This is a genomic window from Mesorhizobium sp. P2_F5, assembly GCF_056403715.1.
Genome location: NZ_JBFUEY010000006.1, coordinates 1 through 55,376 on the forward strand (window position 1 = coordinate 1; position 55,376 = coordinate 55,376).

General features: G+C 63.1%; 55 protein-coding genes and 1 tRNA gene (1 of these 56 running past the window's edge). 35 read left to right on the top strand and 21 right to left on the bottom strand.

Annotation, left to right across the window (positions count from 1 at the left end; all coding sequences use genetic code 11):
- On the top strand, window positions 1-359 hold a 359-nt coding region (locus AC1DYO_RS10625), incomplete at its 5' end, for a hypothetical protein (RefSeq protein WP_477262926.1).
- A 13-nt stretch (window positions 360-372) separates the two neighbouring features.
- Here AC1DYO_RS10625 and rpoH read toward each other — a convergent pair.
- Together rpoH and AC1DYO_RS10635 are read right to left on the bottom strand one after the other, a co-directional pair.
- The gene (gene rpoH / locus AC1DYO_RS10630; protein WP_181058020.1) at window positions 373-1,284 is read right to left on the bottom strand and encodes an RNA polymerase sigma factor RpoH; all 912 of its coding nucleotides are present in this window, start codon (window positions 1,282-1,284) and stop codon (window positions 373-375) included.
- Window positions 1,285-1,471: 187 nt separating this feature from the next.
- Window positions 1,472-2,512 (bottom strand): RluA family pseudouridine synthase, encoded by a 1,041-nt coding sequence (locus AC1DYO_RS10635; RefSeq protein WP_477262928.1) that lies wholly within the window; start codon window positions 2,510-2,512, stop codon window positions 1,472-1,474.
- Window positions 2,513-2,538: 26 nt separating this feature from the next.
- Here AC1DYO_RS10635 and AC1DYO_RS10640 point away from each other — a divergent pair, with 26 nt between their 5' ends.
- The 6 genes from AC1DYO_RS10640 to AC1DYO_RS10665 all read left to right on the top strand — a co-directional run bounded on the left by AC1DYO_RS10640 (window position 2,539) and on the right by AC1DYO_RS10665 (window position 6,268).
- Window positions 2,539-2,919, top strand: coding sequence for a fimbrial protein (locus tag AC1DYO_RS10640; protein WP_477262930.1), 381 nt, complete (start codon window positions 2,539-2,541; stop codon window positions 2,917-2,919).
- A 14-nt stretch (window positions 2,920-2,933) separates the two neighbouring features.
- Window positions 2,934-3,347 (top strand): VOC family protein, encoded by a 414-nt coding sequence (locus AC1DYO_RS10645; RefSeq protein ID WP_477262932.1) that lies wholly within the window; start codon window positions 2,934-2,936, stop codon window positions 3,345-3,347.
- A gap of 84 nt (window positions 3,348-3,431) precedes the next feature.
- Window positions 3,432-3,506: transfer RNA gene (locus AC1DYO_RS10650), tRNA-Glu, on the top strand.
- 684 nt (window positions 3,507-4,190) lie between these two features.
- Window positions 4,191-4,772 (top strand): VOC family protein, encoded by a 582-nt coding sequence (locus AC1DYO_RS10655; RefSeq protein WP_477262934.1) that lies wholly within the window; start codon window positions 4,191-4,193, stop codon window positions 4,770-4,772.
- 25 nt (window positions 4,773-4,797) lie between these two features.
- On the top strand, window positions 4,798-5,667 hold the full coding sequence (locus AC1DYO_RS10660; protein ID WP_477262936.1) for a glutathione S-transferase family protein: 870 nt from the start codon (window positions 4,798-4,800) through the stop codon (window positions 5,665-5,667).
- Window positions 5,668-5,899: 232 nt separating this feature from the next.
- Window positions 5,900-6,268, top strand: a complete 369-nt coding sequence (locus AC1DYO_RS10665) for a hypothetical protein (protein ID WP_477262938.1) — start codon at window positions 5,900-5,902, stop codon at window positions 6,266-6,268.
- Between the two features lie 110 nt (window positions 6,269-6,378).
- Here AC1DYO_RS10665 and AC1DYO_RS10670 read toward each other — a convergent pair whose 3' ends face one another.
- A complete protein-coding gene (locus AC1DYO_RS10670; protein ID WP_142869957.1) occupies window positions 6,379-6,594 on the bottom strand; it encodes a hypothetical protein in 216 nt (71 codons plus the stop codon).
- Window positions 6,595-6,886: 292 nt separating this feature from the next.
- Here AC1DYO_RS10670 and AC1DYO_RS10675 point away from each other — a divergent pair, with 292 nt between their 5' ends.
- Window positions 6,887-7,795 carry a DUF2865 domain-containing protein gene (locus AC1DYO_RS10675; RefSeq protein ID WP_477262940.1) on the top strand — a complete coding sequence of 303 codons (909 nt, stop codon included), beginning with the start codon at window positions 6,887-6,889 and terminating at the stop codon, window positions 7,793-7,795.
- 17 nt (window positions 7,796-7,812) lie between these two features.
- Here AC1DYO_RS10675 and AC1DYO_RS10680 read toward each other — a convergent pair whose 3' ends face one another.
- Window positions 7,813-8,169, bottom strand: coding sequence for a hypothetical protein (locus tag AC1DYO_RS10680; protein WP_477262942.1), 357 nt, complete (start codon window positions 8,167-8,169; stop codon window positions 7,813-7,815).
- 190 nt (window positions 8,170-8,359) lie between these two features.
- Between AC1DYO_RS10680 and AC1DYO_RS10685 the strand changes: the two genes are divergently transcribed.
- The 7 genes from AC1DYO_RS10685 to phoB all read left to right on the top strand — a co-directional run bounded on the left by AC1DYO_RS10685 (window position 8,360) and on the right by phoB (window position 19,600).
- Complete coding sequence (locus AC1DYO_RS10685) at window positions 8,360-12,916, top strand: PAS domain-containing protein (RefSeq protein WP_477262944.1); 4,557 nt, start codon at window positions 8,360-8,362, stop codon at window positions 12,914-12,916.
- 494 nt (window positions 12,917-13,410) lie between these two features.
- Window positions 13,411-14,439, top strand: coding sequence for a substrate-binding domain-containing protein (locus AC1DYO_RS10690; protein WP_477262946.1), 1,029 nt, complete (start codon window positions 13,411-13,413; stop codon window positions 14,437-14,439).
- A gap of 96 nt (window positions 14,440-14,535) precedes the next feature.
- Complete coding sequence (gene pstC, locus AC1DYO_RS10695; RefSeq protein ID WP_477262948.1) at window positions 14,536-15,993, top strand: phosphate ABC transporter permease subunit PstC; 1,458 nt, start codon at window positions 14,536-14,538, stop codon at window positions 15,991-15,993.
- Window positions 15,990-17,306 carry a phosphate ABC transporter permease PstA gene (gene pstA / locus AC1DYO_RS10700; RefSeq protein WP_477262950.1) on the top strand — a complete coding sequence of 439 codons (1,317 nt, stop codon included), beginning with the start codon at window positions 15,990-15,992 and terminating at the stop codon, window positions 17,304-17,306. The genes pstC and pstA overlap by 4 nt, the downstream gene beginning before the upstream one ends.
- 17 nt (window positions 17,307-17,323) lie before the next feature.
- On the top strand, window positions 17,324-18,148 hold the full coding sequence (pstB, locus tag AC1DYO_RS10705; RefSeq protein ID WP_112559514.1) for a phosphate ABC transporter ATP-binding protein PstB: 825 nt from the start codon (window positions 17,324-17,326) through the stop codon (window positions 18,146-18,148).
- A gap of 41 nt (window positions 18,149-18,189) precedes the next feature.
- The gene (gene phoU / locus AC1DYO_RS10710; RefSeq protein WP_477262952.1) at window positions 18,190-18,894 is read left to right on the top strand and encodes a phosphate signaling complex protein PhoU; all 705 of its coding nucleotides are present in this window, start codon (window positions 18,190-18,192) and stop codon (window positions 18,892-18,894) included.
- Window positions 18,895-18,910: 16 nt separating this feature from the next.
- On the top strand, window positions 18,911-19,600 hold the full coding sequence (gene phoB / locus AC1DYO_RS10715) for a phosphate regulon transcriptional regulator PhoB (protein WP_010911896.1): 690 nt from the start codon (window positions 18,911-18,913) through the stop codon (window positions 19,598-19,600).
- A gap of 30 nt (window positions 19,601-19,630) precedes the next feature.
- On the opposite strand, the gene AC1DYO_RS10720 is transcribed toward phoB, so the two are convergent.
- The gene (locus AC1DYO_RS10720) at window positions 19,631-20,866 is read right to left on the bottom strand and encodes an ROK family protein (RefSeq protein WP_477262954.1); all 1,236 of its coding nucleotides are present in this window, start codon (window positions 20,864-20,866) and stop codon (window positions 19,631-19,633) included.
- Window positions 20,867-21,135: 269 nt separating this feature from the next.
- On the opposite strand from AC1DYO_RS10720, the gene xylF reads away from it, so the two are divergent.
- From xylF to AC1DYO_RS10740, 4 genes are all read left to right on the top strand, one after another.
- On the top strand, window positions 21,136-22,176 hold the full coding sequence (gene xylF / locus AC1DYO_RS10725) for a D-xylose ABC transporter substrate-binding protein (RefSeq protein WP_181058051.1): 1,041 nt from the start codon (window positions 21,136-21,138) through the stop codon (window positions 22,174-22,176).
- Between the two features lie 145 nt (window positions 22,177-22,321).
- Complete coding sequence (locus AC1DYO_RS10730; RefSeq protein WP_477262956.1) at window positions 22,322-23,674, top strand: sugar ABC transporter permease; 1,353 nt, start codon at window positions 22,322-22,324, stop codon at window positions 23,672-23,674.
- Window positions 23,675-23,685: 11 nt separating this feature from the next.
- The gene (locus AC1DYO_RS10735) at window positions 23,686-24,498 is read left to right on the top strand and encodes an ATP-binding cassette domain-containing protein (RefSeq protein ID WP_477262958.1); all 813 of its coding nucleotides are present in this window, start codon (window positions 23,686-23,688) and stop codon (window positions 24,496-24,498) included.
- A gap of 155 nt (window positions 24,499-24,653) precedes the next feature.
- Entirely contained in the window at window positions 24,654-26,300 is a 1,647-nt protein-coding gene (locus AC1DYO_RS10740; RefSeq protein ID WP_477262960.1) for a CHASE domain-containing protein, read from the top strand.
- Window positions 26,301-26,339: 39 nt separating this feature from the next.
- Here AC1DYO_RS10740 and AC1DYO_RS10745 read toward each other — a convergent pair whose 3' ends face one another.
- From AC1DYO_RS10745 to AC1DYO_RS10770, 6 genes are all read right to left on the bottom strand, one after another.
- Window positions 26,340-26,582, bottom strand: coding sequence for a YMGG-like glycine zipper-containing protein (locus AC1DYO_RS10745; RefSeq protein ID WP_112559509.1), 243 nt, complete (start codon window positions 26,580-26,582; stop codon window positions 26,340-26,342).
- An 83-nt stretch (window positions 26,583-26,665) separates the two neighbouring features.
- Window positions 26,666-26,992, bottom strand: coding sequence for a hypothetical protein (locus AC1DYO_RS10750; RefSeq protein ID WP_477262962.1), 327 nt, complete (start codon window positions 26,990-26,992; stop codon window positions 26,666-26,668).
- 152 nt (window positions 26,993-27,144) lie between these two features.
- On the bottom strand, window positions 27,145-27,321 hold the full coding sequence (locus AC1DYO_RS10755) for a hypothetical protein (RefSeq protein WP_477235822.1): 177 nt from the start codon (window positions 27,319-27,321) through the stop codon (window positions 27,145-27,147).
- Window positions 27,322-27,503: 182 nt separating this feature from the next.
- On the bottom strand, window positions 27,504-28,544 hold the full coding sequence (locus AC1DYO_RS10760) for a sensor histidine kinase (RefSeq protein WP_477262964.1): 1,041 nt from the start codon (window positions 28,542-28,544) through the stop codon (window positions 27,504-27,506).
- Window positions 28,545-28,712: 168 nt separating this feature from the next.
- A complete protein-coding gene (locus AC1DYO_RS10765; RefSeq protein ID WP_023670098.1) occupies window positions 28,713-28,880 on the bottom strand; it encodes a DUF1328 domain-containing protein in 168 nt (55 codons plus the stop codon).
- 194 nt (window positions 28,881-29,074) lie between these two features.
- Window positions 29,075-29,869, bottom strand: a complete 795-nt coding sequence (locus AC1DYO_RS10770; RefSeq protein WP_477262966.1) for a response regulator — start codon at window positions 29,867-29,869, stop codon at window positions 29,075-29,077.
- Between the two features lie 212 nt (window positions 29,870-30,081).
- On the opposite strand from AC1DYO_RS10770, the gene AC1DYO_RS10775 reads away from it, so the two are divergent.
- Together AC1DYO_RS10775 and AC1DYO_RS10780 are read left to right on the top strand one after the other, a co-directional pair.
- Complete coding sequence (locus AC1DYO_RS10775; protein ID WP_181058065.1) at window positions 30,082-30,285, top strand: NepR family anti-sigma factor; 204 nt, start codon at window positions 30,082-30,084, stop codon at window positions 30,283-30,285.
- A 3-nt stretch (window positions 30,286-30,288) separates the two neighbouring features.
- Window positions 30,289-30,840, top strand: a complete 552-nt coding sequence (locus AC1DYO_RS10780; RefSeq protein ID WP_477262968.1) for an RNA polymerase sigma factor — start codon at window positions 30,289-30,291, stop codon at window positions 30,838-30,840.
- Window positions 30,841-30,895: 55 nt separating this feature from the next.
- On the opposite strand, the gene AC1DYO_RS10785 is transcribed toward AC1DYO_RS10780, so the two are convergent.
- Window positions 30,896-31,273: a response regulator gene (locus tag AC1DYO_RS10785; RefSeq protein ID WP_477262970.1), complete on the bottom strand. Its 378-nt coding sequence runs from the start codon at window positions 31,271-31,273 to the stop codon at window positions 30,896-30,898.
- A gap of 274 nt (window positions 31,274-31,547) precedes the next feature.
- Here AC1DYO_RS10785 and AC1DYO_RS10790 point away from each other — a divergent pair, with 274 nt between their 5' ends.
- From AC1DYO_RS10790 to AC1DYO_RS10800, 3 genes are all read left to right on the top strand, one after another.
- Complete coding sequence (locus tag AC1DYO_RS10790) at window positions 31,548-32,309, top strand: Crp/Fnr family transcriptional regulator (protein ID WP_477262972.1); 762 nt, start codon at window positions 31,548-31,550, stop codon at window positions 32,307-32,309.
- 140 nt (window positions 32,310-32,449) lie between these two features.
- Window positions 32,450-32,776, top strand: coding sequence for an ElaB/YgaM/YqjD family protein (locus tag AC1DYO_RS10795; protein ID WP_181058073.1), 327 nt, complete (start codon window positions 32,450-32,452; stop codon window positions 32,774-32,776).
- Between the two features lie 12 nt (window positions 32,777-32,788).
- Window positions 32,789-33,253, top strand: coding sequence for a hypothetical protein (locus AC1DYO_RS10800; protein WP_477262975.1), 465 nt, complete (start codon window positions 32,789-32,791; stop codon window positions 33,251-33,253).
- A gap of 19 nt (window positions 33,254-33,272) precedes the next feature.
- Here AC1DYO_RS10800 and AC1DYO_RS10805 read toward each other — a convergent pair whose 3' ends face one another.
- On the bottom strand, window positions 33,273-34,802 hold the full coding sequence (locus AC1DYO_RS10805) for a sensor histidine kinase (RefSeq protein WP_477262977.1): 1,530 nt from the start codon (window positions 34,800-34,802) through the stop codon (window positions 33,273-33,275).
- A gap of 154 nt (window positions 34,803-34,956) precedes the next feature.
- Here AC1DYO_RS10805 and AC1DYO_RS10810 point away from each other — a divergent pair, with 154 nt between their 5' ends.
- The gene (locus tag AC1DYO_RS10810; RefSeq protein WP_477262979.1) at window positions 34,957-35,151 is read left to right on the top strand and encodes a hypothetical protein; all 195 of its coding nucleotides are present in this window, start codon (window positions 34,957-34,959) and stop codon (window positions 35,149-35,151) included.
- A 26-nt stretch (window positions 35,152-35,177) separates the two neighbouring features.
- Here AC1DYO_RS10810 and AC1DYO_RS10815 read toward each other — a convergent pair whose 3' ends face one another.
- Complete coding sequence (locus tag AC1DYO_RS10815; RefSeq protein ID WP_477262981.1) at window positions 35,178-36,098, bottom strand: diacylglycerol/lipid kinase family protein; 921 nt, start codon at window positions 36,096-36,098, stop codon at window positions 35,178-35,180.
- A 258-nt stretch (window positions 36,099-36,356) separates the two neighbouring features.
- Here AC1DYO_RS10815 and AC1DYO_RS10820 point away from each other — a divergent pair, with 258 nt between their 5' ends.
- On the top strand, window positions 36,357-37,685 hold the full coding sequence (locus tag AC1DYO_RS10820; RefSeq protein WP_477262983.1) for a PRC-barrel domain-containing protein: 1,329 nt from the start codon (window positions 36,357-36,359) through the stop codon (window positions 37,683-37,685).
- A gap of 79 nt (window positions 37,686-37,764) precedes the next feature.
- Here the strand turns inward: AC1DYO_RS10820 and AC1DYO_RS10825 are convergent, their stop codons facing one another.
- Complete coding sequence (locus AC1DYO_RS10825; RefSeq protein WP_477262985.1) at window positions 37,765-39,312, bottom strand: alkaline phosphatase family protein; 1,548 nt, start codon at window positions 39,310-39,312, stop codon at window positions 37,765-37,767.
- Between the two features lie 220 nt (window positions 39,313-39,532).
- On the opposite strand from AC1DYO_RS10825, the gene AC1DYO_RS10830 reads away from it, so the two are divergent.
- From AC1DYO_RS10830 to AC1DYO_RS10845, 4 genes are all read left to right on the top strand, one after another.
- Window positions 39,533-40,465 (top strand): VOC family protein, encoded by a 933-nt coding sequence (locus AC1DYO_RS10830; protein WP_477262987.1) that lies wholly within the window; start codon window positions 39,533-39,535, stop codon window positions 40,463-40,465.
- A 5-nt stretch (window positions 40,466-40,470) separates the two neighbouring features.
- Window positions 40,471-41,103 carry an alpha/beta hydrolase gene (locus AC1DYO_RS10835; RefSeq protein WP_477262989.1) on the top strand — a complete coding sequence of 211 codons (633 nt, stop codon included), beginning with the start codon at window positions 40,471-40,473 and terminating at the stop codon, window positions 41,101-41,103.
- Complete coding sequence (locus AC1DYO_RS10840) at window positions 41,096-41,395, top strand: GNAT family N-acetyltransferase (RefSeq protein ID WP_477262991.1); 300 nt, start codon at window positions 41,096-41,098, stop codon at window positions 41,393-41,395. The genes AC1DYO_RS10835 and AC1DYO_RS10840 overlap by 8 nt, the downstream gene beginning before the upstream one ends.
- 281 nt (window positions 41,396-41,676) lie before the next feature.
- A complete protein-coding gene (locus AC1DYO_RS10845; RefSeq protein ID WP_477262993.1) occupies window positions 41,677-42,735 on the top strand; it encodes a dipeptidase in 1,059 nt (352 codons plus the stop codon).
- 3 nt (window positions 42,736-42,738) lie between these two features.
- On the opposite strand, the gene AC1DYO_RS10850 is transcribed toward AC1DYO_RS10845, so the two are convergent.
- The 4 genes from AC1DYO_RS10850 to AC1DYO_RS10865 all read right to left on the bottom strand — a co-directional run bounded on the left by AC1DYO_RS10850 (window position 42,739) and on the right by AC1DYO_RS10865 (window position 47,608).
- Window positions 42,739-42,987 carry a hypothetical protein gene (locus AC1DYO_RS10850; RefSeq protein WP_477262995.1) on the bottom strand — a complete coding sequence of 83 codons (249 nt, stop codon included), beginning with the start codon at window positions 42,985-42,987 and terminating at the stop codon, window positions 42,739-42,741.
- A 2-nt stretch (window positions 42,988-42,989) separates the two neighbouring features.
- Window positions 42,990-44,225: an aminomethyl transferase family protein gene (locus tag AC1DYO_RS10855; RefSeq protein ID WP_477262997.1), complete on the bottom strand. Its 1,236-nt coding sequence runs from the start codon at window positions 44,223-44,225 to the stop codon at window positions 42,990-42,992.
- A 211-nt stretch (window positions 44,226-44,436) separates the two neighbouring features.
- Window positions 44,437-46,002 (bottom strand): phytoene desaturase family protein, encoded by a 1,566-nt coding sequence (locus AC1DYO_RS10860; protein ID WP_477262999.1) that lies wholly within the window; start codon window positions 46,000-46,002, stop codon window positions 44,437-44,439.
- Complete coding sequence (locus AC1DYO_RS10865) at window positions 45,989-47,608, bottom strand: phytoene desaturase family protein (RefSeq protein ID WP_477263001.1); 1,620 nt, start codon at window positions 47,606-47,608, stop codon at window positions 45,989-45,991. The genes AC1DYO_RS10860 and AC1DYO_RS10865 overlap by 14 nt, the downstream gene beginning before the upstream one ends.
- 201 nt (window positions 47,609-47,809) lie before the next feature.
- Here AC1DYO_RS10865 and AC1DYO_RS10870 point away from each other — a divergent pair, with 201 nt between their 5' ends.
- From AC1DYO_RS10870 to AC1DYO_RS10890, 5 genes are all read left to right on the top strand, one after another.
- Window positions 47,810-48,610, top strand: a complete 801-nt coding sequence (locus AC1DYO_RS10870; RefSeq protein WP_477263002.1) for a class I SAM-dependent methyltransferase — start codon at window positions 47,810-47,812, stop codon at window positions 48,608-48,610.
- A 27-nt stretch (window positions 48,611-48,637) separates the two neighbouring features.
- Window positions 48,638-49,303 carry a transcriptional regulator BetI gene (gene betI / locus AC1DYO_RS10875; protein ID WP_477263004.1) on the top strand — a complete coding sequence of 222 codons (666 nt, stop codon included), beginning with the start codon at window positions 48,638-48,640 and terminating at the stop codon, window positions 49,301-49,303.
- A 53-nt stretch (window positions 49,304-49,356) separates the two neighbouring features.
- Window positions 49,357-50,439 (top strand): ABC transporter substrate-binding protein, encoded by a 1,083-nt coding sequence (locus AC1DYO_RS10880; RefSeq protein ID WP_477263006.1) that lies wholly within the window; start codon window positions 49,357-49,359, stop codon window positions 50,437-50,439.
- 116 nt (window positions 50,440-50,555) lie between these two features.
- The gene (locus tag AC1DYO_RS10885; RefSeq protein ID WP_477263008.1) at window positions 50,556-51,632 is read left to right on the top strand and encodes an extracellular solute-binding protein; all 1,077 of its coding nucleotides are present in this window, start codon (window positions 50,556-50,558) and stop codon (window positions 51,630-51,632) included.
- The gene (locus AC1DYO_RS10890; RefSeq protein ID WP_477263010.1) at window positions 51,629-52,915 is read left to right on the top strand and encodes a flavin monoamine oxidase family protein; all 1,287 of its coding nucleotides are present in this window, start codon (window positions 51,629-51,631) and stop codon (window positions 52,913-52,915) included. Before AC1DYO_RS10885 ends, AC1DYO_RS10890 begins: the two co-directional genes overlap by 4 nt.
- Window positions 52,916-52,942: 27 nt before the next feature.
- Here the strand turns inward: AC1DYO_RS10890 and AC1DYO_RS10895 are convergent, their stop codons facing one another.
- Entirely contained in the window at window positions 52,943-54,130 is a 1,188-nt protein-coding gene (locus AC1DYO_RS10895; protein ID WP_477263012.1) for an NAD(P)/FAD-dependent oxidoreductase, read from the bottom strand.
- A gap of 208 nt (window positions 54,131-54,338) precedes the next feature.
- A protein-coding gene (locus AC1DYO_RS10900; RefSeq protein WP_477263311.1) for an ABC transporter ATP-binding protein crosses the window boundary here: on the bottom strand, window positions 54,339-55,376 show its 3' portion. 36 nt of this gene lie beyond the right edge of the window; the window shows 1,038 of its 1,074 coding nt (coding positions 37-1,074); its start codon lies off the right edge, out of view; the stop codon is at window positions 54,339-54,341.

A 55,376-nucleotide genomic window follows, 5' to 3' on the forward strand; every position in this document is an offset into this window, starting at 1 on the left:
GGCATCATCGACACAAGGCGTATGAAGCTTGTCCGCCGCAGCGCCGCGCCAATCAAACCGCTTGGCGCTGCGACGGACGCATAGGGGGAGAAGTGTTACCTATGTATCCGGTTCAAAGTGTTACCCATCTATCGGCTGGACACCGGCAGCCGGATGAGGGGCAGCGCCGACGTTTTCGTGGTGATCACGCCGATGATTGCCGCGCCGGCAAACTCGCCGTCTCGGCGCTGCCCCTCATTGTCCTGCCGGACATTTCTCCCCGTATAGTGACGGGGAGAAAGAGGCTGTCTCTTCGGTTTCGCCAGCTTCTGGCACAAAAAAGGCGGCGCCAGTTTCCTGGCGCCGCCTTTGTTTCGTAACCGAACCTGACTTTTAAGCCGCGGGCTGCGCCTCAATCGTGCGCAGGGCCTGCATCTGGCGCTTGGCGGCGGCCTTGACCGCGTCCTGCACCTTTTCGAAGGCGCGCACCTCGATCTGGCGCACGCGCTCGCGGCTGATGTCGAACTCGGCCGACAGCTCTTCCAGGGTCAGCGGCTCTTCGGCGAGGCGACGGGCCTCGAAGATGCGCCGTTCACGATCGTTGAGCACGGCAAGAGCGCCCGACAGCATGCCGCGCCGGTTTTCCAGCTCGTCCTGCTCGATCAGCATCTCTTCCTGGCTTTCGTGGTCGTCGACCAGCCAGTCCTGCCATTCGCCGGATTCACCTTCGCTGGCGCGGATCGGCGCGTTGAGCGAAGCGTCGCCCGACAGGCGGCGGTTCATCGACACGACTTCGGCTTCGGAGACGTTCAGCCTAGTGGCGATCTCGGCGATCTGATCGGGCTTGAGGTCGCCATCGTCGAGCGCCTGGATCTTGCCCTTCACCTTGCGCAGGTTGAAGAACAGGCGCTTCTGATTGGCGGTCGTGCCCATCTTGACCAGGCTCCACGAGCGCAGGATGTATTCCTGGATCGAGGCCTTGATCCACCACATGGCGTATGTCGCGAGGCGGAAGCCACGCTCGGGTTCGAATTTCTTGACGGCCTGCATCAGGCCGACATTGCCTTCCGAGATCACTTCGCCGATCGGCAGGCCGTAGCCGCGATAGCCCATGGCGATCTTGGCGACGAGCCGAAGATGGCTGGTGACGAGCTTGTGCGCGGCGGAAGTGTCTTCATGCTCGGCGTAACGCTTGGCGAGCATGTACTCTTCCTGCGGCTGAAGCATGGGAAAGCGGCGGATTTCTTCCAGGTAGCGGCTGAGGCCGCCTTCGCCGGAAACGATACTGGGTAATGACTGGGCCATGATAGCGCCCCCTCTCTATTGGAGTGATGCCCCCGAAACGCGGCAGGCATGTGACGCGAGCACCAAAGGCTCGCCCGCGACAGCTGATTTATACAGGAACAAAACCAGAAAAGACAGGCATTTGTTCAACACGAAACAGTGTGTCACGCCAAAGTGAACAATGCCGCTCAGGTTTTAGCTGGCCGGTTCAGAGCTTGCGAAAGCCGCCGACGAGTTCCTCCATGTCCCCCGGTATCGGCGCCTCGAACCTCATCGGTAAATGGGTAGTCGGGTGTCGAAATGCAAGGAGCCAGGCATGCAAAGCCTGGCGGGAAAATGCCTTGACCTGACCTTTCAACGGTTCCGGCAGCCGGTTGGCCTTGGTGCGGAAGGCCTGGCCATAGTCGGGGTCGCCGACGACGGGATGGCCGATATGGGCCATATGGACGCGAATCTGGTGGGTGCGGCCGGTTTCCAACCGGCATTCGACCAGACTGGCGGCGGCGAACGCCTGCTGGTCCTCGCCAAAACGCTCCTTGACGGCAAAATGAGTGACGGCGTGACGGGCGTCGTCGCGGCCTTCCGGCACCACGGCGCGGCGCACGCGGTCGGCGGCGCGGCCAAGCGGCGCGTCGACCGTTCCCGTCGGCCGCGGCGGGATGCCCCAGACCAGCGCCAGATAGGCGCGTTCGAGCTCGCCGGTGCGGCCATGGTCGGCAAAGGCCTCCGACAGCGCCTTGTGGGCGCGGTCGGTCTTGGCCACCACCATGACGCCGCTGGTTTCCTTGTCGAGGCGATGGACGATGCCCGGCCGCCTGACGCCGCCAATGCCCGAAAGACTGTCGCCGCAATGATGGATCAGCGCGTTGACCAGCGTGCCGGTCCAGTTGCCGGCGCCGGGATGGACGACGAGGCCGGCCGGTTTGTTGATGACGATCAACTCGTCGTCCTCGTAGAGCACGTCGAGCGTGATGTTCTCGCCTTGCGGCTCGGCCGGCTCCGGTTCGGGCATTAGAACCGCTACACGCTCGCCCGCGACCATCTTGCGCTTGGTCTCGTCGATCGGCTTGCCATCGATAGAAACGGCACCTTGCCGGATCAGCATCTGCACCCGGCTGCGCGACATATCGGGGCCAAGGGCGGCCGCCAGCCACTGGTCGAGGCGCTGGCCGGCCGCTTCCGCGCCGGCTTCGAGCACGGTTGGCGGCGCCTCTATGAATTGTCTGGTCTCTTCGTTATGAGCGCTCATCGAAAAAAGTTCCGGAAAGTTCTGCCATGGCCCGGCCCGTTGCCGATGAAGAAGAAAAGCCGCTCGATCCCGAGATCGAAAAGGTGCGCGGCAGGCTCATCCGCTTCATGGCCATCAATCTCGGCCTGCTTTTGCTGGCCCTTATGGTGGTGATCGCGGCCATTGTCTACAAATCGCGCAAAGCGCCGCCCATGAACCCGCCGCTGGCCAACGACATTCCAGTACCGCCCGGCGAGGCGCTCACGGCCGACATCGTGCTGCCGGTGGGAGCCAAGGTGATCAGCCAGGCGCTGTCGGGCAATCGCATTTCAATCGACGCCGAGCTCAGCGACGGCAGTCGTGCCATTTTCATCTACGACATCGCCGAGCGCCGTATCATCGGCCGCTTTGCGATTCGTAATAAATGAGTGGGCCGCAACAAATGACCGGGTTTGCCGAAAGCCGTCGCATTGCCACCGTCACGCTGGTCGTCGCCGATTATGACGAGGCGATTGCCTGGTACGTCGGCAAGCTTGGCTTTGCGCTCTGCGACGACATCGATCTCGGCGACGGCAAGCGCTGGGTGACGGTGACGCCGGCCAACGGGCAGGGCGTGAGGCTGCTTCTCGCCGAAGCTGACGGCGAGACGCAACAGAAGAGCATCGGCAACCAGACCGGCGGCCGCGTCTTCCTGTTCCTCGAAACCGACGATTTTGCCCGCGACCACAAGGCAATGCTGGAAAAGGGCGTCGACTTTCGCGAAGCGCCGCGCTTCGAGCCTTACGGCACGGTGGCGGTGTTCGCCGATTTGTATGGCAATCTGTGGGACCTGATCCAGCCGAAACGTCAGGTCTGAGCGGCCAATTCAGCCGTTCGTCCAAACCGCTCAAAGGCCGGTTGCTTTTTCCCAAGCGTCAGCCTATATCGCCGGTTCTTGAACGCGCCCATCGTCTAGCGGTCAGGACACCGCCCTCTCACGGCGGGAACAGGGGTTCGATTCCCCTTGGGCGTACCAAACAACGGCTGGGCCGTTTCTTCCCTCCACAATTTCAGACAAGCTGCCACGCGGATCGCGTTCGACCGCGACGGTCGGCGTCATCGGCGAAACCGGCTAGTCCGTGCACCCGAATACACCCAATTTAAGTCAGGCCGCGACGCTTGAAAGCGTAGCAATCTCTGTTACTTGCGGTGCGGGGGCAGCATCTGCGGCAACGCGGATTTGGGTCGGGTAAAGCAGGTAATGAGCTCGGTGACAATGACATGCCCGCACTGCCACGGCAGCGGGAAGGTTTTCGATTGCTCCAGATGGCATGCGTCAAAAGGACATTGCTGCCCGCAAGGGACGCATCGGTCCGGCTGCCCGGGGCAGACCATGGCATGCGCCGAATGCGCGGGCCTCGGCACATTGGCGCAGGCTGAGTTCAGAGCTGTCGCTTAGCGAATATCCTGCAACCTTAAGCCTTTTTCACCATCGAGCGCCCGCAGGCTCTGCGAGCTTCTGGCGCGTCGCTGCCAATTGCACTAGCATCATTGTGCGAAGCCTTGCCAAGGGCTCGTTACGGCGCGCAGAACGCCGGGGAGCAGATAGGGAAAAGCCGCCAGGCATGCACATCCGCCGCGCGCATGGCGTGCGGCGATGGTATGATTTGGCAGGATCCAAGCTCGCCCTGGAAGGCGATGGGTCGGCGAGGAGAGACCGATGCAGAAACTGCAATCGCAGGGCGTCCATCACGTCACGCTCGTTGGTGCCGGTCGCCAGACCTCGATCGATTTCTGGGAAGGCGTGCTCGGCATGCCGTTCATCTTCGAGCAGCCCAATCTGGACAAGGCGAGCGAAAGCCATCTCTATTTCGATCCCGGCGACGGAAGGCTGATCACCATCTTTACCGATGAGAGCCGCACGCCGGTGAAGCGGCGCACGCCGACCGATATGGGCTGTGTGCATCACATCGCCTTTTCGGTGTCGCGCGTCACCTTCCTGCAGGCAGTCGCCCGGCTCGACGAGCGAGGCATCAAGCACAGCGGCGTCAAGGATCGCGGCTTCATGGACTCGATCTATTTCGAGGATCCGCTCGGCCTGTTGATCGAGCTCGCGTCTTACCGCTTCGAGCCGCCGGCGGGGTTCACCCATGCCGATGTGCTGATGCAGGCGCATAAGCTGCGCGTCGCGCGCGGCGACTACAACATTGCCGAAGTGCACCTTGCCGACGCGATCCAGGCGTTGGTGGAGAGTTCCCGCGCGACCTTGTCGGACGACCGGGCACCGAAGAATCCATACTGACGGCCACAAAAAGGGGAGGACCACAATGGCAAAGACAGTGAAGAGTGCGAAGAAGCCGGCGGCAAAAGCCGCCGCCAAGCCTGCGGCGAAGGCATCCGCAAAGGCCTCACCCAAGGCAGCCGCAAAGCCGGCCGCGAAAGCAGCGGCAAAGCCGGCAGCCAAAAAGTCGGCGCCGAAGGCCAAGGCGACGAAGAAGCCGGCGCTGAAGCTCAGCATGCTGAAGCCGAGCGTCAACAACATGACCGTTCGGGTGTTTGCCCGTGCGGCCGGCTTCGACGCCGCCGAGACCGATGCCTGGGGCCACACGCGATCGCCCGAATACATGGCGCGCAATCCGGCGCATCTGACACCGATGATCGAGGACAAAGGTCTCCCCAGAGGCGTGCTGTGGGAGAGCTGCGCCATCATGCAGTATCTCGCCAACAAGCATGGGCTGGAGAAATTCTATCCCAAGGCGCCGGCCAAGCGGGCGATGGTCGACAGCGCCATGTTCTACCTGATCGGCACGCTCTACCCCTATGTGGCGCGCGCCACCTATCCGGCGCTGGGTTTCCCGCACTATGCCGGCGAGGTTGGCCACAGCGACGCCCATCCGGACAAGAAGTCCGAGGCGCAGAAGGCGGCGATGGCGGCAATTGCCGAGCCGCTGGAGGTGTTCCACTCCTTCTTCAGGGACGGCAAGCCGTTCATCGGCGGCAAGCACCCGTCGATCGCCGACATCCGCCTGGCATCGACACTCGAATTCCTGGCCGTCATCGACTACGCGCTGCCCAAATGGGCCAAGGAGTACATGGCGGCGATCGAAAAGAAGCTCGGCAAGGCCTATGCCGAGCCGGCCGGTGATGTCAGAGGCTACATCGCCTATGTGAAATCACAGGCCAGCGCGCAAAGCTAAGGATTCGTTAACCAAAGCCCTGTCTATTGAGGGCAATCCACCCCGCGACCACGGATGTACTGGCGCCGAAGTGGAAGGAAAGGTCGGCGCAATGCCGGCCTTTTTTGCTTTTGCCGATGCGCCATAAGACGCGTCCCCGCCCTCTGCCATAAAGTCTGACATCAGGCATATTGCCATTGCCGGCTTCGACCCTACCATCATGCTTGGCGGCCGAGGTACGAGGAGTTTTGCGATGAAAGGTGTGGCGAGATTGTTTGCGGTTGCCGGCGTTGTGTTGACCGGAGGCTACCCGTCCAATGCCGCCCCGCTCGATACCATGGGCGAGGTCGGCAATGCGATCCAGGCGTGCTGGACGCCGCCGGCCGATGCTGGAAATGGAAGCGTCACCTTGAGCTTCAGCTTCAAGCGCGACGGCACGCTGATCGGCCCGCCGAAACCGACGGCGATCAAGGTCGATGGCGACGCCAATGCCAAGAAGTCGTTCGTCGACGCCGCGGCCACGGCTCTGCAGAAATGTCTGCCGCTGACCTTCTCGCCCAAGCTCGCACAAGGCGTAGCTGGCAATATCTTCACCATGCAGTTCGCCTCGCCGAAGCAATAAGCGAGCGGTAGAGCGTTTCACCGTTTCACAGAAACGGCGACCCGCTCTCTCGTTGTTTTGACGCAATTCCGGACGAAAAACCGCTCACACTTTTCCTGGAATTGCTCTGATCAGTTGTGCCGGCGCCTTATGTCGACATGCCGTTGCAGGTCTGGTGTCTCGAAGACGTAGTCGGCCCACGCCGATTCGGGAATCTGGCCCGCGAGATAGCATTCCAGCAGCAGGCTCTGCTCGGGATCGAGCGCCCTTGGCGCCCGTTCATGGTCCAGCCCCAGCGAGTGGAACAGGTTCCTGGTCAGGCCAGAGACAGTGAAGTGAATAGACATCTTCGGTCTCCTTTGTCCGACACAACGCGAGACAGCGGAGAAAGGTTTCAACCGCAAGGGCCGATAACGCGGGATTGATCGGGCTGCGGCCCAGCCATCGCCGACGCCCGGCTTCGTCTCAATCTTGAAACAAAAGTGTAATAGCGAGTTTACAGCATTCGGCATAATACACTTGGCGTAAATACATGGCCGTTGCTGGCTTCCTCTTAATTAGACTTGCCTCATGTATTGAGGCTCAATCGGCTGGAGCGGCTATCGGCTCCACAGGGTACAAGGACCAGGGGCGCCGATGATGCGTTTGTGGCTAGTCGTGATCTTCGCCCTGGTGTCGATGACGGCAAGTGCCGTGGGGATTTCGGCTTCCCTTGCCGATCCATGTGCCGCGCTCAGGAGCCAGATGGCATCGTCCGGCCGCAGCGGCGGGATCAGCCCCGAACTTGCGCAGCTGCGCCGCCAGCTCGCGGCGATCCAGGGCCTGGAGAGGCAACGCCGCTGCACGGCGCAAAGCGCGACGGGCGGCTTCTTCAACGCTTGCGCCGACCTCGCCAAAAGCCGCACCCAGGTGCAACGCCAGATCGCCGGCGCCGCGATTTCGGGCCGGGATACGTCCGGGCTGCAGGCCAGGCTCGTCGCGCTCGGCTGCGCGCCCGCCGCCGAGCAACAGAAACAGCGTCCGGCGGGCACCATGATCGGCAACAATTCGATGCTGTTTTGCGTTCGCCTGTCCGACGGTTATTTCTTCCCGGCGCCGAAGTCGCAGTTCGTGCAAGGCGACGATGTCAAGGAGATGGTCGATCAGTGCCGCTACATCTGCGACGATGCCGGCGTCGACCTGTACACGCTCGGCGACCCAAGCCTTGAAACCGAAGAGATGGTCGCGCTCGGTACGCGCAAACCCTACAAGGATCTGCCAGCGGCCTTCAAATACCGCGACGATGCGACTTTCCGGGCATGTGACGTCAAGCGCTACTCCAGGCGTGTCGCCGAGCTGAGAGCGCGCACGGTGACCCCGGCCAATATGAGCAACGCCATCATTCCCCTGCCGTCCGCAAAGCCGGATCTCGGTACCGTTGCGCAAATCCCCCGGACCGACGCCGATGCCCCGGAGGCCAGCGGCGCTGCCCAGCAGCAGTCGGTCGAGTCGTTGGCCGGCGAGCGGCCAGTCAGGATGGTCGGGCCGGCTTTCTTCCCGTTGGAGTAACCTGCGCCTAGTGCCAGCTATTCGCAGACCATCTTGTAGCGTTTGCCGGGTTCGCTGACATTCTTGCAGGTGAGCGGGTTGGCCGGTTCGGAAGCCATGCTGGGCGGGCTGGACCTGACGTGCCTTCTTGGCGCAGCAATCTTTGTCGTCTGCCTGCGTGCCGCTGGCCGGTACGGCTCCTGCGGCGGCGGTGTCGGAAACACGCCTGCTGCCGCCTGCATCCGGCTGGCCTCGGTCTGCGACGGATCGCGATCCCAGACTCGCCTGATATCGAGCGGCCTCGGGATCACCACCGTGCCGTCATAGCTGCGCGCGCAGCCGCTGCTCGCAAGCAGCGCCAGGCACAGGAAACAAGGCACGATCCAACCAGTCATCAGCAACACCCCCTGCCGACTTATAGCCCGGCCGGGGTTCCGCCGACAACCGGCGGAATACCGCAGGGCAATGTGGGCTCTGGCCGCAGTCTGGATGCGTTATGGTTAGCGGATCATTAATGCTTCTCGGGCACATTCCGCCGGCGAGCCGCTGAGGGGGTTCGGCCTTGGCTTTCGGGGTGGGAACGGGATGGCTGACGGGACTGTTGGAACACGCGGCGGACGCGGTTCCCGAAAAGGGGCTGTGAACGGCGAGGATACGTCCGTCGGGGCTTCACCCGAAGCGCTGCGCCAACTGGTCGAGGCCGGTGCTGACTGGGTCTGGGAGACCGACGCCGAACTGCGCTTTTCCTGGCTTTCGGAACATTACCAAGCCGCCACCGGCGTCGATCCCGCCAGCATTCTTGGCCGCTTCCGCTTCGATTTCCTCAAGCAGATGGTGCATGGCAATCGGCACGCCGCCGCGCATCTGGAGGATCTGCAGGCGCATCGGCCGTTTCGTGACTTCGTCTATGAATTGAAAGGTGGCCGCCCCGGCTGCCGCTGGGTTTCGATCACCGGCTCCCCACGTTTCGACGGCGAGGGCGAGTTTACCGGCTACCGCGGCATTGGCCGCAATGTCACGGCGCTGGCCGGTACGCTGGACGACCTTCGGCAGGTGGCGCCGGCCGCAGGCGAGAGCACGCAGCATCTCGCCGACCTCGAGCGGACCATGGATGCCATGCATATGGGCGTCGTGCTGCTCGACGCCAAGCTCGACACGCTTATTGTCAACAAGGCCTATCGCGACCTATCGAGGATTCCCGACGGCGCCGTCACCATCGGCGCGCCGTTCAGCCTGCTGATGGAGCTCAACCGCCGCAACGGCATCTATGGCGATCTCGAAGAACAGCAGTGGCAGCATTACCTCGCCACCCGCATCGAGGAGATCCGCGCCGGCTCGGTTGCGCCGCGCGAGTTCACCCACGCCAACGGCCGCACGATGATGTTCTCGGTGACGGCGCTGTCCGGCGGCAAGCGGCTGTTGACCTATTACGACGTCACCGAGCTGACGCTTCGCGACGCCGCGATCGAAAGCGCCAACGCCAGGACCGCCGAGACCTTCGCCAATCTGCGCACCATGGTCGACCAGATGCCGATCGGCGTCGTCGTCGTCGATCAGGAATTGCGCGCCGAAGTGATCAATCGCGCCTTCTACGATTTCTGGCAGATCGATGCCAGGCAGGCCGGCATCGGCTGCAGCTTCCACGCGCTGATGGAGGCCAGCCGTGGCGTCGATTCGTTTGGGCAGGACGAAGCGGCCTGGCAACAGCACATTGCCGAGCGCGAGGCGGAGATCCGCGCCGGCATTGCCGGATCGCGGCAGTTGCCGCGCAATGACGGCCGCACCCTGATCTGCTCCACGGCGCCGCTCGCCGGCGGCAAAAGGCTGATCTCCTATGTCGATGTAACCGACATGAAGGACCGCGAGGCCGAGCTCGCCGAGGCGCTCGAGAAATCACGGCTGGCCGAGGCGGTGATCAACGCCGTCGAGGACCCGATCTTCGTCAAGGACGACAATCTGCGCTTCGTCTTCGTCAACGAGGCATTCTCGGCGCTGTTCGGACAGACGCCGCAAGCGATGCTGGGCCGGCCCGGCGGCGACTTCATGCCGGGGAAGGACGCCGCGCTGTTCGAAGACAGCGAACGCGCCGTGCTGGCGACCGGCACGCCTTACGAGGTGGAGGAGAATTTCGAGGTCGAGGGCGCCAGGCGCTCGCGCATCGTGCGCAAGAACCGCGTCGGCATGCCAAGCGGCCGCAACTATGTCGCCGGGTTCCTGTTCGACATCTCCGACATGAAGCGCCGCGAGACGGAAGCCGAGGACGCCCGCAAGAACCTCGCCACGGTGCTGGAATCGCTGCCCGCCGCCGTCATCATCTACGACCGCGACGACAAGTTCGTCTTCGCCAACCGCAAGCTGCAGGACACGCTGCCGGCGCTGGTTCCGGCATGGCAGCCCGGCAGCAGCTTCCGCGATGCGCTGGAACTGGGGCATTCGGTCGGCTATTTCCGATCGAGCGGCGATCCGGAGATCGACAGACTCTATGATGGCGACCGCGACGTCTGGCTCAACGCCATCCTCGCCCGCTACCACTTGCCGAACTCCTCCTATGAACGGCGCAATCCGGACGGCCGCTGGTACCAGGTCTACGATATGCGCACCGAGGACGGCACTTTCATCGGCGTGCGCGTCGACATTTCCGACATCAAGAGCCGCGAAAAGGCGCTGCAGGATTCGATGCGCCAGATCGACCTGTTCCGCCACGTCATGGACGAGTTGCCGGTCGCCGCCTTCATCAAGGCGCAGGATCTCAGCATCGAATTCGTCAACAAGGCCTGGTGCGCGATGACCGGCATCGCCAAGGAAGATGTCATCGGCCGCACCGACCGCCAGCTGTTCGGCGCCGACGATGCCGAGAGCTACAGCCATGACGACACCGAGGTCGTTGTCACCGGCAGCGTCAAGGAGATCGAGGAACCCGTCACCCACCGCGACGGCACCGTGCGGCAATTGATGACGCGCAAGAGCCGGCTGGTGGCGCTCGACGGGTCGGTGCATCTGGTCGGCTCCAGCACCGACATCACCGAGGTCAAGGCGCGTGAGCAGGCGCTGGAAGAAAGCATGCGCGAGAACGAGGTGTTCCGCAATCTCATCGACAACGTGCCGGTGTCGATCTACGCCAAGCGCTCGGACCTGCGCCAGTTCTACGTCAACAAGGGCTGGTGCGACCTTACCGGCCTCAGCAAGGAGGAGGCGATCGGCAAGACCGACGTCGAGATCTTCGGCGCGGACGGTGAGGCCTTCGTCGCCGGTGATATGGCCGTGCTGCGCACCGGAGAGACCCAGGAGATCGAAGAGACGGTGACGCTTGCCGACGGCAATGTGCGCCACCAGTTCGCGCGCAAGGGCGCGATGATCGCCTCCGACGGTTCGCTCTATCTAATCGGATCGACCACCGACATCACCGAATTGAAGATGCGTGAGGCCGAGCTGCGTGAGGCGCGCCAGCGCGCCGTCCTCGCCGACCGCGCCAAGTCGGAATTCCTGGCCAATATGAGCCACGAAATCCGCACCCCGATGAACGGCGTGCTCGGCATGGCCGAGCTGCTCGCCAAATCCGACCTCGACCCCAAGCAGAAGACGTTCACCGACATCATCGTCAAATCGGGCAACGCGCTTTTGACCATCATCAACGACATATTGGATTTCTCCAAGATCGATGCCGGCCAGCTCGTGCTCGACCCGGCGCCCTTCAACCTGCCCGAGGCGATCGAGGATGTGGCGACGCTGGTGTCGACACGCGCCAAGGAGAAGGATCTCGAACTGATCGTGCGCGTCGAGCCGGGCCTGGAAAGCCTGTTCATCGGCGATGTCGGCCGCTTCAGGCAGATCGTCACCAATCTGCTCGGCAATGCGGTGAAGTTTACCGACGAAGGCCATGTGCTGGTCGATGTCACGGGGACAAGGGTTGCGGCCGGAACCAGGCTCACCATCTCGGTTACCGACACCGGCATCGGTATTCCGGAGGAGAAGCTGAAGGCCGTCTTCGAAAAGTTCAACCAGGTCGATACCTCGTCGACCAGGCGCCATGAAGGCACCGGCCTCGGCCTTGCCATCACTTCGCGGCTGGTCGAGCTGATGGAAGGTGAGATCGGCGTCGAAAGTGCCGAGGGCAAGGGCTCGACCTTCTGGTTCACCGTTACACTGCCCAGGGCCGGCCAGCAGGGCGGACGCCGGATCATGCCGGTCGACGTCACCGGCGCGCGGGTGCTGATCGTCGACGACAACGCCGTCAACCGCTCGATCCTGACCGAGCAGATGGTGTCGTGGACGTTCGATTCCTGCGCCGCCGAAAGCGGTGCGGAAGGGCTGAAGGTGCTGGTCGCCGCGGCTGCCTATGGCGTGCCTGTCGACTGCCTCGTGCTCGACTACCAGATGCCGGGCATGAGCGGCGCCGAAATGGCGCGCATCGTGCGCAACACCGCAGGGCTGGCCGACACGCCGATCATCATGCTGACCTCGGTCGACCAGTCGCTCGCCAACACCAGCTACCGCGACCTCGGCATCGACGCACAGCTGATCAAGCCGGCGCGCTCCTCGGTGTTGCTGGAGACGTTGGTCGCGACCATCCAGCGCCATCGCCACGGCACGGCAGGTGGCGATGGGGAACACGCGGCAAGCGACAGCTCCGGCCAGGCGACGGTGCAGCCGGTGTCGGCGCCGCCGGCACGGGCCGCATCCGAGCGGGCCCAGCTGCATCCGCCGCCGGTGCGCGCCCGCGCCCGGGCAGGCGGCAACGAACGCGGGCTCGACATCCTCGTTGCCGAGGACAATGAGGTGAACCAGATGGTGTTCACCCAGATCCTTGGTGAAACCGGCTATAGCTTCGAGATCGTCGGCAACGGCCGCAAGGCGCTCGACGCTTTCGGCCGGCTCAATCCGCGCATGATCCTGATGGACGTCTCGATGCCGGAGATGAACGGGCTCGAAGCCACGGCCGCGATTCGCCGGCTGGAGGAAGAGAGCGGCACGCATATCCCGATCGTCGGCGTCACCGCGCATGCCTTGAAGGGCGATCGCGAGCGTTGCCTGGAAGCCGGCATGGACGACTATCTGCCCAAGCCGATCAGCCCCAAGGCACTGCTCGAAAAGGTCGAACGTTGGGTCGGCATATCAGGCGAGGCCCAACGAGACGCCGGCTAGCTGATATCAGCGCCGGGATTCGGCGGCGCCGCGAGGTCCAGGGATATGGTGCGATCGCACCATATCAAAGCTTGCGCCCAGTCGGGAAAATGGCGGCAACGAAACCGCTCATTCAGTTACGGGCGGGAGCAAGCGACCGCCGACAAAGAAACAGCGTCGAAATCTACCCCAACGGACCTGTTTTTGGCGATGGCTCGGCCAAGATACGCTCTGGCCTCGGGCAACGCGCTCCCGTCCGGTTTTTCTTTCTCGGCATCGCGACCCGCGATCCGCCGGGACAAATGCCGGCGCAAAATCCCGCAAGCTTATGATTCCAGCGGCAAACTGCGGCTCTCCAGGAGAGGCCGGCCGGCTGCGGTTTTCAGTGCGTCCATCCGACGTTACCGGGCTGACACGAAACTGTCATGCGACTGTAATAATCGAAGGCTATGGCCTCAGCGGGCGCCGGCTGAAGAGGGCGCCGAGAGACCATATTCCGAACAGGAGCAGGCCACATGAAGAAATTCCTCGTTACGGCATCGGCCGTGGCGGTAGCGTTCGCCGCATCGTCGGGTGTCGCCGCCGCGCGTGACCAGATCCAGGTCGCCGGTTCGTCGACCGTGCTACCTTACGCCAAGATCGTCGCCGAGCAGTTCGGCGAAACCTTCACCAACTTCAAGACCCCGGTTGTCGAGTCCGGCGGCAGCGGCGCCGGCATCAAGGAATTCTGCAAGGGCGTCGGCGAAGACACCATCGACATCGCCAACTCCTCGCGTCCGATCAAGAAGGACGAACTGAAGTCCTGCGCCGACGCCGGCGTGAAGGAAGTCCAGGAAGTCCGCATCGGCTATGACGGCATCGTCTTCGCCACCGACATCAAGGGCCCGGATTGGGCGCTGGTTCCCGCCGACGTCTACAAGGCGCTCGCCGCCAAGCTGGTCGTTGACGGCAAGCTCGTCGACAATCCGAACACCAAGTGGAACCAGGTCAACCCGAAGCTGCCCGACTGGGATATCGCCGCCTACATCCCCGGTGAAAAGCACGGCACCCGCGAAGTGTTCGAGACCAGGCTGCTCGACGCCGGCTGCGACAAGGCCGCTCTCAAGGCCACCGGCATCGCCGACGACAAGGAAATCGGCAAGACCTGCATCGCGATCCGCAAGGACGGCAAGGCTGTCGACATCGACGGCGACTACACCGAGACGCTCGCCCGCATCGACTCCAACAAGACCGGCGTCGGTGTGTTCGGCCTCGCCTTCTACGAGAACAATGCCGACAAGCTGAAGGTCGCCACCGTGGAAGGCATCGTGCCTTCGACCGAGACGATCGCGACCGGCAAGTATCCGGTTTCGCGCCCGCTGTTCTTCTACGTCAAGAAGGCGCATCTCGGCGTCGTTCCCGGCCTCAAGGAATATGTCGAGTTCTTCCTTGACGACCAGATGATCGGCCCGGAAAGCCCGCTCGCCCAGTACGGCCTGGTTTCCGCTCCCGACGCCGAGCGTCAGGGCCAGCGCGACGCCTTCGCCGCTGGAAAGACGATGTAATCAACTGACTGGATCAGGGCGCGGACCAAATCCGCGCGCTGATTTCGCCGTTTGCCGCAACGGCGGCGGCGATCTGAACTTTCCCTGGGGTGGGTGATGTCGTCCTTGCTCGTACTCGCCATAGTCATTGCCATCGGCGTGGTCGCCTTTGTGATCGGCCGCCAGCGCGCCGCGGCGCAGGATGCCGGCAAGGTAAAGCCGCATTCGCGCGCCCATTATCACGGCTGGTGGGCCTTTCTGCTCGCCGTTCTGCCTGCCGTCCTGCTGCTTGCCGTCTGGGACATCGGCTCGTCCTTCTATCTTGACCGGCACATCCACGCCTCCCTGCCCGAGCGCACTGTCGACTCCAAGGTCGCCAGCGAAGCGCTCGACGTCAGCCTGGTGAAGAGCCTCGCCAAGGGCCTGCGCCGGCTCGATGCCGGTACGCTTCCCGCCACCTTCGCTGAATTGCAGCCGCTGCTCATCGCCAAGGGCGTGGCGCTGGCCAGCGATACCCAGGATTACATGATCCCGATCGCCGTCGAGGCGAACACGGTCCAGGACAGGTTCGGCTGGTTTGGCGCGGTACTTACGCTTGCGCTGTCGATCGCCGGCGCCTTCTATGCGCTGAGGCAGATCGCGCCGCGCGCCAGGGCGCGCAACAATGTCGAGAGGCTGATGCTGTGGGGGCTGCTTGCGGCGTCGACCATCGCCATCCTGACCACGGTCGGCATCGTGCTGTCGATGCTGTTCCAGACCATCACCTTCTTCGAAAGCGTGTCGCCGATGAGCTTCTTCTTCGGCACCGTGTGGGATCCGCGTTTCGCCGCCGCCGGCTCGGGCGGCAGCCAGGGCCAGTTCGGTCTGATCCCGCTTCTCGCCGGTACGCTGTACATTGCTGCCGTCGCCCTGGTGGTAGCCGTGCCGGTCGGGCTGATGTCGGCGGTCTACATGTCCGAATATGCCTCGCGCGGCGTGCGCTCGGTGGTCAAGCCGGCGCTGGAACTGCTGGCCGGCATCCCGACCATCGTCTACGGCATCTTCGCCGTGGTCACGCTCGGGCCGTTCCTGCGTGACCTGTCGGCGGCGCTCACCGGCGGCTCGCCCTTTATCCAGGGCCAGAGCATCTTCACCGCCGGCCTGGTGATGGGCGTCATGCTGATCCCGGTCGTGTCGTCGCTGTCCGACGACATCATCACCGCAGTGCCGCGCGCCATGCGTGACGGCTCGCTTGGCCTGGGTGCGACTCGCTCCGAGACGATCAAGCGAGTGATCCTGCCGGCGGCACTTCCCGGTATCGTCGGCGCCATCCTGTTGACGGCGTCGCGTGCCATCGGCGAGACGATGATCGTCGTGCTGGCAGCCGGCGTTGCCGCCAATCTCACCATCAACCCGTTCGAAGCGATGACCACCATCACCGTCAAGATCGTCAACCAGCTGACCGGCGACCTTGAGTTCAATTCGCCGCAGACGCTGGTCGCCTTCGCGCTTGGCCTGACGCTGTTCGCGCTGACGCTGGTGATGAACATCGTCGCCCTCTACATCGTGCGCAAGTACCGGGAGCAGTACGAATGACCGACATCCCCCTGGACACGATGGCGGGTGCTGTCGCCCGTCCGCGCCGCGACATCGGGCTGAAGGCGCGTTACGCCGCCGAACGCCGTTTCCGCATCTACGGCGTGATTGCGATCTCGGTCGGCCTGGCGTTCCTGGCCATCATGCTGATCACCATCGTCTCGAAGGGCTACACCGCCTTTTGGCAGACGACGGTGACGCTGCCGATCACCTTCGACGAGAAGGTCATCGATCCCTCGAACAAGCGCGCCACTGATCCGAATGTGCTGATCAAGGCGAACTATCCCAAGCTCGCCGAAAACGCGCTGGTGGCCAAGCTCGGTATCGATCCCGCCAACAAGCCGATGATGCTGAAGCTCAAGGGCTTCCTGTCGGAAGGCGCCCGCGTCCAACTGCGCGACATCGTCGCCGCCGATCCCGCGGTGATCGGAACGACGCGTGACGTCAACATCCTGGCCGCCGCCAATCTCGACTCCGCCTTCAAGGGCCAGATCGACCTCAGCGTCGATGAAGCGCGGCGCAAGGTGTCCAACCAGCAGATCGACTGGATGAACAAGCTTAGGGCGGACGGCGTGATGGCCGAGCATTTCAACACCGGCCTGTTCACCTATGGCGCTTCCAGCCGCCCGGAAACGTCGGGCATGGGCGTGGCCATCATCGGCTCGTTCTACATGATGGTGATCGTGCTGCTCTTGGCGCTGCCGATCGGCGTCGCCGCCTCCATTTATCTCGAGGAATTCGCCAAAAAGAACCGCTTCACCGACCTGATCGAAGTCAACATCAACAATCTGGCGGCGGTGCCGTCGATCGTTTTCGGCCTGCTCGGCCTTGCCGTGTTCATCAACTTCCTCGGAATGCCGCGCTCCGCTGCCTTCGTCGGCGGCCTGGTGCTGACCCTGATGACGCTGCCGACCATCATCATCGCCACGCGCGCCGCCCTTGCCGCGGTGCCGCCGTCGATCCGCTCGGCAGCGCTTGGGCTTGGCGCCTCGAAGATGCAGATGGTGTTCCAGCACATCCTGCCGCTTGCCGCTCCCGGCATCCTGACCGGAACCATCATCGGCCTGGCGCGTGCGCTGGGTGAGACGGCACCGCTGCTCCTAATCGGCATGGTCGCCTTCGTCGCCGACTATCCGAAGACGCCTTTCGATCCGGCGACCGCGCTGCCGGTGCAGATCTACATGTGGGCAAACGAGGCCGAACGCGCTTTTGTCGAGCGCATGTCCGGCGCCATCATCATCCTGCTCGTCTTCCTCATGGCCATGAACATCACCGCGATCGTGCTTCGACGCCGGTTCGAGCGGCGCTGGTAGAAAAAAGGCAATTTGGTATGAACATCATGACCGAACAGTCCCTTGAAAACGCAGTGGGCGACAAGATGAACGCCAAGTCGAACGAAGTCATCAAGATGCGCGGCGACAAGGTCGGCGTCTTCTACGGCGAGAAGCAGGCGCTGTTTGACGTCAATCTCGACGTCCGCCAGAACCAGGTGACGGCGCTGATCGGCCCGTCCGGTTGCGGCAAGTCGACCTTCCTGCGCTGTCTCAACCGCATGAACGACACCATCGATTCGGCGCGGGTGACCGGCAAGATCACGCTGGACGAGGACGACATCTACGACAAGAACATCGACGTCGTCGAACTCCGCGCCCGCGTCGGCATGGTGTTCCAGAAGCCCAATCCGTTCCCGAAGTCGATCTACGAAAATGTCGCCTACGGCCCGCGCATCCACGGGCTGGCCAAGCGCAAGTCCGACATGGACCAGATCGTCGAATCCAGCCTGAAGAAGGCGGCGATCTGGAACGAGGTCAAGGACCGCCTGCAGGAGCCCGGCACCGGTCTGTCCGGCGGCCAGCAGCAGCGCCTGTGCATCGCGCGCGCCATCGCCGTGTCGCCGGAAGTGATCCTGATGGACGAGCCCTGCTCGGCGCTCGATCCGATCGCCACCGCCCGCGTCGAGGAGCTGATCGACGAGCTGCGCCAGAACTACACCATCGTCATCGTCACCCACTCGATGCAGCAGGCGGCGCGCGTGTCGCAGCGCACGGCGATGTTCCATCTCGGCTATCTGGTCGAGGAGGGCGCCACCGACAAGATGTTCACCAACCCCGACGACAAGCGCACCCAGGACTATATTACCGGCCGCTTCGGCTGAGCCGTCCGGCGGTTGAATTTTCAGGCACGAGGACCAAGATCATGGGTGAACATACCGTCGCCTCCTTCGATGAAGAGCTGGGGCAGATCAGCAAGCTGATCCGCGACATGGGCGATCTGGCCGGCTCGATGGTCAACGCCTCGACCAGGGCGTTGCTCAATTCCGACAATGCGCTGGCGCAGCGTGTCGTTTCCGACGACGCCATCATGGACGCGCGCCAGCGTGAGCTGGATGACCGCGCCATCACGCTGATCGCCAAGCGCCAGCCAATGGCCAACGACCTGCGCGCTGTGGTCGGCTCGATCCGCATGGCCGGCGACCTCGAACGCATCGGCGATCTCGCCAAGAACATCGCCAAGCGCGTCGGCACTGTCGGCCTCAGCGTTACGCCGCGCGACCTGTCGCATTCCATCGACGCCATGGCGCAGCTGGTGCTGATCCAGGTGCAAGGCGTTGTCGAGGAATATGCCGCCGCGGATGCCGCAGCCCTGGCGAAACTCAGGAATGAGGACGAGCGCATCGACGTCAAGTACACGTCGGTGTTTCGCGAACTCTTGACCTACATGATGGAGGACCCGCGCAACATCACCGCCTGCACGCATCTCCTGTTCTGCGCCAAGAATCTGGAGCGCATCGGCGATCATGTCACCAACATCGCTGAAAATGCGTACTATGTGCTGACCGGCCAGCAATTGCCCGCCAATCGTCCGAAGCAGGACGAGACGGCGATGGCCACTTCGGCCTGACAAGGGTGAACTGCTGATGATTGCGCCACGCATCATGGTCGTGGAGGATGAGGAGCCACTGGGCGTGCTGCTCCGCTACAACCTCGAATCCGAAGGCTACCAGGTCGAGGTGGTGACGCGCGGCGACGAGGCCGAAATCCGGCTGCAGGAAAACGTCCCCGATCTGCTGGTGCTCGACTGGATGGTGCCGGCGGTGTCCGGCATCGAGCTGTGCCGGCGGCTCAGAATGCGGCCCGAGACCGAACGGCTGCCGATCATCATGCTGACCGCGCGCGGCGAAGAAAGCGACCGCGTGCGTGGCTTGTCCACCGGTGCCGACGACTATCTGGTCAAGCCGTTCTCGACGCCGGAGTTCATGGCGCGCGTGAAAGCGCTGCTGCGCCGCGCCAAGCCGGAAGTGCTCTCCAGCGTGCTCAAGGTCGGCGACATCGTGCTCGACCGTGAATCGCACCGGGTCTACCGCAAGAAGAGCGAGATCCGGCTCGGGCCGACCGAGTTCCGCCTGCTCGAATTCATGATGCGCCATCCAGGTCGGGTCTTCTCGCGCAGCCAACTGCTCGACAATGTCTGGGGCGAGACGATCTATATCGACGAGCGCACGGTCGACGTGCATGTCGGGCGCTTGCGCAAGGCGGTCAACAATGGCCGCATGCCTGACGTGATCCGCACCATCCGCGGTGCAGGCTACGCCATCCGCGAAGATTGACGCGCGGCGCGCCGCGCCGTTGCCGGCCTCTCAGGCGACATGTTTGCTAGATTTCGCCTGAATCCCCGGCGCGAAAATCTCCTGGTCGACGAAGCCGAGCGCGCGCATGGCGCAGCCTTCGCGGATCAGCGGCAGTTCGTTGGGTTCGGTGTCGAAGGAAATCGACTTCGAGTGCTGGCCGCCGGCGGTCTGGGCAATCGCATTGCGCAATGCCGGTTCGATCAGATCGAAGGCGGCGGCGCTGACACCGACCATGGCGACGGGGGCGGGATCGATTAGGGCGAACAGGCTGCCAAGGCCGAAGCCGAGCGCTTCCCCGGCCTTGCGGTAGGCTTCCCGCTCGGGACCTTCGGTTTCGCGAGCGCGTGTGGCAAGCCCCCGCATGTCGGCGTCGCCGACATCGACCGGTTCGGCGTCCTCGCTCATCCCCATGGCATTGCGCCAGATGGCGTAGTTGCCGGCATAGGCCTCGACGCAGCCACGCCGCCCGCAGCGACAGAGCGCGCCGCCGGGACGGTGGATCATGTGGCCGAACTCGCCGCCTGAGGAATGGGTGCCGGTGAACAGTTCGCCTTTCAGCACCAACCCCATGCCGATGCCGTGCGAGAGCAGGATGGCAATGAAATCGTCGCGGTAGCGCTCAGGCTGGCGCCATTGCAGCGCCACCGCCATCATGTTGCAGTCGTTCTCCATGGTGGCCGGAATGCCGAACTCCGCTTCCAGTATGTCGGCGAACGCGATGTCGGTCAGCGGCGTGATCGGCGACCACAGCATGGCGCGCGCCTGCGAATCGGTGATGCCCTGGATGCCCATGGCAATGCGGGCGATGCTTTGGACATCGAGGTCGGGATCCTCGAGCCGCCGCCGCACGATTGCCGTGCATTCGCCGATCAGTTCGTCGCGCGGCATGGTCAGCGTGTCCAGCCGGCGCTGCTCCTCGGCGACCACATGGCCGGCATAGTCGATGACGGTGACGGAAAGGAAATTCAGCGACAGCACCACGGTCATCACCGCGGCTGCTTCCGGATTGAGGCCAAGGCCGACCTGTGGCCGTCCGCGTTTCAGCGCACCGGTCTCGCCGGGCTTGCTCTCGGCCAGGATGCCTTCTTGAATCAGGTCAGAAGAGATCGCCGATATGGTCGAATGGCTAAGGCCGGTGGTTGCCGCAATCTCGGTCCGCGACGGCTGGCCGGCCCGGCGCACGGCCGAAATCACCATCGCACGGTTGCGACGGCGCAGATCGTCGTGGCGGATACCAACCGACATCTTTTTTGTTTCCTCCCGGTCCCCCGCGCCTCATGATAGTGGAGGCGGTCAGGGACGCCACGCAAATATTGGCAGAAGCCGGTCACGCTGTCATTGTTTATTGCGGGTCTCGAAAAAAATCGACGACGCCATCAGAATCCATCAGAATCGATGTTGACAGCGTCTCGCCGTTGGACCAGTATTTTTTCGAGGCTCGAAAAAATAGAGCCTCTGTGTGCCGGCCCTCGGGCCAGTTTTGTCGCGCCGCGCGCGGCGCAGGGAGGATTATCATGAACAGATTTGCAGCCGCCATGCTGGCGGGTGTCGCCATGTCGCTGACGCTGGTGTCGGTCGCGCAGGCGAAGGACAAGGTCATCGGCGTGTCGTGGTCGAACTTCCAGGAAGAGCGCTGGAAGACCGACGAAGCGGCGATGAAGGCAGCGATCGAGGCGGCCGGCGACAAGTATATTTCCGCTGACGCGCAGTCCAATCCCGGCAAGCAGCTGACCGACGTCGAGAGCCTGATCTCGCAGGGCGCCAACTCGCTGATCATCCTCGCGCAGGACGCCTCGGCCATCGGCCCGGCGGTGCAGAAGGCGCTGGACGAAGGCATTCCGGTCGTCGGCTATGACCGCCTGATCGAGAACAAGGACGTCTTCTATCTGACCTTCGACAACAAGGAAGTCGGCCGTATGCAGGCCCGCGAAGTGTTCAAGGCCAAGCCGGAAGGCAACTATGTCTTCATCAAGGGCTCGGGCTCCGACCCGAATGCCGATTTCCTGTTCTCGGGCTCGATGGAGGTGCTCAAGGAAGCCATCGACTCGGGCAAGATCAAGAATGTCGGCGAGGCCTATACCGATGGCTGGCTGCCCGCCAATGCCCAGAAGAACATGGAACAGTTCCTGACCGCCAACGACAACAAGGTCGATGCGGTGGTCGCGGCCAATGACGGCACCGCCGGCGGCGTCGTCGCGGCGCTGACGGCGCAGGGCCTTGCCGGAACGGTTCCGGTCTCGGGCCAGGACGGCGACCATGCCGCTCTGAACCGCATCGCGCTCGGCACGCAGACCGTGTCGGTGTGGAAGGATGCACGCGAGCTAGGCAAGAATGCCGCCGAGATCGCCTCGCAACTCGCCGACGGCAAGAAGACGAGCGACATCGCTGGCGCCAAGGACTTCACCACGCCTGGCGGCAACACCGTCAAGTCGTTGTTCCTGACCCCGGTCGCGATCACCAAGGACAACCTCAACGTCGTCATCGACGCCGGCTGGATCAAGAAGGACGAAGTCTGCACGGGCGTCGCCGCCGGCAGCGTCGCGGCCTGCAACTAAGCTTGGCCTGTTTCCATTCGATAACGACGCCGCGGCCCAAAGCCGCGGCGTTTTCTCAACAAGATTTGTGTTTCCGCCATAGGCGGCTAACTTCTAGGCTGTGGTCCGGCATCCGCGTCAGACGGCAAGCCGCTGGGAGGACATCATGACCGACACGACCTCGACTTCGCAGGCCGACACCGCGCGTGCGTCGGAACTCGGCGCGGTCGCCCGGTTCCTGAAAGCGACCGAGATCGACACCCGCATGCTCGGCATGATCGGCGCGCTGCTTCTGATCTGGATCGGCCTGCATGTCATTTCCAGCTTCCGCCTCGGGGTCAATCCGCTCGATTTCGACAGCCGCACCTTCCTGACGCCACGCAACCTCTGGAACCTGTCGGTGCAAACGTCCGCCGTCGCCATCATGGCCTCAGGCATGGTGCTGGTCATCGTCATGCGCAACATCGACCTCTCCGTCGGTTCGGCCGAGGGCCTGATCGGCATGGTGATGGGTTTTGCCCAGGTGCATTTCCTGGTGCGCTTTGTCGGGCTCGAGCTTGGCAATCCGTGGATCTGGGTTCTGGCGCTGGTCATCGGCCTGGCACTCGGTCTTCTGATCGGCGCGTTCCAGGGTTTTGTCATCGCCTATCTCGAAGTGCCGGCCTTCATCGTCACGCTGGGCGGCCTTCTGGTCTGGCGTGGTGCTGCCTGGTGGGTGACCAGCGGCCAGACGGTGGCGCCGCTCGACGCCACCTTCCAGCTGATGGGTGGCGGTCCGGCCGGATCGATCGGCGCGACCTGGAGCTGGGTCGTCGGCATCGTCGCCTGCCTTGCCGTGGTGTTCGCGATGTTCAACGGGCGGGTGCAGCGCAAGCGCTTCCGCTTCCCGCTGCGTCCGATCTGGGCCGAGACGCTGCTCGGCACGGTCACCTGCGCCGTCATCATGGGCGCGGTGTGGCTGGCCAATTCCTATCCGTGGCCGATCGGCATCGTGAACCGGTATGCCGCCGCCAACAACATCACTGTGCCCGAAGGCGGGCTGTTCATCGCGCATGGCATCGCCATCCCGGTGCTGATGGCGGTGACTGTCGGCATCATCATGACCTTTATCACCAAGCGCACGCGTTTCGGCCGCTATGTCTTCGCCATCGGCGGCAATCCGGAAGCCGCCAACCTCGCCGGCATCAACACGCGCTGGATCACCATGAAGGTGTTCATGATCATGGGCGTGCTGGCAACGATCGCCGCGGCGATCTCGTCGGCCCGCCAGAATTCGTCGACCAACGTGCTGGGAACGCTGGACGAGCTGCTGGTCATCGCCGCCGCCGTCATCGGCGGCACCTCGCTCGCCGGCGGTTCGGGAACGATCATCGGCGCCATGCTCGGTGCGCTTTTGATGCAGTCGCTGCAGTCGGGCATGGTGCTGCTCGGCGTCGACTCGCCGCTGCAGAGCATCGTGGTCGGCGCCGTGCTGGTCATCGCGGTGTTTCTCGACACCGTCTATCGCAAGCGCGTTTAGGGGATACGATCATGGCTGACAAAACCGCTCCCTCCGCTGCACCCCCCGGCATGCCGCTGATCGACATGCGCAACATCTCGATCGCCTTTGGTGGCATCCGCGCCGTCGACGATGCGTCCATCGATCTTTTCCCGGGCGAGGTCGTGGCGCTGCTCGGCCATAACGGCGCCGGCAAGTCGACACTCATCAAGATCCTGTCCGGCGCCTACAAGCGCGATGCCGGCCATATCTTCGTCAACGGGCAGGAAGCTTCGATCTCCAATCCGCGCGATGCCAAGAAATACGGCATTGAGACCATCTACCAGACGCTGGCGCTGGCCGATAATGTCGACGCCGCCGCCAATCTGTTCCTCGGCCGTGAAATCATGACTGCCTGGGGCACGCTCGACGATGTCGCCATGGAGGCCGAGGCGCGCAAGGTGATGGGCCGGCTCAATCCGCGCTTCCAGCGCTTCAAGGACCCGGTAATCAAGCTGTCGGGCGGCCAGCGGCAATCGGTGGCGATCGCACGCGCCATCCTGTTCAACGCCCGCATCCTGATCATGGATGAACCGACGGCCGCGCTTGGTCCGCAGGAAACGGCGCAGGTCGGCGAACTGGTCAAGCAGCTGAAGTCGGACGGCATCGGCATCTTCCTGATCAGCCATGACATCCATGATGTGTTCGAACTTGCTGACCGTGTCTGCGTGATGAAGAACGGCCAGGTCGTCGGCACCGCGCGCACCACCGACGTCACCCAGGACGAGGTGCTCGGCATGATCATCCTCGGCAAGTGTCCGCCCGGCGCCATTCCTGGGCCGGGCGCGCTGAAGATCGCCGCCTGAGACACGCACTCTCATCGGGTGACCGCCATCCTCTCATGGTAAGCCGGCTAAATGTCTGGAACTTGATGTGCCACCCGTCGTGATGGTTTGGCCGCGCCATTGTGTTGCCGCGGCGACTTGCCCATAAAGGTTCCCGAACCGTTCATGGGCCTGCGTTGAAGAAGTTTTTCCCGATCCTCGCCTTCATTGCCGTCGCGCTGATCAGCCTGACGATGGCGGGTTTTGCCTACTTCGCCACCCAGGAGGCGGCGCGGATCAAATTCGAGGCGACGGCCGACGACGCGCTCAACCGCATCGAAAGCCGCATCGACCTGCACCTTTCGTTGCTGCGCTCAACGCAGGCGCTGTTCGACGCCCGCAATGGCGAGATTTCGCGGCGCGAATTCAAGGCCTTCTTCAGCGCGCTCGACGCCGACACCAACTTCGCCGGCCTGCGCGGCATCGGTTATCTCAGGCTGGCCAAAGCCGGCGATGAAGCGGCGGTCGAGCGTGACATGTTGCGCGACCGTGGCGTGCCCCACGCTGTCTATCCGGACACGACACAGCCATGGCGCACGCCCGTCGTGCTGTTCGAGCCGCTCGATCCTTCCAACGAGTCGACCATCGGCTACGACATGTTCACCGAACTGGTGCGGCGCGAAGCGATCGAAAAGGCGATGGCCGATGACGCACAGCATGCAAGCGGTCTGGTTCAACTCGGCCAGGACACGGGCGCGGCGCAGACTTTTACCGGCTTCCTAGTCTTCGTCAGGCTCAATGTGGAAACCGCGCCGGATGGCATCAACGCGTCCAGGTCGTCGACTTCAGGCTTTCTCTACGCGGCCTTCCGCGCTCGCGACCTGTTCCAGACGGCGCTCAGCCGCACGCCTTTGCTGCCGGTCAACACAGAGGTCTATGACGGCAAGATCGACGCCGATAATCTTCTGTTCCAGTCGGAAACGCCGCCGGTTGCGAGCTTTGGCGACAGGCTCTTGGTGACGCGCAAGATCATCGTCGCCGGCCGGCCGTGGACGGTGCTGTTTCGGCCGACCAGCGCTTTCTCGCAGCCGTCCTCGCGCGCCATTCCGGTGATGCTCGGACTGTTCGGCCTGCTTTTGGCCGGCGCCATCGCTCTGGTGGCGCGCTACCAGGAGCGCGCCTATGACGCCAAGTCGCTGTTGCACGAGACGACGGAAAAGAGCCTGCTCGAAAAGGATCTGATGCTGCAGGAAATGAAGCATCGCATCAAGAATTCGATCACGCGGGTGCTGGCGATCGCGCGCCAGACGGCGGCGCACGCCACCGACGTAAAGGAGTTCTCCTCCTCCTTCTCGGCCCGCCTGCAGGCAATGGCGGCCTCACAGGACATGCTGACGCGCTCGCGCTGGCAGAAGGCCGACCTTGGCGACCTGTTGCGCATCGAGCTTGGCCAGGTGTTTGGCAAGGAGCTTCCGGACGGGATATTGTCAGGGCCTCAGGTGCTGCTCGACGAGACGACGACGCAGGCGCTTGGCCTTACGTTTCACGAACTGGCGACGAATGCGCTGAAATATGGCGAGGCCGGCAATTCCGTCGGCGCGCTGAAAGTGGACTGGTCGTTTGAAGGGCGCGGATCCGACAGGATGCTGGTCCTGAACTGGCGCGAGGCGGGGCAGAAGCAACTCGAAGCACCGGCCACGACCGGCTTCGGCACCAAGCTGATCGATCTCAATGTCACGCGCGAGTTGCGCGGCACGATCGCCAGAGATTTTCGCGCCGACGGGCTCACGGTGGAAATCAGGATTCCACCGCCTGATGCAGGCAAACAAACGGAGACCGGCTGACCGGTCTCCGTCTTGATTGTTTGACGCCTTTGAAGCGGATCAGCAGCGAGCGGTGTAGAGCCGGCCGCGATTGTCGCGATACTGGCAATAGCCATTGCGCAGGTTGCGCACCAGCAGACCGGAACCGGCACCGACGGCTGCGCCGATGAGCGCACCCTTGCCGCCGCCAACCAGGCCGCCGACGCCGGCGCCAACCAACGTTCCGACACCCACGTCCTGCTCGGTCGTGCTGCAGCCGCTGACGGCGACCACGGCAACCATGGCAATAATCAATTTCCGCATTGAGTCTCTCCTCACTTTCGTCCTCACTTTAGTAAGCTCCAGCCGCCATTTAGCACGAAATGACGGCCTTTGCCCGCTCGATCTTATTGTTGGCGAAGATAGTCTTTTTCGGGGCGTGTCACATTCGACGCAACCGCGACGTTTGAAATCTGCAAGGATGCGTCGAGCGAACCGTCCGGGCGCACGTTCCAGACGATCTGGTCGTAATCCTCTTCCAGGGCAGGATCGACGGCAAGACATTTGGCGACGACATGCTCGGCCTGACCTTGCACATCACCCATGGCGAAAGGCCGCTCGGCGGTGCACGCCTCCGCGGTCTCGAACACGCTGACGGGCACCGACAGTTCGCGGCATTCGGTCATGCTGTTCGAACAGCCGATAACCAGAAGCAAAGCGGCGATGTGTTCCACGGCGAAAAATCCTCTCGCCATAAGAACGGTCGACAGCCGTCAAAGTTCCTGTGACGAAAAGGTGGGGACGTTAGCAATTGGCTGGCCAGGAGCCAGACCAGCCTCTGAGCTCAGCCTGATTTGGGAGCAATGTGGACCCGAGCGATCCTGGCTCAGCCCAGCTGCGACGCCACAATCAGCACGATGGCGGCGACGAGCGCGACAGCGGCGAAACGAAGCAAGGGATGCCAGGCGTGCGGCGCAGGTGAGGCGGAAGCATCAGGATCCTGAAAGCCGCTCATGGAGACGCGGGCGGCCTGCTCCAGCCTGTTCATATCGGCAACCGTCAAAGATCATTCCTCCCATACTTGCGTTGCAGGCCACGGCCGAAGCGTCGGTTGAATCGGCCAGGAGCCGGCAATCTCTGGGAGCCTCAGCATCGGACTTTATGGTGAACGGCCGGTTAAGGAATCCGGCGCTCTGGGCTCTCTGTTTGACACAATTAGGAACGCTCTGAGGCAAAGCCGGCCGCTCACTCGGTTTCGAAATTGCCGTGCGGAACGACAAGCCGATACTCGAGCCGGTCGCCGGTGATCTCCAATGTCGCCGTGCCGTTCAACGATGCCGGCACGACACGTTCGAGGGCAACGCTGCCGAAGCGCTTCTCGGTGCGTCTGTTGTCATTGGCAACGATGGCCTCGACCCAGGTCAGCGACAAAGCCGGCTTATCAGCGGCCTCGGTGACGCTCGACAGATTGGCGGTTACCTCGACGAAGCCATCCGGCCGCGCCAGGGCGCCGTAGCTGAATGAATTGACGGCGAGCTCGTGCATGGCCAGGCCGATATGAAGCGCGGCATTGGGATTGAGGTAGGGGTTGACGCCATTGAAGCGCAGGCTCTGTATGGGATCGGCGCCATAGCGTACGACCTGGCCACGGACAAGCTCGCGCAGTGCGGCACCCCGCCAGTTCGACGACGTCACCAGATCCTGGGAGGAGGCCAGTGACTGCAGCCGGCCGCGAAAGCGCGTGAGGAAATCGTCCGATGTCTCGGAATAGCGGCCGGTCTGGGTGGCAATGCTCTGGATAATGGCCAACAGGTTCTTGGAGCGGTGGCTGACCTCGCGCAACAGCGTCTTCAGCGTCTGCTCGCGGCGTTTCTGCTCGGTGGTCTCCACCATCGTGGTGACGACGCCCTGCACATCGCCGCGGTCCCCATGATCGGCGTCGACCCACACCTGGAACCAGCGGATACCGTCGGTGGCGGGCACACTGAGCTCGACGTGCTCGGGATTTCCGGAGGCCATGACACGGCGTTTGGCGGTATCGATGTGCTCGACCTGCGCCGCCGGCAGTATGCCGCTGCTGTCCGCGGAGTCGGAAGCCCATGGCTCACGCATGTTGCGCGCCCACACGGTCTTCATCTCGCGGTCCTGGTACAGAACGGAGATACCGGCATTGTGCAGAGCGTGGAGCAAGGCACGACCGAGTTGCATGCCGCTTTCAGCGGGATGCAGGGCGATGACTTCGTCACTCCGCCCGTTGTCGCCTGTCTCTCCGCCTCTGGAACGCATCAGTCACCTGTCCGCCCACCCAAGCTGAACGATTCACTCTGAAATGAGTTCCTGAAATAAGCCCTGAAACAGGTCCGCCGGACGGCGTCCCGTTGAAGGACACCGCCCGGCGGTGGCTGGAAACCGTTTGAGGGGTGCGGCTTCCAGTGTTTGGCTCGCTATCCGGTCTTACGACGCCCGCCTGAACAGGCCGGCCAGAAGCGAGATGACGAGGAAGGCGAGAAAGATGAAGAACAGGATTTGCGCGATGCCGGCGGAGGTGCCGGCGATACCGCCGAAACCAAGCGCGCCGGCGATGATCGCCACGACCAGAAATACGAGCGCCCAGTAGAGCATGATCCGTCTCCTTCCGATGCTGGGATAAGAACGTGGGTGGTTGGTGTTTGTTCCACCCTTTGCCGAAAAAGACGGCCTTTGGAAGGGCCTGGGCGCGAATTGATTTCAAGCACGCGAGCGCGACCGGCAACTGGCGATCGCCAGGTTGACGATCGCCAGTGCTGGCAACGCCGCGCGATGCGGCGAATGTTGTGCTAGGCGGCGGCCTTGGCCTGCCGGTCGAAGAACAGCGCCTGGCTGATCAGCGCTTTGACCATGTCAGGATTGAACGGCTTGGTGACCAGGAAAGCGGGCTCGGGCCGCTCGCCGGTCAGCAGACGCTCGGGGAAGGCAGTAATGAAGATCACCGGCACCGAGGTCGACGACAGGATCTCGTTGACCGCATCGATGCCCGAGCTGCCATCGGCAAGCTGGATGTCGGCCAGCACCATCTTCGGCCTTGTCTTGCCGAACATCGCCACCGCCTCGGAATGGGTACGGGCGGTGCCGACGACACGATGGCCGAGGCTCTCGACCATTTCCTCGATGTCCATGGCGATCAGCGGCTCGTCCTCGATGATCAGCACGTCGGTCGCCACCTGGCGGGAAATCTCGTTGCTCGCCTGGGCAAGCAGGTCGGAGAATTCCCTGGCGTCGACATCGAGAATTTCAGCGGCCTCGTCCTCGCTAAAGCCTTCGACCGCGACCAGCAGGAAGGCCTGGCGTGGCCGTGGTGCGATGGCGTTCAGATTGGCGGCGGCGCGCTGCTCCCATGCGGATTGCGCGTGCTCCTGCGGAACGCGGATGGCGATGGAGGTGAACAGTTTGGCGAAAACCTTGTAGATCGCGATGCGGTCGTTCGACGCTTCGGGGAAGATGTCAACGTCGGCGATGATGGCTTCGAGCATCGCGGCGACCAGCGCATCGCCACTCTCCTGCGATCCGGATACGGCGCGCGAGAAGCGGCGCAGGAACGGCAGGTGCGGAGCAATGGTTGCGGAAAGGCTCATCATAGACGTCTCCCTCAGATGACGTGATTGCATAGATTCCAGGTCAAGCTGATTGCAAGCCCCGGCAAACAAACGCGGGTTTTGCGAAAAAGTTCCGAGGCTTGTGGAACGAAACAGTGTTGGCGACGTTTGTGGGGCGATGGGCAACCAGACGAGGGGGCCGCTTTGTGTTGTGTAATAGGGCGGCTCGGGCGCTGGAATTTAAGGGCGAAATGAAGGACATGAATAAAGATCCACTGGCTGGCGCCGCTGACAGGCGCCGGGCCAATTCCGGTGACCCGCTCGGGGCGAATTCGGAAATCGGCCGCAAACTCAAACAATATTATGACGAGCTGGTCTCCGACAATGTGCCGGATCGCTTTGCCCAGTTGCTCAGCCAACTGGAACAGGCTGAACCCGCACAGAAGAAGGACTGAGGCATGGCAGCTGTCTCACAAGGCTTCAAGACCGATCTGCTCGGCTCGATCCCGAGCCTGCGGGCCTTTGCCGTGTCGCTGACGCAGAATGCCGACAAGGCCGACGACCTGGTGCAGGAAACGCTGGTCAAGGCCTGGGACAAGCATGAGAGCTTCCAGCCGGGCACCAATCTCAAGGCATGGCTGTTCACCATCCTGCGCAATGAGTTTTATTCGCAGATGCGCAAGCGCGGCCGTGAGGTACAGGACAGCGACGGCATCATGACGGCCAGGCTCGCCGTTCATCCGGCCCAGCATGGTCAGCTCGACCTGAAGGATTTCCGCAGCGCTCTCGAGCAATTGCCCGAGGACCAGCGCGAAGCCATCATCCTCATCGGCGCGTCCGGCTTTTCCTATGAGGAAGCGGCCGAGATCTGCGGCTGCGCGGTCGGAACGATCAAGAGCCGGGTCAGCCGGGCGCGCACGCGGTTGCAGGAGATTCTGAAAATCTCCGGCGAAGACGAATACGGGCCGGATGCGATCTCGTCCCAGGTGACGGGTTCAAACGCTGCCTGACAGTGGGGCCCGTTTGTGGGCTCCGGTTGCTTCAAATCCTGAATCGATGAGCGTTTCAGACAGGCGCGCGGCCGCAGGCTGCGGCCAGCGCCCCGATGAGATCGTCGCCCGAATAAGGCTTTGTCACCAGCCGGATGTCGGGAAAGGACGCCTTGATCTCGTCCGCGTCCGAATAGCCGGAGGCAAAGACGAAGGGCGTGCCCGCCTCACGCAGTTGCGCGGCGAAGTCGAGCGTCGACGTCCCTCCCAGCATCAGGTCGACGATAACGCCGTCGAACCTGTCGGCGACCGTCTGCTCGTCGATCTCTGCCAGGTCGCGGGCAATCACCACGTCGCCGGCGCCATGGTCGCGGCAAAGCTGCTCGACATCCATGGCGATCAGGAACTCATCCTCCAGGACCAGAATTCGCAATCCCTCGAGCAATGGCGGCACCTGGCAAATTCTCCCTAGTTCCGGCAGCACTTCAAATCAACACCACACTGGATCTCAACAATCCACCAGTGGCCTTGCACCCTGAATTCGCTTGCCGGGGCTGCTCCAACGTCAGACGAACCGGATTCGTCTCACTGGAGCGGGGCAAGTCATGATCGGTATTCGACACCCTGTCATTTAAAAAAGACATGCCCCGACCGCCGACGCCGGAACCACAACCCCTGTTAGCCGTTGCAGTCAGTCTGCCACAAAGGCTTTCGAAAGAGGGATCGAAATGTCTGGCCAGAATGGTCGTTCTTTTTCCAGCCGTCAGTACCCCTGCGAGAATTGCCCGCTTCGGCCACTGCCGGCGTTCCGGGAGTTCGAGAAGCAGGAGCTTGCCTATGTCAGCAAGTTCAAAAAGGGCGAACTGGCCGTCGACAAGGGCGCCACGGTGCTGGTCGAAGGCAGCCACAGCGCCCATCTCTACACCGTGCTTTCGGGCTGGGCCTTCCGCTACAAATTGCTGTCGGACGGCAGGCGCCAGATCCTGAACTATTCCATGCCCGGCGATCTCATCGGCCTGCAAGGTAGTGTGATGGGTGAAATGCAGCACTCGATCGAGGCGCTGTCGCCGATGCTGTTGTGCGTCTTCGAGCGCGAAAACCTGCACGAGCTCTACCGCAACCATCCGGGGCTTGCCTACGACATTACCTGGCTGGCGTCGCGCGAGGAGCGCATGCTGGACGAGAATTTGCTCAGCATCGGCAGGCGCACGGCGATCGAGCGCACCGCCTATCTTATCGCTTTCATCGCCAGCCGCGCGGCGATAGTCGGGCTCAACGGCAAGGCGCCGGTGCAAATCCCGATCACGCAGCAGCACATCGCCGATACACTCGGCCTATCGCTGGTCCACACCAACAAGACGATCCGAAAGCTGATCGACCGCAAGCTGATCGCCTGGCGCGACGGCGGTTGCGAAGTGGTCAACAGGCAAGCGCTGAAGGACCTCGCGCGCTGGGAGGGTTTGAGCGAAGGTCGCCGGCCGCTGATCTGATGCCGCTGATCCAGCAGGGAAACCAGTCCAGCCGGTTGGACTCGCACAGGCAAACACCCATTCATGGATATGGTCTTCCGATTTCGGAACCTTGACGTGTGTCGGGCGTTTGAAACCAAGCAAACGCAAGGAGTTATAGAATGGCAACTGCCGCAGGAAAAACCGCTGGCGAAAGCCAGACGAATGCCGACCTCGAAGCCGATATCCGCCAGTTGAAGGCCGACATCGAAAAGCTGACCAAGCAATTGGCCAAGACCGGCGAACATGGTTATGGCACCGCCCGGCGCGCCGCCGCCGAAGGCGTCGAGCAATTGCGCGCCCAGGGCGAAGCCGCCTTCGACAGTCTTCGCGGCAACGCCAAGGACCTTGAGGCCCAGATTACCGCCAATGTGCGTGAAAAGCCGGTGACGTCGCTGGCGATCGCGGCCGGCGTCGGCTTTCTGTTCGCGCTTCTCGCCCGGCGCTAGTTTTCGCTAGAGATGGGGACGCTGGCATCGCTGATCTCGGCCCTGGCCTCGGGTGAAGCCGTTGCCGCCATGCGCCGCGCGCGCACGACGGCAATCGTCTATGGGTTTGCCGCCGTGGCGGCTCTATGCGGCCTCGGATTCCTTTTGGGGGCTGCCTATATCTGGGCCGCTGACCGATATGGGCCGATGGCGGCATGCCTGGGCTTCGCGGCCGGCTTCCTGGTGATCGCGGGGCTCATTCTGCTCGTCCATCAACTGGCCGCCGGCACGCGCGCGCGCCGCCGCGCTCGGCGGCGCAATGCCGATCTCAAGGCGCTCGGCATCACGGCAGCGCTTGCCGTGCTGCCGTCGCTGCTCAAGGGAAAAGGTGGCAAGGAACTTGTCCTTGGCCCGATCATCGCGCTGGTGGCGTATGCCATCTACAAGGAAAACGTCAAACCGGACCGGGACGACAATGCCGACGGCGAGGCCGAGTAACTAACGTTCGGCAGGATACTCAGGTCGGCAGGTCTTCCAGCGGCAGCGATATTTCGGCGAAGACGCCTTCGCTGCGGAATTCGTGGACCACCTCGCTGGACAAAACCTTGGCGAGGCTGCGGCGGATCAGGATCGAGCCGAAGCCCTGGCGTTCTGGCGGCTGGACCTGCGGCCCGCCGCTTTCACGCCAGGTCAGCACGAGGCGGCGTGCGCCTTTCTTGCCCAGCGCCTTCCAGTCGACGTCGACCTTTCCCGAGCCCACCGACAGCGATCCGTATTGCAGCGCATTGCTGGCCAGTTCGTGCATGATCAGGCCGAGCCCCACCGCCTGGTCGGGCGAAAGCAGCAGATCGGGGCCGGAAATCGCGATGCGCGGCTGTTCGGCAGCGTCGAACGGCTTGACCTCGATCTGCATTAATTCGCGAATGCCGATGCCGCGCCATTCGCGATCGGACAGCAGGTTATGGGCAGCCCCCAGTGCCTGCAGCCTGGCGCCGAAGGCTTCGAGGAATTCGCTTGGGCGGCGGGCATGGCGAACGGTCTGCGTCGCCAGCGCCTGCACGGTGGCCAGCGTGTTCTTGACCCGGTGGTTGAGCTCGCGCAGCAACAGCCTTTGCCGCTCCTCACCGAGCTTGCGTTCCGATATGTCGTAGTTGACGCCGAAGATCAGCGTCGGTTTGCCTTCGCCGTCGCGTTCGACGACGCGGCCGCGGGTGGCTATCCAGCGCGGCGGATCGAAGCCTTTGACCCGGTATTCGCCGAAATAATCGTCGCTGCCGGTCAGGGCGTCACGAAAGCGCGTCTCGGTCTGGTAGACGTCGCGCGGGTCGATGGCGCCAAGAATGTCGCGTGCACGCAGCCTATTCGAACGCGGCAGGTTGAACAGCTCCGACAGGCGCACATCGCATTCGATCATGTCGGTGCGGATATCCCAGGCCCAGCTGGCAAGCGAGGCGGCATCGAGCGCAATGGCGCGGCGCTTTTCCTCCTGCGCCAAAGCCGCCTCGGCAATGGCGCCGCTGCGGGTCGCGTCCTTGAGCGTAAACAGACTGGCGGCGAGGTCGGCCAGCGCCTTCAGTTGGTCGAGCGCGGCAGTGGAGGGAAATTCATGCGGCTCCCGGTCGAGTACGCACACGGTGCCGATGCGCGCGCCGGCCACCACCATCGGCGCACCGACATAAAAGCGGACATGGCGCTCGCCGGTGACCAGCGGATTGCGGGAGAAGCGGGGATCGATGCTGGCGTCTGGCACCACCATGGGCTCGTCGCGGGCGGCAATGGCATGGGCGCAGAACGATATATCGGTGGCGGCCTCGGTTTCGTTGAGGCCGACACAGGACTTGAACCACTGGCGTTCGGTATCGAGCAGCGTGACCAGCGCGATCGGCGCCTGCATCACCGCGGCGGCGAGGCTGGTGATGCGATCGAAGTCGGGGTCGGAGGCCGTGTCGATCGCATCAAGCCCATGCAGCACGGCAAGCCGCTCCGGCGCCGCCACGGCACGGCGGACCTCGACCGGCAGACCTGTTTTCTGCACCCTGCTATCCACCAAGCCCCCTCGCTTGCAGGCCGCAATGGCGCGCGTCTTGCGCCGCCGTCTGGACCCGGAACTTTTGTAGYAAGCAATCGTTACCCGACCATGTTTCGCCAGCCATGGTCGTTTTATCGACCACGCCTGCAGTCGCACGATGGGAACGCCGCCAATGACCAAGATCATCCCTGTGAACAAAGCCCGTCAGGGGCGTTGGGGTTGGCACGGCCTGCGCATCCTGATCGCCGCGATGCTCCTGGCCTTCATCGCCTGGGGTGTCGCCGAGATTTATGGCGAGAAGATCGACAACAATGCTCCCGCCAACCAGAGTGCGCCCGCCAGCCAGGGGCAGCCGGCCGGCGGCTAAATCGCCCCTCGTCTTCGGCGCCAGCATCAGGCAGCCTTTGCCTGGGCGGCACGCGCCGGCACCAGAACTTTCAATGCGCCGGGATGAATCTGCACAGCTGTTTCGCGCTCCAGCTTGACCAGTTCGCCGTCGATGACGGCGCCGAACTTCTTGCTTCCCGTGTGGATTTTCACAACTGCCTTGTCGGCCTGATGGATTTCGACATGGTCGCTGTCGCGCCATCTGCCGCGCGCCATGTCGAAAAGAGCCCTGGCCAGTTGACCGCGTTGCCGCGCCACGGTGACATAGATGCCCAGCACGCCGCCGGCAGGATTGTCGGCATAGGGCAGGTGACCCTCGCCGAACAGATTGTTGGAGATGCCAATGCCGCTGATGCGGGTCACGATCTCGGCGTCGCCGACCGTCAATGTCACCTTCATGGCGGGCGGATTGTTGATTGTCGTCCAGGCGGCCTTTGCCGAAGCACGGATCTTTCCCAGGCGCGAAGCGAACTCCATATTGTCGCGCAGCCTCACCATCCTGGCATGCAGGCCGATCGAGAACTGGTGCACGAAGGGTCGGCCATTGGCGCTGGCGATGTCGATGGCGATGACCTCGCCGTCGGCAAAGGACGTCAGCGCCCCGTCGAGGGTCTGCGGAATGCCAAGGCCGCGGGCGAACAGGTTCATGGTTCCCGCAGGCAGGACAGCCAAGGCTTTCTTGCCATTCATCAGCCGCGCCGCAGCGGCCGAAATGGTGCCGTCGCCGCCACCGGCCAGCACGACCTCGATGCCGCGCCGCGAGGCGACCTTGTCGAGCGCTGCGACAATGTCCTTGCCGGCGACGATGTCGATATCGATGGTGTGGCCAGCCGCCTCAAGCGTCTGGCGCATCCGGTCGGAAAACGCGGATAGATCGGTCGTCCGCATGGTGCCGCCGTCCCGGTTCAGCACCGCTGCAAATCGCATGCCCCACTCCGTATTCATTAGTGGGCTGGATGGGTCCAGCCACAGGCTGAAACGGCTTGGCCGGACAAAGGTTCCGCCGGCAGACCGAAATGTCGGGCGATTCCACAGGCTTGCCCGAGGTGCGGCAAGAACCCTGTTTTTTCGGAACAAGCGCCTTGTCACGACGTTGTGAACGCATTGGAGGCGCCGCTTTCGGGTCTCCCGGCAAATGTTTTGCCGGCCGTGGCGCGCACGAGATCACGCAAGAGGAGACATATCATGATCCGCACTCTTTTCGCGACGACCGCACTCGCAACGCTGATCGCAACCGGTGTGTTTGCGCAGTCAACGACGGCCCCGGCGACGACCCCGGCTCCGGCTGAAGCCCCTGCCACCATCGCGCCGGCAGCGCAGCAGGCCGACGGCGCCCTGATGACCAATATTGTCGGTGAATCCGTCTATAACGGCACCGGGGACGATGCCCAGAAGATCGGTGACGTCAGTGATGTCGTCTTCGACGAAAACGGCCAGGCCAAGTCCGCCATCATCGGCGTCGGCGGCTTCCTCGGCATCGGCAGCAAGAACGTCGCCTTCGACTATGGCAAGCTGCAATGGGTCGAGAAGAACGGCGACCGCTGGTTGGTTGCCGAGACGACGAAAGAAGCGCTGACGGCGCTGCCGGATTTCGACCGCAAACCTTATGATCCGGCGCCGCCGGCGCCCGCCGCTACCGACAGTGCGCAGAACGATCCGCAGAAGCCTGTCGACCTCAACGCCGCGCCGTCGGAACCGGTGGTTAAACGCGCCGAAGGCAATCTTGCCACCAATATTGTCGGCGAGACGGTCTACAACGGCACCGCAGACGACGCCCAAAAGATCGGTGACGTCAACGACATCGTGCTGACCAAGGACGGCAAGGCCCAGTCGCTGGTCATCGGCGTCGGCGGCTTCCTCGGTATGGGCGAAAAGAACGTCACCTATGATTTCGCCAAGGCCGCATGGGCGCAGAAGAATGGTGATCGCTGGCTGGTCGCCCAGACGACCAAGGAGGAGTTGCAGGCGCAGCCGGATTTCGACCGCAAGGTCTATGATCCGGTGCCGGTGACGACGATGTCCGACGCCGGGACGCCGGCTGCTCCGGCAACCACGGCGCCTGCGGCGACCGCGCCGGCTGCTCCGGCGCCGATGGACAAGACAGCCGAGGCTCCGGTGGCCGAGTCGCCGGATGTGAAGGCCACCGATCCGACGCAGACGGCGGCGATCGACAAGTCGACCCTGACCGAGATGCCGGTCGGCGAGATCAGGGGCGACGATTTGAAAGGCACGACAGTCTACGGCGCCGATGACGCCAAGGTCGGCGAGATCGGCGATGTCGTGCTGGCGCCCGACAGCAAGCCCGATGCGGTCATCGTCGATGTCGGCGGCTTCCTCGGCATCGGCGCCAAGGAGGTCGCGGTCGGCATGGACAAGCTCAAATTCATGACCGACAAGGACGGCAAGAAGTATCTCTACACCAACTTCACCAAGGAGCAGCTGCAGGCGCAGGCCGCCTACGACAAGGGCAGCTATGCCGAGAAGCGGGATGAGCAGCGGATGATGGTGCAGTAAGGAAGGGAATACGGCAGTAGGGATTAGGCAGCAGGCGAGGAATTAGGTGGCTAAGCATCAAGTCGCCGAGATATACTGCCTACTGCCTACCCACGTACCCAACCACGCCATCATCCGTTAATTCCGCCAGTGCTACGGACTGGTCGAGATGTTCGGCGCGCCAGGCAAGCAGGCGCTCCGCAAATTCAAGCCGCACGCTGAGATAGGCCTGGTCGGTGGCGACGTTGATCAGTTCGCCCGGATCCTTCGACAAGTCGAACAGCAGCGGCGGCAGGCCGCCACTGAAATGCACGTATTTGAAGTCTTCCGTTCGGATGACGGCAAGATTGCATTGGCGCGAGCCGATGCCGAAATGCCGTTCGGCTTCACCGTTGGCAATCGAGCGGAAATCGAACTCCCAATGCGCGGCGTCGCGCCAATCCTCCGGCGGTTCATCTTGCAGGAACGGTTTTAGCGAGCGGCCGTCGAGATGCGGCTGCGCGTCGGCGTCCAGCAGATCGAGCAAGGTCGGGAAGATGTCGACAGCCTCGGTGAAGTGGTTGACGGTCGAGCCGGCTGCATTGCCGCGGCGCGGGTCGCGGACGATCAGTGGGATGTGATAGCTGCCGTCGAAGAAGCCGCCTTTTCCCAGCATGAAATGGTCGCCCATCATCTCGGCATGGTCCGAGGTCAGCACGATGATCGTGTCATCCCAGGCGCCAGCGGCATTGAGTGCCTGCCAGATGCGTCCAAGCTGCGAGTCGACTTCCGAAATCAGGCCGTAGTAGATCGCGCGGATGGCGCGGAGATTGTCGTCGCCCCAGTCGCAGACCTTGCCGTCCGTGCCGGGGCGGAAACTTCTCCGCTTCTGGCGGCCGAGGTCATAAGCCAGATAGAGATGGCTTTCTGCTTCCGCCTGCCAGCTTGCGCCACGACGGAAGGCCGGACCGTCGGCTGGATCATAAAGCGTGTTGTAGGGCGCCGGCACGATGAAGGGCGGGTGCGGGCTAATGAAGGAGACATGCGCGAGCCATGGCGCATCCTGTTCGTCCAGCCAGCGGATGAATTCGCCGGCGAGGAACGCGGTCGGCGTTTCGTCCCTGGAATAGACAGGCGGCGCGTTGGTCACGGCGTCGCCAACCTGTTCGCCTACAGGGCGATGAATGCCGGGAGAGCCGGCGCTGGTATCGACGCCACGCGCCTTCAGCCATGAGAGCCACGGCTTCTGATGCTCGGGCAGGAACTGGCGCACGCTGAAGCCGGGCAGCACGCCCTCATAGCTTTTCAGGCGGGGGTCGCCCGGCGCCATTGTGCGTGGATCGGACGAGACGTCGGTGTAGCCGAACAAAGTCGGATCATAGCCGAGGGCGCGGGTCGAGAGCGCGATGTTGCCGTGGCGGGCGTCGAGCGGCGTGCCGTTGCGGCAGACGCGGTTGTTCATCTGGTAGAGGCCTGTGTAGAGGCAGGCGCGGGCCGGAGAGCAGGGCGCCGCGCCGCCGTAATGCCGCTTGAAAAGGACGCCCTCGGCGGCCAGCGCATCGGCATTCGGTGTTTTCACCACCGGATGGCCGGCAGCCGACAGGCAGTCGCCTCGCCATTGGTCGCAAGAGATCAGAAGGATGTTCGGGCGTCTGCTTTTCGCGGCCAATGGCTGTATCCTGTCACGTCGGGAAGACGTTCAATGAACCGAATCCTGACGGCGGCGCAAGCCTGTCAGGATCGCTGAAATGGTGAACGACAATTTTCTGTTGTTCACTAATAGACTACAGTCCATCCTGAGTTTGCCGCCTTTGCCGCTGTCGGTGGGACCCTCATATAGGCGTGGACAGCGGCGAGGGCCGCACAAACACCAGGGAAGGAGCAAGACAATGCTCGACCAGATCAAGGGCCTGCATCACGTCACGTCGATGGCCGGCGATGCGCGCCAGAACAATGATTTCTTCACCCACAAGCTCGGCCTGCGCCGGGTCAAGAAGACCGTCAACTTCGACGCGCCTGACGTCTATCACCTCTATTATGGCGACGAGCACGGCACGCCGGGCTCGGTGATGACCTATTTTCCGTTCCCGGACATTGCCAGGGGTCGCCACGGCGTCGGCGAGGTCGGCACCACGGCCTATTCGGTGCCGGCGGGTACGCTCGACTATTGGGAAAAGCGGTTTGCCGATGAAGGCGTTGCCGGTGTCTCTCGCGAAGAGACGTTCGGCGAGAAGCGGCTTGCCTTTGCCGGTCCCGACGGCGATGGTTTCGCGCTCGTCGAAGACAAGGCCGACAGCCGCGCGCCATGGTTGAAAGGCGGCATTCCCGCCGACGAGGCGATCCGCGGCTTCCACTCGGTGTCGCTACGCCTCAAGGATGGCGGCGCCACCGAGGAACTGTTGAAGTTCATGGGCTATGAGCAGGTCGACAAATCCGGCAATGTGAGCCGGTTGGCGGTGAAGAACGGCAACGGCGCCGATGTCGTCGACGTCGAATCGTTGCCGACGGCTGGCTTCGCCAATCTCGGCGCCGGTTCGGTGCACCATGTCGCCTTCGCCGTGGAGAACCGCGCCAAGCAGCTCGAAGTGCGCAAGGCACTGATCGATACGGGCTATGGCGTGACGCCGGTGATCGACCGCGACTATTTCTGGGCGATCTACTTCCGCACGCCGGGCGGCGTATTGTTCGAAGTCGCCACCACCGAACCTGGCTTCGACCGCGACGAGGACACCGCCCATCTCGGCGAGGCGCTGAAGCTGCCGACGCAGCACCAGCATCTCAGACCCTATCTCGAACAGCACCTGCAGAAGCTGGAAGGCTGAAGACGATGAGCAAGGACGACTACATCCACAAGACCCTGCCGGGTTCGCCCGGCGGCCCGCTGCTCTTCGTCTTCCACGGCACCGGGGCGGACGAGAACCAGTTGCTGTCGCTGGGGCGCGACCTCGCGCCCCAGGCGACCATCGTGTCGCCGCGCGGCGATGTCTCCGAGCACGGTGCGGCGCGCTTCTTCCGCCGTACCGGCGAGGGTGTCTACGATATGGACGACCTCGGCCGGGCGACCGGCAAGATGGCCAGGTTCATCAAGGCGCAGATTGCGGCGGCGAAGCCGTCTTCGGTGCTCGGCCTCGGCTATTCCAACGGCGCCAACATCCTGGCTTCGGTGGTGTTTGCCGCACCCGACCTGTTCGATGCGGCGGTGCTGATGCACCCGCTGATTCCGTTCGAACCTGAGGTGAAGGGCAGCCTTGCCGGCCGCCGCATCCTGGTCACCGCCGGCAGGCGCGACCCGATCTGCCCGCCCAATCTGACCTCGCGGCTGGAGGCCTATTTGCGTGCCGATGGCGCCGATGTCACAGTGGAATGGCACGATGGCGGCCACGAGGTGCGGCCAAACGAGATCGAAGCGGCTAAGCGGCTTTTCGCCGCCGCGCCGGTTGAAGGAGCAAGCAATGGCTGACCAATTGCCGGAGATCGAACTTGAGGACCGCGGCTCCAAGGGCCGCTATGTCCTGCGCGGGCCGGACGGCGCCGAGGCGGAGATGACCTTCACCAAGATCGGCGAGCACCAGATCATCATCGATCACACCGAAGTGCCGGACGTGTTTCGCGGCCAGGGAGCCGGGCTTCGGCTCGTCACCCGCGCCGTCGAGGACGCGCGGGCGGTGGGCAAGAAGATCATCCCGCTCTGCCCCTTCGCCAACGCCCAGTTCCGCCGCCACCCGGAATGGGCCGATGTGCTGAAGCAATAGGCCTCTTTGCCTTCTCCCCTTGTGGGAGAAGGTGGATCGGCGCGCAGCGCCGAGACGGTTGAGGGGTGCGTGAAAGATCACGGTTCTTGCCAAGCTGGAACACCCCTCATCCGACCTCGCTTCGCGAGGCCACCTTCTCCCACAAGGGGAGAAGGGATAAGCCAGCCGCTCAGCCACAAGAGCGAACACGTCTCTGGCATTTGCGCAGTTCGGCCTTCTTGCCTAAGTACACAGTTCGCTGCGGTTCGTCCGCTCCTGCCAACTGACCGAATGGCTTCCTGATGACCGAAACCGATCTCGTCCCCGTCTTCGACGGCCACAACGACACGCTGCTGCGGCTTTACCAGTCGAAGGACACCGATGTCGAAAAGCTGTTCATCGACGGGACGCAGGGCGGCCATATCGATCTGCCGCGTGCCAAGAAGGGCGGCTTTGCCGGCGGCATGTTTGCGATCTTCCCGCCGCCGGTGGAGAAGGCCAAACGCTCCGCGGTGCCGCCGGCGCCGAGCGACAATGAGCCGTTGCCGCCGGAACTGCCGCGTGCCGACGCGCTGACGTCTACCATCGGCATGGCCTCGATCCTGTTTCGGCTGGAGCGGGCGGGAGCGCTGACTGTCTGCCGCAGCGCCGGCGATATTCGCGCGGCCATGGCGAAAGACTCCATCGCCGCAGTGTTCCACATCGAAGGCGTCGAGGCGATCGACCCTAAGCTCACGCTGCTCGATGTGCTCTATGAAGCCGGCCTGCGCTCGCTCGGCATCGTCTGGAGCCGTCCCAACGCCTTCGGCCATGGCGTACCGTTCCGCTTTCCGTCGTCGCCCGATACCGGGCCAGGGCTGACCGATGCCGGCAAGGCCTTGGTCAAGGCCTGCAATCAGCTGAAGATCATGATCGACCTGTCGCATCTCAACGAAAAAGGCTTTCGCGATGTCGCAGCACTCAGCGATGCGCCGCTGGTCGCCACCCATTCGAACGTGCATGCGCTTTGCGGCCATTCTCGCAACTTGACCGACTGGCAGCTCGGCGCCATCCGCGAGACCGGTGGCATGGTCGGACTGAACTTCGCCACCGGCTTCCTGCGCGACGACGGCAGGATGAACTCGGACACCAGCCTCGACATCATGGTGCGCCATGTCGATTCGCTGCTGCAGGCGCTGGGCGAGGACGGCGTTGGGCTCGGCTCGGATTTCGACGGCGCCATGATCCCGGCGGTCATCGGCGACGTTGCCGGCCTGCCGAAGCTGATCGATGCGCTCGCCGCGCGCGGTTTCGGGCGCGCGCTGATCGAGAAGATCGCTTACCGCAACTGGTTGAGTGTTCTCGAAAGAACCATAGGCTGAGGCTTAAGCGCCCATGCGCTTTAGCCAGTCCTGGCCGGTGCCACGATCCTTGATGATGGGCAGCGGGTTTTCCGAATCCAGCCGCGCGCAGATGCGGTAGACCTCGAGTGTGTCGGCGCTCATCTCACCGCGCTTGTAGAAATACATGGCGGCGGCATAGCGCGTGCGGCCGGACCATTTTTCGCCGAGCGGCGTGTTGACCAGCTGCCACTGTTCGGCGGCTTCCGTCTCGTCATCCGGTTGGTCGGCCATTGTCAGAAATCCGCCGGCGGATTGGCGGTGCGGCGGTCGAGCTTGATGAAGGGACGGGCCACCACCTTGGCCCGCTTCATCAGCTTCTGGTACTGCAGCTCACGCATGGCGTAGATCTCGACCCAGAGGTCTTCCACCATTGTATCACCGTAGGGCCGCGCCAGCGAAGCGATGGCGATGTTGCGCTTGGCCATCGGCGACCACATGGCGGCGCTGACCAGGCCGACCTCCAGATGCTTCTTGTGATAGACGATGGCGTGTTCGGCCGGGATGTTGCCTTCGATCTCCAGTCCGACCAGCACGTAGCGCAGCTTGCGTTTGGCGCGGGCTTCGAGGATGGCGCGGCGACCGTTGAAATGGCCTTTTTCCAGGTCGACCATGAAGCCGAGGCCGATCTCATCCGGCATGCGCAAACGGTCGGCGCGGATGGCATGTTCGGCGGTGGTGAAGTCGGCATTGGCGACGATCAGGCCGGCCTCCAGCCGGGCCCGATTGAGCGCGGTGTAGCCGATGGCGCGAATGCCGCGCAGTTCGCCGGATGTCATCAGGCGGTCCCAGAGGCTGAGCGCCTTTTCGGCCGGCACGAACAGTTCGTAGCCGAGATCGCCGGTGAAGCCGGTGCGCGAGATGGTGACGGTGCCGCCATCATGCGGGAATTCGGCGAGGTCGAAGATCTTCAATTTCTCGACACCGGAAAAGCCGGCATCGCGCAGCACCGCAAACGAGGTTGGCCCTTGCAGCGCCAGGCCGGCGACGGCTTCGGTTTCTTCTTCGACCGTCACGTCAAAACCTATAGCGCTGTCGAGCAGCCAGGGCAGATGCCGCTCCTGCGAGCATAGCCGGAAGCGGGTCGGCGACAGCCGAAACAGCGTGCCGTCGTCGAGGACAAAGCCCTCGTCGTCGCACCAGGCGGTGTAGTGGACGCGGCCGGGTTTCAGCTTGGTAACATCGCGCAGCGTGACGCGGTCGAGGAAGGCTTCGGCGTCCGGGCCTTCGATGCGGTATTTGGTCATCGGCGAAATGTCGAACAAAGCCGCCTGGCTACGGATGGCGAAATATTCGAGTTCCTCATCCCACAGCGAATGCGGAGCGCGATAGCCGACCCAGTTGTACCAGTCCTGGGTATTCGCGAGTGCATCGATACGCGGCTGGAACGGGGTGCCGAGACGCAGCGTGCGGAAATGCGATTGCGCGGCGGTGCGGGCCTTCGATGATTTGATGGTGGGTTGATGGTTCATGACAGCGATCCTTCGCGCCCCCCTCTGTCCTGCCGGACATCTCCCCCACGAGGGGGGAGATCAGCAGCTTCGGCGCGGCCGCTTATTCCTGAAATATTGGCGATTGGCGAAAGCCGCGATGACGGCCAATCTCCCCCCTCGTGGGGGAGATGTCCGGCAGGACAGAGGGGGGCGTCGTAGAGTGCGGTGTTGGCGAATTGCAAAATCATGCTCACCCCTTCATCGCGATGATGCGCCGCGCGGCATTCAAGCCAGGCGTGCCGGAGACGCCGCCGCCGGGATGCGAGCCGGCACCGGCCAGGAACAGCCCGTCGACCGGCGTGTCGTAACCCGACCAGCCGGAGACCGGCCGCGACATCAGCATCTGGTCGGCCTGCAACTCGCCGTGGTGCCAGTGGCCGCCCGGCATGCGGTAGTTGGCTTCGATATCGGCCGGCGTCAAAAGCTCGGCGTGTAGTACCGAGTTGCCGATGCCGGGAGCATAGGATTCGAGTTGCGCCATAACAGCCTTGAGGAATTTCGGCTTGCCGGCATCCCAGCCCTCTTTCAGCGCATAGGGTGCATACTGCACAACCGCCGACAGCACGCAGGCGCCGGCAGGTGTGAGCGACGGGTCGGAGAGCGACGGCAGCGTGATTTCCATCACCGGTTCGGGTGAGAACTCGCCATATTTCGACGGGTTGAAGGCGCGCTCGACATGGTCGGGCGAGGGCGCGATGACTATGCGGCCCTTGTGGCCGGCGGCGTCGACACCGGCAAATTGCGGCGGCTGGTCGAGCGCCAGATGCAGCTTGGCCGCATCGCCTTTCATGCGGATGTTCCTGACTTTGCGCACGAAGCCGGTGTCGATCTCACGCGGTCCGACGAGGTCGAGCATGGTGGTGGCCGGGTTGATGGCGGAGACGATGGTTCTGGCGTGCAGCACCTCGCTGCTGTCGAGCGTCACGCCGACGGCGCGGCCTTTCTCGACAATGATCTTCGCCACAGGAGCCGCCGTGCGAATGGTGACGCCGGCCTTTTCAGCCGCCGCGCGAATGGCGGCAACGACCGCGCCCATGCCACCCTTCGGCAGCATCTGTGCGCCGGCCGCACCACCGGTCTCGCCGGCCAGCCGGTAGTAGAGGCCGAGCAGCGAGGTCGGCGATCGTGGGCCGAGATGGCTGCCCAGCGTCGCGTCGAAGGCAAGCAGGCCTTTCAGCCTGATATCGGCAAGCTGCTCGTCGAGCAGGTCGGCGACGTTCATCAGGAGAACGCGCAGGAAGTCGCGCATGTCTTCCTTGCCGAGCTTCTTCAGCGCCACCGCGGTCTGGCCGAGCGCCGCTGTTTCCAGCAGCGACATGCCGGCGAGATCGGGCGGGCGCCGCGAGAGGAAAGGCTTCAGGATGCCGGCATAGCGCATGAGCTGCGCGCGCAATTCCTTCCAGGCGGACTGCTCGGACGGAGTGGAGCCGGTCAGCACTTCGCCGTAGGCGCCATGCAGAACAAGCGGCGGGCCATCCTTCGACAAGGCGACCGACGGCATGAAATCGCCGCGCGCAATTTGCAGTCCATGCTTTTCCAGCTCCAGCGTCTTCACCACGTCGGGATGCAGACGGTTCAGCACATGCGCGATCGAAGAGACGCGAAAGCCCGGCGCGAAGTCTTCGGTGCGCGCGGCACCGCCGACTTCGGTCGCGGCTTCCAGCACCAATACCTTGCGGCCGGCCTTCGCCAGCGTGGCGGCAGCGACGAGGCCGTTGTGGCCGCCGCCGATGACGATTGCATCAAATGACGTCATGGGCCGGGCTCATATGCGAGGTGGACTTTGCTAGGTCGCGCAGGATTTCAGCTGCCGCATTGCGGCCGGGCGCACCCATGACGCCGCCGCCGGGATGGGTCGAGGAGCCGCACATATAGAGCCCGCCGACCGGCGAGCGGTATTGCGCGTAGCCCGGCACCGGGCGGTTGAACAGCAGCTGGTCGAAGGTCAACTCGCCCTGAAAAATGTTGCCTTCGGTCAGGCCGACCTCGGCCTCGATCTCGCGTGGCGTGCGCACCTCCATATGGACGATGCGGTCGCGGAAGCCCGGCGAGTATTCTGCGATCTGCGCAACCACGCTTTCAGCAAAACCGTCGCGGTCGGCATCGGTCCAGTCGTGGCCGTTCACCTTCGGCGGCGCGTACTGCACGAAGCAGCTCATAAAGTGCTTGCCCGGTGGCGCCATGGTCGGGTCGAGCGTTGTCGGGATGACCATGTCGAGGAAGGGATCGGCCGACCAGCGCCCGGCCTTCCAGTCGTCATAGGCGCGCTCCATGCGTTCCATCGAATCGGTGAAATGCATGTCGCCGCGATAGACCGGCGAATCCTTTGGCAATGCCGGGAACTCGGGCAGCGAATCGAGCGCGATGTTGACCTTGCCGGACGAGCCGCGGATCTTGAAGTTCTTCACCCGCCGCAGAAAAATATCGGGCAGTTCCTTTTCCTCGACCAGCTTCAGGAAGGTGCGTTTGACGTCGGCGTTGGAGACGACGAGCTTGCCGTAAATCTCCTCGCCGCCGGCCAGCACCACGCCCTTGGCCTTGCCTCTGCCGACCAGCACATGGTCGACCTCGGCGCCGGTGCGGATGGTGCCGCCCGAGGCCTGGAAGGACGCGGCAAGCGCCTTGGTGACAGCGCCCATGCCACCGCGCGCATAGCCCCAGGCGCCGACCGAGCCGTCGACCTCGCCCATATAGTGATGCAGCAGCACGTAAGCCGTGCCCGGCGACATCGGCCCGAGCGCGGTGCCGATGATGCCGGATAGCGCGAAGTTGGCCTTGATGACATCGGTCTCGAAATATTCGTCGAGGAACTCCGAAATCGACATGGTCCAGAAGCGGAGCGTCAGCGCCATTTCCTCGGCCGACAGGCAGGCAAACTTTTTGCCGAGATAGAGAAGCTCACCGATGTCGCGAGGCCGAAAACTGGTCGGGTCGGGCGCGGTGCGCATCAGCAGCGGCTGGATGAAGCGGCACTGCCGCGTCACGTCGCGGGAATAGCGGTCATAGGCTTCGGCGTCGCGTTTGGAAAAGCGGGCGAATTCGCGCCGGTGCGCATCATGGTCACGGTAGTTGGCGAGGTAGTCACCGTCGCGGGTGAACACGGCGCCGCCCTCATAGGAGATGACCTGCAGGCCGAAGCGCGGCAGTTCAAGGTCGCGCATGATCTCGGGGCGAAACAGCGAGCAGACATAGGAGCAGTTGGAGTAGAGGAAGCCCGGCGTCAATTCGCGGCTGGTGGCGGCGCCGCCGACCCAGTCATTCTTCTCCACCACCAGCACGTCGAGCCCGGCGCGCTGCAGGTAGCATGCGTTGACCAGGCCGTTGTGGCCGCCGCCTATGATGATCGCATCCCAAGCTTTCATTCTGGTCCGTTTTCCCTAGGCGATCCGCGTTCTTTTTTGCGTGATCTCGTTCCCGATTGTGCGGAATTTGGCATGGCTGTCGGCATTTTGTCCAGCCATATTGAATGAATGTTCAACAAATAGTCTTGCGTTTTCTCTGGTATGCGCTACGCTTTGCCGGCAATCGAACGTTCGCAATTCGGCTGACGGGACCGAGGTTCGATGATCGAAACGGCAGATGCCGAACCGGAATATGACGACACCGCCATCCGCTTCCTCGAAGCGCTTTGGGGCGAGGGTTATCTGTCGCCGGGCGGACCTGATGAGGTCGACCGGGTCGTCGAAGGCCTGTCGCTCAGGGGCAAGACCGTCCTCGATATTGGCTGCGGCTCTGGTGGCATCGCGCTGCATCTGATCGAGCGCCACGGTGCCGCCCATGCCACCGGTTTCGATATCGAACGCCCAGTGATCGAGGCGGCGACAAAGCGCGCCGCCGCGTGCGGGCTTTCGGACCGCGCCAGTTTCATCCAGGCGCCGCCAGGGCCGCTGCCTTTCGCCAATGCCTCGTTCGACTTCGTCTTCTCCAAGGATGCGCTGCTGCATGTGCCCGACAAGGACGCGCTGTTTGCCGAGATTTTCCGGGTGCTGAAACCGGGCGGTGTGTTTGCCGCTTCCGATTGGCTGATTGACCATGACGGCGAGCCGTCGCCTGAGATGAAAGCCTATGTCACGGCTGAAGGCCTGTCCTTCGCCATGGCGTCGCCGGCGCGCTATGCGCAGGCGATGCGCCGCGCCGGCTTTGCCGATGTCGCGGTCAAGGATCGCAATCCCTGGTATCGCGACGTCGCGCGCGGCGAGCTGGAGAGGCTGAAAGGCCCGCTCTACGAGACAGCGGCTGCGGCCGTCGGGGCCGCCTATGTCGACAAGAACATCAAGACCTGGGAAGCCATGCAGAAGGTGCTTGACAGTGGCGAGCACCGTCCCACTCATCTTCGCGGGTGGAAGCCGGCTATGGTGGGATAGCCGGCAATGTGGAGCATGACGGCACCGATGAAAGCTGCAGCGCGCGAAGAGCGATCCTCCGGCACGTCTGGAAAAAACGAACCGGAAAAACGCGGCCGCAAGGCGTCGAAGGAGGTCAGGCAGCAGCAACTGATCGAGGCGACGATCGATTCACTGGCCAAGCGCGGCTACGCGGAGACAACAATGGCCGATGTCGCCGATGGCGCCGGCCTGTCGCGCGGCATCGTCAACTTTCATTTCGAGAGCAAGGAGAAGCTGCTGATCGCCACGCTGCAGTATATGTATGACGAGTATTCGGCACATTGGCGTGCTGCCCTGCAGAAAGCCGGTGATGATCCGGCCCGTCAATTGCAGGTGCTGGTTTGGGCCGACTTCGACCGCTCGATCTGCAACAAGCGCAAGCTCGCCGCTTGGCTCGCTTTCTGGGGCGAGGCCAAGTCGCGGCCGGTCTATCAGGCGCTGAGCAGTTCCCGCGACGCGTATTACCAGCAAGTCTTCATCGATCTCTGCGAGGCGCTGAAGCAGGGCGGCGGCTATGCCTATGAGCCGCAGGTCATGGCGCTGGCGCTGTCGGCCATGCTGGAAGGCTTGTGGCTGCGGCTGATGATGGGAACCGAAGACACCACGCGCGAAACCGCCCTGCAAGCGGCGAACGCATTCCTCGCCGCGGCCTTTCCCAAACACTACGCATAACCAGAAGCCGGCCAGTCGAGCCGGCAACGCAACGACAAAGAGGATGGAACAGCATGAAAAGCATAACCCGACGCCTGACACTGACATTAGCGCTGACCGCAACGTTGGCGGCTTCGGCCGCAGCACTTGCGATCGCCGCCGACAAGGACCTGATCGTGTTCGATTGGTCCGGCTATGAGGACCCGAGCTTCCACCCGAAATATGTCGAGAAGAACGGCGACTCGCCGACCTTCGCCTTCTTCGGTGATGAGGACGAAGCCTTCGAGAAGGTGCGCTCCGGGTTCAAGGCCGATCTCGGCCATCCCTGCTCGCAGAGCGTGACAAAGTGGCGTGAGGCCGGACTGTTGCAGCCGCTCGACACCTCGAAGATCACCGGCTGGAAAGACCTCAATCCCGGCATCATGGCGATGAAGGATCTGGCGACCACGTCGGATGGCAAGGCCTGGTTCATGCCGTGGGACTGGGGTAACACGCAGGTCACCTTCAACACCTCCAAGATCGACGAGAAGGACGTGCAGTCGCTGAAGGCCTTCGCCGATCCCAAGTTCAAGGGGCGCGTATCGATCGGTGACAATGTCGACGACGCCTATGCGCTGGCCAGCCTCGCCATTGGGCTCAAGGACTGGACCCAGATGACGGACGACCAGTTCAAGCAGGCGTCCGATTTCCTGCGCCAGGTGCACAAGAATGTGCGCTCCTACTGGACCGATACCACCGACGTCGTGCAGTTGCTGAGCGGTGGCGAGGTCGATCTCGCTTGGGCGTGGAACGATGCGACGGTACAGTCGGTCGCCGCCGGTGTGCCGATCAAGGCCAAGAAGGACACTGACGAAGGCATTTCGACCTGGGTCTGCGGCTATGTGCTGTTCAAGGATGCACCCGACAATGTCGACAAGGCCTATGACTACCTGAACGCGATCAACGATCCCGAGACCGCCAAGGTGCTGGTCAAGGACTGGGGCTATGGCCAGGCCAACGCCAAAGGCATGGCCGGCGTCGACCCGGCGATCTTGAAGGAAAAGGGCTATGACGACGTACAGAAATTCGTCGACAAGACCCTGTTCCAATCGCCGGTGCCGTCGGCGCTCAAGCTCAAGATGATCGCCGAATTCGAGAAGATCAAAGCGGGCTACTAAAGCCCGTCAGGCTTCATCCGTCTGCCCGCTATTCCGCCGGGCAGACGGTCTCGCCAAGGTCGCTGAAATTCCGTAACGTCGCCCGGCTGCTTTTTAGCGATGAGGAGTTTCGCACCATGAATTCCATGCTTCGCCGCCTTGCCCTTGCCGCTGCCTTAACAGTGGGCGCCGGCGCTGTGCTGGCTTATGCCGAGGGTGGTGGCGACCTCGTCGTGTTCGACTGGTCGGGCTATGAGGATCCGCTGCTGCATCCCGACTACACTGCCAAATACGGCGCCGAGCCGACCTTCGCTTTCTTCGGCGACGAGGACGAAGCCTTCGAGAAGATGCGGGCCGGCTTCAGGGCCGACATCGCCCACCCCTGCTCGCAAAGCGTGGCCAAATGGCGCGCGGCCGGCATCCTGCAGCCGCTCGACACATCCAGGATCGTCGGCTGGAAGGACCTCAATCCCGGCATCATGGCGATGAAGGATCTTGCCGCCACCGCCGACGGCAAGGCCTGGTTCATGCCGTTCGACTGGGGCAACACCTCGCTGCTCTACCGCACCGACAAGGTGACGGCTGAAGAGGCGCAGTCGCTGAGGGTCTTCGCCGATCCGAAATTCAAGGGCCGCGTCACCATCGGCGACAATGTCGACGACGCCTATGCGCTGGCAAGCCTCGTCATCGGCCTCAAGGACTGGACCAAGATGACTGACGCGCAGTTCAAGGAGGCTTCCGCCTTCCTGCGCGAGGTCCACAAGAACGTCCGTTTCTACTGGACCGACGATACCGATCTCAACCAGGCCTTTACCGGCAATGAGGTCGATCTCGTCTGGGGCTGGAACGAGACCTTCGTGACGCTCAAGGGCCAAGGTATGCCCATCGCCATGAACCGCGACACCAAGGAAGGCATCTCGACCTGGGTGTGCGGCTATGTGCTGATGAAGGATGCGCCGGGCAAGCTCGATCAGGCCTATGATTTCCTGAGCGCCGTCAACGCGCATGCCGTGTCCGACTATCTGGTCAAGACCTTTGGCTACGGCCACGGCAACAGCGCCGGCATGGCCGCGATCGACCACCAGGTGCTGACTGACCGCGGCTTCGACAATCTCGACAAGTTCCTCGACAAGACGCTGTTCCAGCAGCCGGTGCCGCCCGAGCTCAAGCAGCGCATGGTCACCGAGTTCGAGAAGATCAAGGCCGGCTATTGACCACCGCATTGGAAAGAACCGACGTCGTTATCGTCGGCGCCGGTTTCACCGGCCTGTCGGCTGCGCTTGTGCTGAGAAAGTCCGGTATCGATGTCGTGCTGCTCGAAGCGCGCGACCATGTCGGCGGCAGGGTCGAAGCGGTTCGCAACGGGCTTGGCGAACGGATCGACAGCGGCGGCCAGTTTTTCTGCGAAGACATGCCGGAGGTGACGGCGCTGGCCGCGGCCCGCGGCAAGGCCTTCGTCGAGACCTATGTGGATGGCGATTTCATCAGCCATCCATCACTGTCGGTCGAACAGGCCGAACGGACCTATTACGGCGCGATGGCGATCCGCGAGCGCATGAATGCGATCGAGCCGGACGACCCTTCGATCGCCGGCATGAGCGTTGCCGCCTGGCTCGAACGCCAGCCTGATCCAGCCGATGCCAAGACGGCTTTCCGGTCGATGATCGAAGGCCTGTGGTGCCTGGCGATGGACAAGGTGCCGCTGTGGTACCTGATCGACAATGACCGGCGCATCACCAACGAGGCGCCGGAACTGCAATATTCGCTGCTCGAGACCATGCAGTCGTTGGCCGAGGATTTGGCCGGCGATCTTGGCGACCGGGTGCGGCTCAGCGAACCCGTCGCGCGCATCGAGCATGGGCCGCATGGCGTTCGTGTCGTCTCGGCAAGCGGCGCCATCGAAGCGCGAAAAGTGCTGGTCGCGCTGCCGCCGGCAACGGCCGCGAAGCTCGATTTCGCGCCGGCTTTGCCGTCAGCTCTCGGCAAGGCGCTCGGAGTCTGGGAAAGCGGCGCGGTGATCAAGATCCTGGTGCGCTATCCCAGACCGTTCTGGCGCGAGCGCGACCTGTGCGGCATGGTGATGTGGCGCGACCTGCCGGGACTGTTTGCCTGTGACGCCAGCAAGGACGCGGACCATGCCGCCCTGGTCGTCTTCGTCGGCGGACCACTGGCGCTGCGCTGGCGCCCGCTCGACGATGCTGCGCTGCGCGCGGAAGTAACGGCAAGGCTGGTGGCGGCTCTTGGTCCGGACGCGGCCGACATTATCGATTTCAGCCAGCGCAACTGGATCGAGGACCGCTGGAGCGGCGGCGCCTACAGCGACCTCATTGTCGATGTAACGGCACGCGATGCCGAGCGCACGATCCGTGCCGGCGCGGCTCCTGTCCATTTCGCATCATCGGAGCTGTCGCCGTCATTTCCGGGCTATATCGAAGGAGCGATCGTGATGGGGCGCATCGCCGCGGGCAAGATCGTCACTGATCTTGAAACGCCATGAGGCAGTTTTGGGCATGCAATATCTCGGTTATGGCGCGAGCTCTGCTTTGACGTCACCGAGCAGCGCCATGCTGCCCAGCCGACCCAATTCGTCCGAACATTTCGCGCTCTTGCCGTAGCAGCCGAATGCAACCGTTACGCGCTTCGAGAGCGGTCCTATGCAGGGCAACCCGCTGTCGCCAAAGGTGGTCATGCAAGGCACGACGCGGCGTTCTTCGAATTTGAGGTCGCGAATACGGTCGAGAATCTGCTTCTGAAGTCCGTCGGCAACGTGAGCCGATCCGCCCGATCGGAACCAGTCTTTGATATCCGCCTCGCTTTCGAGTGGAATATCGACCGGATCGCCGCCGAGCTTTAGCCAGGTTTGGCCGCCCGGATAGGGGATCGGCGGCAGAATATAGGGGTCCTCGCCCTTTGGCCCGAAACAACGCATCGACGGCATTTCGGCCAGGCGTTGAACCTCGGCCGTACCAAGCCGAAACATCACTGCGGTACGCGCGTAGACCGTAAAGCCCAATGATTGACCGAGCAGCGATTGGGTATGCCCGCCTGCTGCAACGAGAACCCGTTCGGCCTCGACACTGGCCGATCTCGTCCGGATCGTCACACCGGAGCCGCTTTCCGAAATCTCCAGAGCAGACTCGTCGATGATCCGAGCCCCGGCGCGCTCCGCCGCGATCGTCTGCGCCCGGACCAGGCGACGCGGGCTGATGTATCCGGCATCCCGCGGCTCGAAATACCCCTGCATGCCCGCCGTCGATCTAAGGAAGGGAAAGCGTTCCGCCAGCCCCGTATCGTCATAGGCTTCACAGAAAATACCGGCCCCGGCGGTGACCGCGCCGACCGATGCCACATTCGGATCGTCGCTGGAGCCAATGTGCAGCGCGCCGACTTCCCGATAGAACTCCACACCGCTTTCCGCTGAAATCTCGCCGTAGCGCGAAATCGCGGCGCGGTTCATTTGCACCCAGAACGGCTCCGGATCGAAACTCCGCGTGATACGGCCCTCATCGTAGTGGCTTCCAAAGACGCCATCGTGGCGCGAATAGTCGGCCGGCTCGCCGGGCCCGATGAGTGCAACATCATGGCCCATCTTGGACAAATGCCGCGCAGCCGCCGACCCGATCAGGCCACGTCCGATCACCGCAACTTTGATCGCTTTGTCAGTGCTCACGACTAATTCCTGTGCCCTGCCGGTCTTCTTGTTTTGGCGCAATTTCCAAGGGAAGGCACTACGCGATTCCCCGGGAAAGCCGTTCCACACGTTTCCTGGAATTGCTCCAAGCGGAAATCCACCATGTCAGAAGCGCTTGTCGACGTTCAAGCCATTACTTGGGGTCGCAACCCAGCTCGAAAAGACGACAGGATACTATCTCGCCATCGTGACGCCGCTGCTACAATCCTGTGGATCAGACCCGCACGACCTAGTCGGCCATAGCCACCAGTGCTTCGGGGTCGTAGGCGAGGCGGATCGAGGTGCCGACGGGAATGTCGTCGGCGCCGAAGTCGTTGGTCTCGGTGACCGATAGCGGCTTTTCCAATCCGGGTATCTCGACGATCAGATGGGTGATCTCGCCAAAATAATGGCGTTCGACCACCTTGCCGGCGACCTCGAATTTCGCCGTCGCATTGTCCCACAGCACGCGCAGGCGCTCCGGCCTGATGCCGAGCGTCGCGCCGCCGCCATTGCGCACGAAGGCCTTCGGCTTGTCGGTCCTGACGCGGCCGAAGCCCAGCGTGTCGACGACCAGCGATGCGCTGCTCTCCTCGACAATCTGCGCCTTGACGAAGTTCATGCCGCCGAGGAAGTCGGCGACCTGGCGGTTGACCGGCCGCTGGTAGATTTCCTTGGGCGAGGCGACCTGGGCGATCTTGCCTCCGAACATCACGGCGATGCGGTCGGACATTGCGAGTGCCTCATACTGATCGTGGGTGACCAATACGAAGGTGATGCCGACCGCCTGCTGCAGGCGGCGCAGTTCGACCTGCATCTGCTCGCGCAGCTTCTTGTCGAGAGCCGACAGCGGCTCGTCGAGCAGCAGCACTTTGGGTCGCATCACCAAGGCGCGGGCGAGCGCCACACGCTGGCGCTGGCCGCCGGAAAGCTCGGTGGCGAGGCGTTTGCCGAGGCCAGTGAGCGACACCTGCGCCAGTGCTTCCTCGACGCGGCGCTTTTCTTCCGTTCCGCCCAGCCTGAGCCGCTTCAGCCCATAGGCGACATTCTGCTCAACATTGAGGTGCGGGAAGATGGCATAGCTCTGGAACACCATATTGGTCGGCCGGCGATTGGCCGGAATGCCTTCCATCGACTGGCCGCCGACCGAGATCGAACCGCTGGTCGGGTTGTCGAAACCGGCAATCATGCGCAGCAGCGTGGTCTTGCCGCAGCCGGAAGGGCCGAGCAGCGAAAAGAACTCGCCCTCCCTGATGGTCAGCGAGGCGTCGTCGAGCGCCTTGAACGC

What these genes read in the sequence shown, in the direction of transcription:
- rpoH (WP_181058020.1), bottom strand. Translation starts at nt 1,284, where the DNA reads ATGGCCCAGTCATTACCCAGTATCGTTTCCGGCGAAGGCGGCCTCAGC.
- AC1DYO_RS10635 (WP_477262928.1), bottom strand. Translation starts at nt 2,512, where the DNA reads ATGAGCGCTCATAACGAAGAGACCAGACAATTCATAGAGGCGCCGCCA.
- AC1DYO_RS10640 (WP_477262930.1), top strand. Translation starts at nt 2,539, where the DNA reads ATGGCCCGGCCCGTTGCCGATGAAGAAGAAAAGCCGCTCGATCCCGAG.
- AC1DYO_RS10645 (WP_477262932.1), top strand. Translation starts at nt 2,934, where the DNA reads ATGACCGGGTTTGCCGAAAGCCGTCGCATTGCCACCGTCACGCTGGTC.
- AC1DYO_RS10655 (WP_477262934.1), top strand. Translation starts at nt 4,191, where the DNA reads ATGCAGAAACTGCAATCGCAGGGCGTCCATCACGTCACGCTCGTTGGT.
- AC1DYO_RS10660 (WP_477262936.1), top strand. Translation starts at nt 4,798, where the DNA reads ATGGCAAAGACAGTGAAGAGTGCGAAGAAGCCGGCGGCAAAAGCCGCC.
- AC1DYO_RS10665 (WP_477262938.1), top strand. Translation starts at nt 5,900, where the DNA reads ATGAAAGGTGTGGCGAGATTGTTTGCGGTTGCCGGCGTTGTGTTGACC.
- AC1DYO_RS10670 (WP_142869957.1), bottom strand. Translation starts at nt 6,594, where the DNA reads ATGTCTATTCACTTCACTGTCTCTGGCCTGACCAGGAACCTGTTCCAC.
- AC1DYO_RS10675 (WP_477262940.1), top strand. Translation starts at nt 6,887, where the DNA reads ATGCGTTTGTGGCTAGTCGTGATCTTCGCCCTGGTGTCGATGACGGCA.
- AC1DYO_RS10680 (WP_477262942.1), bottom strand. Translation starts at nt 8,169, where the DNA reads ATGACTGGTTGGATCGTGCCTTGTTTCCTGTGCCTGGCGCTGCTTGCG.
- AC1DYO_RS10685 (WP_477262944.1), top strand. Translation starts at nt 8,360, where the DNA reads ATGGCTGACGGGACTGTTGGAACACGCGGCGGACGCGGTTCCCGAAAA.
- AC1DYO_RS10690 (WP_477262946.1), top strand. Translation starts at nt 13,411, where the DNA reads ATGAAGAAATTCCTCGTTACGGCATCGGCCGTGGCGGTAGCGTTCGCC.
- pstC (WP_477262948.1), top strand. Translation starts at nt 14,536, where the DNA reads ATGTCGTCCTTGCTCGTACTCGCCATAGTCATTGCCATCGGCGTGGTC.
- pstA (WP_477262950.1), top strand. Translation starts at nt 15,990, where the DNA reads ATGACCGACATCCCCCTGGACACGATGGCGGGTGCTGTCGCCCGTCCG.
- pstB (WP_112559514.1), top strand. Translation starts at nt 17,324, where the DNA reads ATGAACATCATGACCGAACAGTCCCTTGAAAACGCAGTGGGCGACAAG.
- phoU (WP_477262952.1), top strand. Translation starts at nt 18,190, where the DNA reads ATGGGTGAACATACCGTCGCCTCCTTCGATGAAGAGCTGGGGCAGATC.
- phoB (WP_010911896.1), top strand. Translation starts at nt 18,911, where the DNA reads ATGATTGCGCCACGCATCATGGTCGTGGAGGATGAGGAGCCACTGGGC.
- AC1DYO_RS10720 (WP_477262954.1), bottom strand. Translation starts at nt 20,866, where the DNA reads ATGTCGGTTGGTATCCGCCACGACGATCTGCGCCGTCGCAACCGTGCG.
- xylF (WP_181058051.1), top strand. Translation starts at nt 21,136, where the DNA reads ATGAACAGATTTGCAGCCGCCATGCTGGCGGGTGTCGCCATGTCGCTG.
- AC1DYO_RS10730 (WP_477262956.1), top strand. Translation starts at nt 22,322, where the DNA reads ATGACCGACACGACCTCGACTTCGCAGGCCGACACCGCGCGTGCGTCG.
- AC1DYO_RS10735 (WP_477262958.1), top strand. Translation starts at nt 23,686, where the DNA reads ATGGCTGACAAAACCGCTCCCTCCGCTGCACCCCCCGGCATGCCGCTG.
- AC1DYO_RS10745 (WP_112559509.1), bottom strand. Translation starts at nt 26,582, where the DNA reads ATGCGGAAATTGATTATTGCCATGGTTGCCGTGGTCGCCGTCAGCGGC.
- AC1DYO_RS10760 (WP_477262964.1), bottom strand. Translation starts at nt 28,544, where the DNA reads ATGCGTTCCAGAGGCGGAGAGACAGGCGACAACGGGCGGAGTGACGAA.
- AC1DYO_RS10765 (WP_023670098.1), bottom strand. Translation starts at nt 28,880, where the DNA reads ATGCTCTACTGGGCGCTCGTATTTCTGGTCGTGGCGATCATCGCCGGC.
- AC1DYO_RS10770 (WP_477262966.1), bottom strand. Translation starts at nt 29,869, where the DNA reads ATGAGCCTTTCCGCAACCATTGCTCCGCACCTGCCGTTCCTGCGCCGC.
- AC1DYO_RS10775 (WP_181058065.1), top strand. Translation starts at nt 30,082, where the DNA reads ATGAAGGACATGAATAAAGATCCACTGGCTGGCGCCGCTGACAGGCGC.
- AC1DYO_RS10780 (WP_477262968.1), top strand. Translation starts at nt 30,289, where the DNA reads ATGGCAGCTGTCTCACAAGGCTTCAAGACCGATCTGCTCGGCTCGATC.
- AC1DYO_RS10790 (WP_477262972.1), top strand. Translation starts at nt 31,548, where the DNA reads ATGTCTGGCCAGAATGGTCGTTCTTTTTCCAGCCGTCAGTACCCCTGC.
- AC1DYO_RS10795 (WP_181058073.1), top strand. Translation starts at nt 32,450, where the DNA reads ATGGCAACTGCCGCAGGAAAAACCGCTGGCGAAAGCCAGACGAATGCC.
- AC1DYO_RS10800 (WP_477262975.1), top strand. Translation starts at nt 32,789, where the DNA reads ATGGGGACGCTGGCATCGCTGATCTCGGCCCTGGCCTCGGGTGAAGCC.
- AC1DYO_RS10810 (WP_477262979.1), top strand. Translation starts at nt 34,957, where the DNA reads ATGACCAAGATCATCCCTGTGAACAAAGCCCGTCAGGGGCGTTGGGGT.
- AC1DYO_RS10815 (WP_477262981.1), bottom strand. Translation starts at nt 36,098, where the DNA reads ATGCGATTTGCAGCGGTGCTGAACCGGGACGGCGGCACCATGCGGACG.
- AC1DYO_RS10820 (WP_477262983.1), top strand. Translation starts at nt 36,357, where the DNA reads ATGATCCGCACTCTTTTCGCGACGACCGCACTCGCAACGCTGATCGCA.
- AC1DYO_RS10830 (WP_477262987.1), top strand. Translation starts at nt 39,533, where the DNA reads ATGCTCGACCAGATCAAGGGCCTGCATCACGTCACGTCGATGGCCGGC.
- AC1DYO_RS10835 (WP_477262989.1), top strand. Translation starts at nt 40,471, where the DNA reads ATGAGCAAGGACGACTACATCCACAAGACCCTGCCGGGTTCGCCCGGC.
- AC1DYO_RS10840 (WP_477262991.1), top strand. Translation starts at nt 41,096, where the DNA reads ATGGCTGACCAATTGCCGGAGATCGAACTTGAGGACCGCGGCTCCAAG.
- AC1DYO_RS10845 (WP_477262993.1), top strand. Translation starts at nt 41,677, where the DNA reads ATGACCGAAACCGATCTCGTCCCCGTCTTCGACGGCCACAACGACACG.
- AC1DYO_RS10850 (WP_477262995.1), bottom strand. Translation starts at nt 42,987, where the DNA reads ATGGCCGACCAACCGGATGACGAGACGGAAGCCGCCGAACAGTGGCAG.
- AC1DYO_RS10855 (WP_477262997.1), bottom strand. Translation starts at nt 44,225, where the DNA reads ATGAACCATCAACCCACCATCAAATCATCGAAGGCCCGCACCGCCGCG.
- AC1DYO_RS10860 (WP_477262999.1), bottom strand. Translation starts at nt 46,002, where the DNA reads ATGACGTCATTTGATGCAATCGTCATCGGCGGCGGCCACAACGGCCTC.
- AC1DYO_RS10865 (WP_477263001.1), bottom strand. Translation starts at nt 47,608, where the DNA reads ATGAAAGCTTGGGATGCGATCATCATAGGCGGCGGCCACAACGGCCTG.
- AC1DYO_RS10870 (WP_477263002.1), top strand. Translation starts at nt 47,810, where the DNA reads ATGATCGAAACGGCAGATGCCGAACCGGAATATGACGACACCGCCATC.
- betI (WP_477263004.1), top strand. Translation starts at nt 48,638, where the DNA reads ATGAAAGCTGCAGCGCGCGAAGAGCGATCCTCCGGCACGTCTGGAAAA.
- AC1DYO_RS10880 (WP_477263006.1), top strand. Translation starts at nt 49,357, where the DNA reads ATGAAAAGCATAACCCGACGCCTGACACTGACATTAGCGCTGACCGCA.
- AC1DYO_RS10885 (WP_477263008.1), top strand. Translation starts at nt 50,556, where the DNA reads ATGAATTCCATGCTTCGCCGCCTTGCCCTTGCCGCTGCCTTAACAGTG.